This is a genomic window from Pseudomonas sp. GW821-FHT09C08 (assembly GCF_059418125.1).
In genome coordinates this window covers 1032434-1083252 of sequence record NZ_JBWKPG010000001.1, presented here as the reverse complement: position 1 = coordinate 1083252, position 50819 = coordinate 1032434, and the positions used below count along the sequence as shown (strand labels likewise).

The 50819-nt window shown below is 58.4% G+C and carries 70 protein-coding genes and 1 pseudogene (2 of these 71 running past the window's edge); 38 read left to right on the top strand and 33 right to left on the bottom strand.

Annotated features, from left to right (window positions below):
* The 3 genes from AC07OJ_RS04575 to AC07OJ_RS04565 all read left to right on the top strand — a co-directional run.
* Positions 1-200, top strand: the final stretch of a protein-coding gene (locus tag AC07OJ_RS04575; RefSeq protein WP_495094064.1) for a sigma-70 family RNA polymerase sigma factor. Its footprint begins 310 nt before the window's first position; 200 of the gene's 510 nt are visible here — the last part of the coding sequence; the start codon falls outside the window, past its left edge; the stop codon is at positions 198-200.
* The gene (locus AC07OJ_RS04570) at positions 197-1132 is read left to right on the top strand and encodes a FecR family protein (RefSeq protein ID WP_495094063.1); all 936 of its coding nucleotides are present in this window, start codon (positions 197-199) and stop codon (positions 1130-1132) included. Before AC07OJ_RS04575 ends, AC07OJ_RS04570 begins: the two co-directional genes overlap by 4 nt.
* A gap of 62 nt (positions 1133-1194) precedes the next feature.
* Positions 1195-1596, top strand: coding sequence for a hypothetical protein (locus tag AC07OJ_RS04565; protein WP_282396099.1), 402 nt, complete (start codon positions 1195-1197; stop codon positions 1594-1596).
* A gap of 9 nt (positions 1597-1605) precedes the next feature.
* On the opposite strand, the gene AC07OJ_RS04560 is transcribed toward AC07OJ_RS04565, so the two are convergent.
* On the bottom strand, positions 1606-1884 hold the full coding sequence (locus AC07OJ_RS04560) for a hypothetical protein (protein ID WP_495094062.1): 279 nt from the start codon (positions 1882-1884) through the stop codon (positions 1606-1608).
* Between the two features lie 216 nt (positions 1885-2100).
* Here AC07OJ_RS04560 and AC07OJ_RS04555 point away from each other — a divergent pair, with 216 nt between their 5' ends.
* The gene (locus tag AC07OJ_RS04555) at positions 2101-2493 is read left to right on the top strand and encodes a tautomerase family protein (RefSeq protein WP_065908326.1); all 393 of its coding nucleotides are present in this window, start codon (positions 2101-2103) and stop codon (positions 2491-2493) included.
* A gap of 39 nt (positions 2494-2532) precedes the next feature.
* Here the strand turns inward: AC07OJ_RS04555 and AC07OJ_RS04550 are convergent, their stop codons facing one another.
* Positions 2533-3138, bottom strand: a complete 606-nt coding sequence (locus AC07OJ_RS04550; protein WP_106803756.1) for a cysteine hydrolase family protein — start codon at positions 3136-3138, stop codon at positions 2533-2535.
* A gap of 179 nt (positions 3139-3317) precedes the next feature.
* On the opposite strand from AC07OJ_RS04550, the gene AC07OJ_RS04545 reads away from it, so the two are divergent.
* Positions 3318-3515: a hypothetical protein gene (locus AC07OJ_RS04545; protein WP_201144616.1), complete on the top strand. Its 198-nt coding sequence runs from the start codon at positions 3318-3320 to the stop codon at positions 3513-3515.
* 14 nt (positions 3516-3529) lie between these two features.
* Here the strand turns inward: AC07OJ_RS04545 and AC07OJ_RS04540 are convergent, their stop codons facing one another.
* The 6 genes from AC07OJ_RS04540 to AC07OJ_RS04515 form a co-directional block, all read right to left on the bottom strand.
* Positions 3530-3811: a hypothetical protein gene (locus AC07OJ_RS04540; RefSeq protein ID WP_065908332.1), complete on the bottom strand. Its 282-nt coding sequence runs from the start codon at positions 3809-3811 to the stop codon at positions 3530-3532.
* Between the two features lie 158 nt (positions 3812-3969).
* A complete protein-coding gene (locus AC07OJ_RS04535) occupies positions 3970-4992 on the bottom strand; it encodes a LacI family DNA-binding transcriptional regulator (RefSeq protein ID WP_201144612.1) in 1023 nt (340 codons plus the stop codon).
* 24 nt (positions 4993-5016) lie between these two features.
* Positions 5017-6324 carry a carbohydrate porin gene (locus tag AC07OJ_RS04530; RefSeq protein WP_495094061.1) on the bottom strand — a complete coding sequence of 436 codons (1308 nt, stop codon included), beginning with the start codon at positions 6322-6324 and terminating at the stop codon, positions 5017-5019.
* Between the two features lie 54 nt (positions 6325-6378).
* Positions 6379-7734 carry a c-type cytochrome gene (locus AC07OJ_RS04525; protein ID WP_495094060.1) on the bottom strand — a complete coding sequence of 452 codons (1356 nt, stop codon included), beginning with the start codon at positions 7732-7734 and terminating at the stop codon, positions 6379-6381.
* Positions 7731-9509 carry a GMC family oxidoreductase gene (locus AC07OJ_RS04520; protein WP_495094059.1) on the bottom strand — a complete coding sequence of 593 codons (1779 nt, stop codon included), beginning with the start codon at positions 9507-9509 and terminating at the stop codon, positions 7731-7733. Before AC07OJ_RS04520 ends, AC07OJ_RS04525 begins: the two co-directional genes overlap by 4 nt.
* 81 nt (positions 9510-9590) lie before the next feature.
* Positions 9591-10316, bottom strand: coding sequence for a gluconate 2-dehydrogenase subunit 3 family protein (locus AC07OJ_RS04515; protein WP_495094058.1), 726 nt, complete (start codon positions 10314-10316; stop codon positions 9591-9593).
* Between the two features lie 533 nt (positions 10317-10849).
* Here AC07OJ_RS04515 and AC07OJ_RS04510 point away from each other — a divergent pair.
* Positions 10850-10993 (top strand): hypothetical protein, encoded by a 144-nt coding sequence (locus AC07OJ_RS04510; protein WP_226939958.1) that lies wholly within the window; start codon positions 10850-10852, stop codon positions 10991-10993.
* Positions 10994-11091: 98 nt separating this feature from the next.
* Here AC07OJ_RS04510 and AC07OJ_RS04505 read toward each other — a convergent pair whose 3' ends face one another.
* The gene (locus tag AC07OJ_RS04505; RefSeq protein ID WP_495094057.1) at positions 11092-11868 is read right to left on the bottom strand and encodes a hypothetical protein; all 777 of its coding nucleotides are present in this window, start codon (positions 11866-11868) and stop codon (positions 11092-11094) included.
* Positions 11869-12172: 304 nt separating this feature from the next.
* On the opposite strand from AC07OJ_RS04505, the pseudogene AC07OJ_RS04500 reads away from it, so the two are divergent.
* The 4 genes and pseudogenes from AC07OJ_RS04500 to AC07OJ_RS04485 all read left to right on the top strand — a co-directional run.
* Positions 12173-12361: pseudogene (locus AC07OJ_RS04500) on the top strand (helix-turn-helix domain-containing protein); the annotation flags it as partial.
* Positions 12362-12814: 453 nt separating this feature from the next.
* Positions 12815-13135: a hypothetical protein gene (locus AC07OJ_RS04495; RefSeq protein ID WP_065908350.1), complete on the top strand. Its 321-nt coding sequence runs from the start codon at positions 12815-12817 to the stop codon at positions 13133-13135.
* Between the two features lie 29 nt (positions 13136-13164).
* Positions 13165-13599 carry a hypothetical protein gene (locus AC07OJ_RS04490; RefSeq protein ID WP_495094056.1) on the top strand — a complete coding sequence of 145 codons (435 nt, stop codon included), beginning with the start codon at positions 13165-13167 and terminating at the stop codon, positions 13597-13599.
* 72 nt (positions 13600-13671) lie between these two features.
* Positions 13672-13914 (top strand): hypothetical protein, encoded by a 243-nt coding sequence (locus AC07OJ_RS04485; protein ID WP_065908353.1) that lies wholly within the window; start codon positions 13672-13674, stop codon positions 13912-13914.
* A 9-nt stretch (positions 13915-13923) separates the two neighbouring features.
* Here the strand turns inward: AC07OJ_RS04485 and AC07OJ_RS04480 are convergent, their stop codons facing one another.
* From AC07OJ_RS04480 to AC07OJ_RS04465, 4 genes are all read right to left on the bottom strand, one after another.
* Positions 13924-14133, bottom strand: a complete 210-nt coding sequence (locus tag AC07OJ_RS04480; protein ID WP_065908355.1) for a hypothetical protein — start codon at positions 14131-14133, stop codon at positions 13924-13926.
* 322 nt (positions 14134-14455) lie between these two features.
* The gene (locus tag AC07OJ_RS04475) at positions 14456-15490 is read right to left on the bottom strand and encodes a tyrosine-type recombinase/integrase (protein ID WP_495094055.1); all 1035 of its coding nucleotides are present in this window, start codon (positions 15488-15490) and stop codon (positions 14456-14458) included.
* Positions 15491-15706: a DUF4224 domain-containing protein gene (locus AC07OJ_RS04470; RefSeq protein ID WP_083221485.1), complete on the bottom strand. Its 216-nt coding sequence runs from the start codon at positions 15704-15706 to the stop codon at positions 15491-15493.
* Between the two features lie 84 nt (positions 15707-15790).
* Positions 15791-16285 carry a hypothetical protein gene (locus AC07OJ_RS04465; RefSeq protein WP_495094054.1) on the bottom strand — a complete coding sequence of 165 codons (495 nt, stop codon included), beginning with the start codon at positions 16283-16285 and terminating at the stop codon, positions 15791-15793.
* A 130-nt stretch (positions 16286-16415) separates the two neighbouring features.
* Here AC07OJ_RS04465 and AC07OJ_RS04460 point away from each other — a divergent pair, with 130 nt between their 5' ends.
* Positions 16416-16658, top strand: coding sequence for a hypothetical protein (locus AC07OJ_RS04460; RefSeq protein ID WP_065908359.1), 243 nt, complete (start codon positions 16416-16418; stop codon positions 16656-16658).
* A gap of 35 nt (positions 16659-16693) precedes the next feature.
* On the opposite strand, the gene AC07OJ_RS04455 is transcribed toward AC07OJ_RS04460, so the two are convergent.
* The 3 genes from AC07OJ_RS04455 to AC07OJ_RS04445 all read right to left on the bottom strand — a co-directional run bounded on the left by AC07OJ_RS04455 (position 16694) and on the right by AC07OJ_RS04445 (position 21676).
* A complete protein-coding gene (locus AC07OJ_RS04455) occupies positions 16694-17986 on the bottom strand; it encodes a DNA-methyltransferase (protein WP_495094053.1) in 1293 nt (430 codons plus the stop codon).
* A gap of 49 nt (positions 17987-18035) precedes the next feature.
* Positions 18036-18551: a hypothetical protein gene (locus AC07OJ_RS04450; protein ID WP_495094052.1), complete on the bottom strand. Its 516-nt coding sequence runs from the start codon at positions 18549-18551 to the stop codon at positions 18036-18038.
* Positions 18552-20020: 1469 nt separating this feature from the next.
* A complete protein-coding gene (locus tag AC07OJ_RS04445) occupies positions 20021-21676 on the bottom strand; it encodes a DNA cytosine methyltransferase (protein ID WP_495094051.1) in 1656 nt (551 codons plus the stop codon).
* Positions 21677-21727: 51 nt separating this feature from the next.
* Here AC07OJ_RS04445 and AC07OJ_RS04440 point away from each other — a divergent pair, with 51 nt between their 5' ends.
* The gene (locus AC07OJ_RS04440; protein WP_495094050.1) at positions 21728-22384 is read left to right on the top strand and encodes a hypothetical protein; all 657 of its coding nucleotides are present in this window, start codon (positions 21728-21730) and stop codon (positions 22382-22384) included.
* A 362-nt stretch (positions 22385-22746) separates the two neighbouring features.
* On the opposite strand, the gene yejK is transcribed toward AC07OJ_RS04440, so the two are convergent.
* Positions 22747-23754, bottom strand: a complete 1008-nt coding sequence (gene yejK / locus AC07OJ_RS04435; RefSeq protein ID WP_495094049.1) for a nucleoid-associated protein YejK — start codon at positions 23752-23754, stop codon at positions 22747-22749.
* A gap of 105 nt (positions 23755-23859) precedes the next feature.
* Between yejK and AC07OJ_RS04430 the strand changes: the two genes are divergently transcribed.
* Positions 23860-24459 carry a hypothetical protein gene (locus AC07OJ_RS04430; protein ID WP_495094048.1) on the top strand — a complete coding sequence of 200 codons (600 nt, stop codon included), beginning with the start codon at positions 23860-23862 and terminating at the stop codon, positions 24457-24459.
* Between the two features lie 37 nt (positions 24460-24496).
* On the opposite strand, the gene AC07OJ_RS04425 is transcribed toward AC07OJ_RS04430, so the two are convergent.
* From AC07OJ_RS04425 to AC07OJ_RS04385, 9 genes are all read right to left on the bottom strand, one after another.
* On the bottom strand, positions 24497-24808 hold the full coding sequence (locus AC07OJ_RS04425; protein ID WP_495094047.1) for a hypothetical protein: 312 nt from the start codon (positions 24806-24808) through the stop codon (positions 24497-24499).
* A gap of 69 nt (positions 24809-24877) precedes the next feature.
* Positions 24878-25348 carry a hypothetical protein gene (locus AC07OJ_RS04420; RefSeq protein ID WP_495094046.1) on the bottom strand — a complete coding sequence of 157 codons (471 nt, stop codon included), beginning with the start codon at positions 25346-25348 and terminating at the stop codon, positions 24878-24880.
* Positions 25345-25590, bottom strand: a complete 246-nt coding sequence (locus AC07OJ_RS04415; RefSeq protein WP_495094045.1) for a hypothetical protein — start codon at positions 25588-25590, stop codon at positions 25345-25347. The genes AC07OJ_RS04420 and AC07OJ_RS04415 overlap by 4 nt, the downstream gene beginning before the upstream one ends.
* 7 nt (positions 25591-25597) lie before the next feature.
* On the bottom strand, positions 25598-26161 hold the full coding sequence (locus AC07OJ_RS04410; RefSeq protein ID WP_369005373.1) for a siphovirus Gp157 family protein: 564 nt from the start codon (positions 26159-26161) through the stop codon (positions 25598-25600).
* Positions 26158-26901, bottom strand: coding sequence for a hypothetical protein (locus tag AC07OJ_RS04405; protein WP_369005374.1), 744 nt, complete (start codon positions 26899-26901; stop codon positions 26158-26160). The genes AC07OJ_RS04410 and AC07OJ_RS04405 overlap by 4 nt, the downstream gene beginning before the upstream one ends.
* On the bottom strand, positions 26901-27995 hold the full coding sequence (locus AC07OJ_RS04400; RefSeq protein ID WP_369005375.1) for a hypothetical protein: 1095 nt from the start codon (positions 27993-27995) through the stop codon (positions 26901-26903). The genes AC07OJ_RS04405 and AC07OJ_RS04400 overlap by 1 nt, the downstream gene beginning before the upstream one ends.
* Positions 27996-28384: 389 nt before the next feature.
* The gene (locus AC07OJ_RS04395; RefSeq protein ID WP_122757189.1) at positions 28385-28579 is read right to left on the bottom strand and encodes a hypothetical protein; all 195 of its coding nucleotides are present in this window, start codon (positions 28577-28579) and stop codon (positions 28385-28387) included.
* On the bottom strand, positions 28576-28767 hold the full coding sequence (locus tag AC07OJ_RS04390) for a hypothetical protein (protein ID WP_495094044.1): 192 nt from the start codon (positions 28765-28767) through the stop codon (positions 28576-28578). The genes AC07OJ_RS04395 and AC07OJ_RS04390 overlap by 4 nt, the downstream gene beginning before the upstream one ends.
* Positions 28764-29201: a hypothetical protein gene (locus tag AC07OJ_RS04385; protein WP_495094043.1), complete on the bottom strand. Its 438-nt coding sequence runs from the start codon at positions 29199-29201 to the stop codon at positions 28764-28766. Before AC07OJ_RS04385 ends, AC07OJ_RS04390 begins: the two co-directional genes overlap by 4 nt.
* Before the next feature lie 214 nt (positions 29202-29415).
* Here AC07OJ_RS04385 and AC07OJ_RS04380 point away from each other — a divergent pair, with 214 nt between their 5' ends.
* Positions 29416-29706 carry a hypothetical protein gene (locus tag AC07OJ_RS04380; RefSeq protein WP_495094042.1) on the top strand — a complete coding sequence of 97 codons (291 nt, stop codon included), beginning with the start codon at positions 29416-29418 and terminating at the stop codon, positions 29704-29706.
* On the opposite strand, the gene AC07OJ_RS04375 is transcribed toward AC07OJ_RS04380, so the two are convergent.
* Both AC07OJ_RS04375 and AC07OJ_RS04370 read right to left on the bottom strand, forming a co-directional pair.
* On the bottom strand, positions 29703-29876 hold the full coding sequence (locus AC07OJ_RS04375) for a hypothetical protein (RefSeq protein ID WP_495094041.1): 174 nt from the start codon (positions 29874-29876) through the stop codon (positions 29703-29705). The two genes, AC07OJ_RS04380 and AC07OJ_RS04375, sit on opposite strands and share 4 nt — an antisense overlap.
* Positions 29877-29946: 70 nt before the next feature.
* A complete protein-coding gene (locus AC07OJ_RS04370) occupies positions 29947-30201 on the bottom strand; it encodes a hypothetical protein (RefSeq protein WP_495094040.1) in 255 nt (84 codons plus the stop codon).
* A gap of 450 nt (positions 30202-30651) precedes the next feature.
* Here AC07OJ_RS04370 and AC07OJ_RS04365 point away from each other — a divergent pair, with 450 nt between their 5' ends.
* Complete coding sequence (locus AC07OJ_RS04365; protein ID WP_495094268.1) at positions 30652-30969, top strand: DUF1654 domain-containing protein; 318 nt, start codon at positions 30652-30654, stop codon at positions 30967-30969.
* Positions 30970-31091: 122 nt separating this feature from the next.
* Here the strand turns inward: AC07OJ_RS04365 and AC07OJ_RS04360 are convergent, their stop codons facing one another.
* Together AC07OJ_RS04360 and AC07OJ_RS04355 are read right to left on the bottom strand one after the other, a co-directional pair.
* Positions 31092-32384 (bottom strand): STAS-like domain-containing protein, encoded by a 1293-nt coding sequence (locus tag AC07OJ_RS04360; protein ID WP_495094039.1) that lies wholly within the window; start codon positions 32382-32384, stop codon positions 31092-31094.
* Positions 32385-32695: 311 nt separating this feature from the next.
* On the bottom strand, positions 32696-33553 hold the full coding sequence (locus AC07OJ_RS04355) for a S24 family peptidase (protein ID WP_495094038.1): 858 nt from the start codon (positions 33551-33553) through the stop codon (positions 32696-32698).
* 106 nt (positions 33554-33659) lie between these two features.
* On the opposite strand from AC07OJ_RS04355, the gene AC07OJ_RS04350 reads away from it, so the two are divergent.
* From AC07OJ_RS04350 to AC07OJ_RS04310, 9 genes are all read left to right on the top strand, one after another.
* Positions 33660-33866 (top strand): Cro/CI family transcriptional regulator, encoded by a 207-nt coding sequence (locus AC07OJ_RS04350; protein WP_315412988.1) that lies wholly within the window; start codon positions 33660-33662, stop codon positions 33864-33866.
* A gap of 50 nt (positions 33867-33916) precedes the next feature.
* A complete protein-coding gene (locus AC07OJ_RS04345; protein WP_495094037.1) occupies positions 33917-34534 on the top strand; it encodes a DUF8585 domain-containing protein in 618 nt (205 codons plus the stop codon).
* Between the two features lie 69 nt (positions 34535-34603).
* On the top strand, positions 34604-35398 hold the full coding sequence (locus AC07OJ_RS04340; RefSeq protein WP_495094036.1) for a Rha family transcriptional regulator: 795 nt from the start codon (positions 34604-34606) through the stop codon (positions 35396-35398).
* Positions 35395-36324, top strand: coding sequence for a helix-turn-helix domain-containing protein (locus AC07OJ_RS04335; protein ID WP_457266482.1), 930 nt, complete (start codon positions 35395-35397; stop codon positions 36322-36324). Before AC07OJ_RS04340 ends, AC07OJ_RS04335 begins: the two co-directional genes overlap by 4 nt.
* The gene (locus tag AC07OJ_RS04330; protein WP_495094035.1) at positions 36311-37108 is read left to right on the top strand and encodes a hypothetical protein; all 798 of its coding nucleotides are present in this window, start codon (positions 36311-36313) and stop codon (positions 37106-37108) included. The genes AC07OJ_RS04335 and AC07OJ_RS04330 overlap by 14 nt, the downstream gene beginning before the upstream one ends.
* The gene (locus AC07OJ_RS04325; RefSeq protein ID WP_071486906.1) at positions 37105-37575 is read left to right on the top strand and encodes a hypothetical protein; all 471 of its coding nucleotides are present in this window, start codon (positions 37105-37107) and stop codon (positions 37573-37575) included. The genes AC07OJ_RS04330 and AC07OJ_RS04325 overlap by 4 nt, the downstream gene beginning before the upstream one ends.
* Positions 37572-38150, top strand: coding sequence for a recombination protein NinG (locus AC07OJ_RS04320; protein ID WP_495094034.1), 579 nt, complete (start codon positions 37572-37574; stop codon positions 38148-38150). The genes AC07OJ_RS04325 and AC07OJ_RS04320 overlap by 4 nt, the downstream gene beginning before the upstream one ends.
* Entirely contained in the window at positions 38147-38692 is a 546-nt protein-coding gene (locus tag AC07OJ_RS04315; RefSeq protein ID WP_305453984.1) for a hypothetical protein, read from the top strand. Before AC07OJ_RS04320 ends, AC07OJ_RS04315 begins: the two co-directional genes overlap by 4 nt.
* A gap of 368 nt (positions 38693-39060) precedes the next feature.
* Complete coding sequence (locus AC07OJ_RS04310; protein WP_495091607.1) at positions 39061-39339, top strand: hypothetical protein; 279 nt, start codon at positions 39061-39063, stop codon at positions 39337-39339.
* A gap of 99 nt (positions 39340-39438) precedes the next feature.
* Here AC07OJ_RS04310 and AC07OJ_RS04305 read toward each other — a convergent pair whose 3' ends face one another.
* Complete coding sequence (locus AC07OJ_RS04305; protein ID WP_495094033.1) at positions 39439-39636, bottom strand: carbon storage regulator; 198 nt, start codon at positions 39634-39636, stop codon at positions 39439-39441.
* 150 nt (positions 39637-39786) lie between these two features.
* Here AC07OJ_RS04305 and AC07OJ_RS04300 point away from each other — a divergent pair, with 150 nt between their 5' ends.
* Positions 39787-40158, top strand: a complete 372-nt coding sequence (locus AC07OJ_RS04300; protein ID WP_025856073.1) for a chemotaxis protein — start codon at positions 39787-39789, stop codon at positions 40156-40158.
* Entirely contained in the window at positions 40158-40475 is a 318-nt protein-coding gene (locus AC07OJ_RS04295; protein WP_309254804.1) for a hypothetical protein, read from the top strand. The genes AC07OJ_RS04300 and AC07OJ_RS04295 overlap by 1 nt, the downstream gene beginning before the upstream one ends.
* Before the next feature lie 82 nt (positions 40476-40557).
* Here the strand turns inward: AC07OJ_RS04295 and AC07OJ_RS04290 are convergent, their stop codons facing one another.
* The gene (locus AC07OJ_RS04290) at positions 40558-41001 is read right to left on the bottom strand and encodes a hypothetical protein (protein ID WP_495094032.1); all 444 of its coding nucleotides are present in this window, start codon (positions 40999-41001) and stop codon (positions 40558-40560) included.
* 63 nt (positions 41002-41064) lie between these two features.
* Between AC07OJ_RS04290 and AC07OJ_RS04285 the strand changes: the two genes are divergently transcribed.
* Genes AC07OJ_RS04285 through AC07OJ_RS04265 form a run of 5 tightly spaced genes read left to right on the top strand, consistent with a single transcriptional unit; the run spans position 41065 to position 45943 of the window.
* A complete protein-coding gene (locus AC07OJ_RS04285) occupies positions 41065-41688 on the top strand; it encodes a putative metallopeptidase (protein ID WP_495094031.1) in 624 nt (207 codons plus the stop codon).
* Positions 41689-41718: 30 nt separating this feature from the next.
* A complete protein-coding gene (locus AC07OJ_RS04280) occupies positions 41719-42180 on the top strand; it encodes a DUF2280 domain-containing protein (protein WP_495094030.1) in 462 nt (153 codons plus the stop codon).
* Positions 42167-43468, top strand: a complete 1302-nt coding sequence (locus tag AC07OJ_RS04275; RefSeq protein WP_495094029.1) for a terminase large subunit domain-containing protein — start codon at positions 42167-42169, stop codon at positions 43466-43468. The genes AC07OJ_RS04280 and AC07OJ_RS04275 overlap by 14 nt, the downstream gene beginning before the upstream one ends.
* Positions 43465-44883, top strand: a complete 1419-nt coding sequence (locus AC07OJ_RS04270) for a DUF4055 domain-containing protein (protein WP_495094028.1) — start codon at positions 43465-43467, stop codon at positions 44881-44883. The genes AC07OJ_RS04275 and AC07OJ_RS04270 overlap by 4 nt, the downstream gene beginning before the upstream one ends.
* Complete coding sequence (locus tag AC07OJ_RS04265; protein WP_495094027.1) at positions 44858-45943, top strand: minor capsid protein; 1086 nt, start codon at positions 44858-44860, stop codon at positions 45941-45943. Before AC07OJ_RS04270 ends, AC07OJ_RS04265 begins: the two co-directional genes overlap by 26 nt.
* Positions 45944-45957: 14 nt before the next feature.
* Here the strand turns inward: AC07OJ_RS04265 and AC07OJ_RS04260 are convergent, their stop codons facing one another.
* Positions 45958-46254 carry a hypothetical protein gene (locus AC07OJ_RS04260; protein ID WP_495094026.1) on the bottom strand — a complete coding sequence of 99 codons (297 nt, stop codon included), beginning with the start codon at positions 46252-46254 and terminating at the stop codon, positions 45958-45960.
* Between the two features lie 340 nt (positions 46255-46594).
* Between AC07OJ_RS04260 and AC07OJ_RS04255 the strand changes: the two genes are divergently transcribed.
* The 7 genes in view from AC07OJ_RS04255 to AC07OJ_RS04225 are tightly spaced (at most 59 nt apart) and all read left to right on the top strand, a layout consistent with a single transcriptional unit that may run on beyond the window.
* Positions 46595-47323: a hypothetical protein gene (locus AC07OJ_RS04255; protein WP_212614244.1), complete on the top strand. Its 729-nt coding sequence runs from the start codon at positions 46595-46597 to the stop codon at positions 47321-47323.
* Between the two features lie 12 nt (positions 47324-47335).
* Positions 47336-48298 carry a major capsid protein gene (locus tag AC07OJ_RS04250; RefSeq protein WP_169918319.1) on the top strand — a complete coding sequence of 321 codons (963 nt, stop codon included), beginning with the start codon at positions 47336-47338 and terminating at the stop codon, positions 48296-48298.
* A 46-nt stretch (positions 48299-48344) separates the two neighbouring features.
* On the top strand, positions 48345-48935 hold the full coding sequence (locus AC07OJ_RS04245) for a hypothetical protein (protein WP_495094025.1): 591 nt from the start codon (positions 48345-48347) through the stop codon (positions 48933-48935).
* Positions 48936-48994: 59 nt separating this feature from the next.
* Positions 48995-49498, top strand: a complete 504-nt coding sequence (locus tag AC07OJ_RS04240; RefSeq protein WP_457266467.1) for a DnaT-like ssDNA-binding protein — start codon at positions 48995-48997, stop codon at positions 49496-49498.
* Between the two features lie 17 nt (positions 49499-49515).
* Positions 49516-49884, top strand: a complete 369-nt coding sequence (locus AC07OJ_RS04235) for a hypothetical protein (RefSeq protein WP_457266466.1) — start codon at positions 49516-49518, stop codon at positions 49882-49884.
* Entirely contained in the window at positions 49881-50537 is a 657-nt protein-coding gene (locus tag AC07OJ_RS04230; RefSeq protein WP_457266465.1) for a hypothetical protein, read from the top strand. Before AC07OJ_RS04235 ends, AC07OJ_RS04230 begins: the two co-directional genes overlap by 4 nt.
* Positions 50534-50819: the 5' portion of a phage tail terminator-like protein gene (locus AC07OJ_RS04225; protein ID WP_495094024.1), read on the top strand. Its footprint extends 131 nt past the window's final position; only the first 286 of its 417 coding nucleotides appear in the window; it begins with the start codon at positions 50534-50536; its stop codon lies off the right edge, out of view. The genes AC07OJ_RS04230 and AC07OJ_RS04225 overlap by 4 nt, the downstream gene beginning before the upstream one ends.

Below are 50819 nucleotides of genomic sequence, written 5' to 3'. Positions count from 1 at the left end.
TGATCCTGATCGAGAGCCTGCTGGCCATCGACCGGCTGCTCGATGGCCTCTCGGGGCAGGCCAAGGCGGTGTTCGTACACAGCCAGCTGGACGGCATGACCTATACACAGATCAGTGACCGGCTGGGCCTGTCCCTGGGGCGCATCCACCAATTGATGACCCAGGCCCTGCGAGCCTGTTACCTGGGGTTGAGTGAGTGAGCAAACACCCGTTGAACGACCCGGTGGCCGAAGAGGCCATCGGCTGGCTGGTGCAAATCCAGTCCGGCGACTTCAGCCCCGCGCAGCAAGAAGCGCTGGATGAATGGCGCAGTACCTCGGCGCACCATCGCCAGGTGTACGCGCAATTGATCGCCGGCCTCGACCAACTCAAGGCCTCGCCGTGGCGTGGACGCTCCAGCGCGCAGCTGTTGCGCAGCCTGGAGCAGCCGAGCAGCCGGCGTTCGTTCCTGCGTACCAGCCTGTGTGCGGTAGGCCTGGCGGCGGGCGCGGGCTGGGTCTCGCGTTTCGACGACGCGGGGCAGTCCTATGCCACGGGTACCGCCGAGCGTCGCACCTGGCACCTGGCGGATGGCAGCACACTCAAGTTGAATGCGCGCAGCCAGGTGCTCGCCACGCTGAAGGGGGAGCCGCGCAGCCTCGAGCTGCGCGCCGGGGAAATGCTGGTGAATGTGCTGCGCCCGCTGCAGGTCGACACCCGCGCCGGCCGCATCAGCGCCAGCACTGGCCGCCTGATGCTGAGCGAGCAGGGCGCTGCGATACGCCTGGTGACCCTGGATGCCGACGCGGTGTTGCACTTCGAAGGCGGCACGCAGCAGCGCGTGGCGATGCACCAGAGCACGCTGTTCGATCACCAGCGCATCCTCACCCAGGTGCCCATGGCCGCCACCGATACCGCCTGGCTTGACGGCTGGCTGGTGGTGCGCAACCAGACCCTGGCCAGCGTGGTCGACGCAATTCGCCCGTATCGCAACGGCATCGTGCGCCTGGACGCCGCTGTAGCCGGTCTGCGCGTGACCGGGCGCTTTCCCCTGGATGATGCGCGGCAGACCCTCGAGGCCCTCGAGCAGAGCCTGCCGATCAAGGTGCGGCAATGGGGTGGGGTGGTTGTGTTGATTGGCGCGCGGGCCTGATTGGCGGTTGATGCACGTGCTGAATGTCTTTAGGATCACGCCCTTTTCAAGGGATTGAAAGCATGCTTGCCAAACACGTTCGCGCATTCTCGATGCTGGGCTTCAGCCTGGCGCTGACCGGCTGTATTCATTACGAGCACCAGAGCGCAGAAGGAAAACCTGCGGACCAGGTTGCGGTGATCCAGCAGTTCGACAAACACCTGACGATCACCCGTATTGATAACAACGGGACGCTGTTCTGGCTGGGTCGTCAGAACGAATACCGCCTTGGCGCCGGCACCCACACCCTGCAAGCTACCTGGTCGATTGGCGACGGCCGAACCGCGCCCCTCGCAACCACGGTGAGCCTGGTCGGTGGCCGAACCTATGGGCTGTATGGCGAGGCGTCGAAGGGCCGCTGGAGCTATGACATTCGTGATGTCGAGACGGGGCAGAGCGCGACAGTCAAAGCCCCATCGAACTAAGCACCTGCTTCACGGCAACGGGTTGGCCACCGGCGCCGGCTGTTTGCGAAAACGCGACGTGCGCACGTACCGAGCCAGCATCCACAGACCGGCGGCAATCGTGGTCATTATCGCACTGGCAAGTAAATAGCCGAGCACGCTGCCAATTTGATAAGGGGTCAGGAAGCCCGCCAGCAAGATCATCCCCGCATCGAACAGCGGCTTGAGAGTGAGCAGGGATGCGAGGATGGACGCGGCGTAAATCGGCAGGGAGACTACCAGGCGCAGCGCGCCAGACAGGTTGTTCATGCGTGATGTCTTCCATGAGGTGTTGAACGAAGGCCGCATGTTACGGCTTTTTCGCGTTCGGTTCATGCAAGCGTCACAGGTCATGCGGCTTCAATATGCGTAATAATCATATTTATTATTGCTGAATATGCGATTGATGAATTGTTCGCACAGGCCTAGGGTAGTGATCACGGGCCGCCGCTGTGGAATGGCCACCGACCTGCCAAGGATTCTGCCATGCCTTTAGTTCGAATCGACCTCGCCGCCGACACTACCGAAGCAACCGCTGCCGCCATTGGCGACGTGGTGTACGCGGCGATGACCAGCGTTGCGAATGTGCCCGAGCACGACAAATTCCAGATCATCAATCGGCATGCTCGCGATGAACTGGTGTATCCCGCCGCTGGCTACCTGGGCGTGACTTACACCCCCAGCATCGTGTTTATCCAGGTCACCTGGAATGCCGGGCGCAGCGTGGCGGTGAAGAAGGCCTTCTATCAATTCATCGCAGAAGGCATTCACGCCAAGACCGGGCTGCGCAAGGAGGATGTGTGGATCAGCCTGGTGGACGTGAAGCGCGAGGACTGGTCGTTCGGCAACGGTGAAATGCAGTACGCGCCGACCGAATAAGCAAAAACCGGCGACTCATCCAGGAGTCGCCGGTTTTTTTCATGGGGCCGTCAGCGCCTGCAGAAACTGCGTGTGTTTCAGCGTCTGCGAAAACATCGGCAGTGTGAAATTTTCCGCCGCCTGCTGTTGTTCCTCGGTAAACGTCGCCGTGCAGTCGGTCAGGGTGACAACGTTGTAGCCTTTCTCATACCCCGAGCGCACCGTGCCCTCGACGCAGCAGTTGGTCAGGAAACCCGCCACCACCAGCGTCTGGATGCCGTTGTTGCGCAACACCAGGTCCAAGCCCGTGGTGGCAAAGCCATCCAGCCCGCGCTTGCCTTCGACGACGATATCGCTGCTGTCCTGGGACAGCGTCGCAGTGATCTCGGCGCCCCAGGTGCCCGCACTGAAGGCGTTGCCGTCGGCCACGCCCTTGAGAATCCCATAGTCGCGCGTGGTCAGTTCGGGGTACCCCGCGGCGAAGCTGATCGGCAAATGCACGATCTTCACCCCGAGCTTGCGCGCTTGCTGCACCGTGGTGGCGGTATTGGCGAGCATGTCGGTGGCGTGCATGACGTCTTTGACAGCGTCATGGAACACGCCACCCTGGGTAGTGAAATCATTCTGGAATTCGATCAACACAAGCGCGGTGGTGTGCGGGTTCATGCGCATTCTCCGAGAGGCGGGCGGTGGGCTTTTAATCGTAGATCAAGTGCGGCCCGGAGGCTGGATTTGTTTGACTGCAGTGCGCGTCTCGCCGTTCGTCCATTGCCCGGCACTCTCGTGCACCCGCTGCCTCTCATGTTTAAGCCCGGATTCCCCGCGCGCCAGACTGGAGAGACAGCATGCACATTGACGAAAAAGCGCCGGGCAACCAATCCCAACAGGTGGTAACGCGCACCACCGACAACGAAACCGGCCCGGACCCGAAGCGCACCGAAGGTCAGATCCCGCTGCCGCCGGAAGACGGTGCGCCGCTTGAAGAAGACATGTCGGACGTGGACGCCGCCGATTCGGTCGCGAGTGAACACCCGGATGCCTGACGACGGCACACCCGTCAGTCGTCCACGGTGAACGTCACCCAGCCAGGGCCGTCCGTGGTTCGTTCGATCTCGACGATCACCCCACCTACGGATGAGCCATCGGGCAGGTTGACCGCGACAAAATTCGGGTGCCCAGGCCATTGAAGGGGCCGGTCGAAGTTCAGGCGCGCGATTGTCGGCTTGCCGCTGCTGGTCAGTTGGATTTCCACCGACTCATTGAGGTGTTCATCTGAAGCGGTGCCCAGATGACGAGAGGCCGTGATGACACTGGCGGTACCCTGGTAATCGTAAGACATGGACTGACCTTTTGTGAGTGGGCGTGGACGCGACGCGACGCGCTGAAATTCTGCTGCGCGCGCTGCTCTAGTGAATAGAGCCCGTGCGCCAACGCATCGTTCAATCGACATCACACAAAGGCCCAGGCGCTGCGCTCGCCTGCAATCACACGCGGCGGTCACAAGGCGCCGGGCAGGTTTTCCTCGATGATGATTTTCATCGCCAGTGGCAGCAGCGCAGGCGTGTCGATCATGCCGTGGGTGTGCAGCAGGTAGTCGATGCTGGCCTGCACCTGACCTTCCGGGTCCTGATCGAGTACCAGCGACATCACGCCCTGGCGCAGGAGCGCGGCGTGCTGGGGGGTGGCCTCATGGCCGATCCATACCGGATCGACCTGCCTGTGCGCCAACGCCGCATAGATCCCCTGCGAACCGCTGCCGGTGTCATACAGCCCTGCCAAGGGCCCGACGGCGAGGCACTGCGCGACGGCCGCGCGGGTCAGTTCATCGTCATCAAAGCACTCGACCGGGCCGACAATGCGCGTAGCCGGTGCACGCTGCGTCATTACGTCGATGAAGCCTCTGGCGCGCTCCTGATGAGCACTGTAGGCGAGCGAATTGACCGTCAGCAGCACAGCGCCGGGGCGTTGGCCGATCCATTCGCTCATCAAGCGCCCGGCACTGCGCCCGGCGGCGTGATTGTCGATGCCGACATACACCGCGCCCTCGACTGTGCTGAGGTTGGTGGTCAGCAAGACGGTGGGCGTGCCGTTCTGCACGATGGTGTTCAGCGCCTGGTGCACGTCCGGCGTGTCGGGCGCGACGACGATCATGCCATGGCGCCGCGAACGCGGTTTGCGCAGGGCGTCGAGCAGTTGCCCGGGGGCGTTTTCCGGCCAGCGCTGGCGGCGCAACGTGAGGTCCGAGCGCAGGCGTTGTGCCTGGCGCTCGAACGCCGCATCCAGGCGCTTGAAATGGTCAGTGGCGCTGTCGGCCAACAGTACATCGACGATCATCGGGCCGGTGAACGGCGCGGGCAGGCCGCGACGCACACCCAGCGCACGCGCCATCGCCAGGACCTTGCGCCGCTTGGTGTCGGACACGCCCCCGCGATCATTGAGGACCCGGTCCACGGTGCTCAGGCTGACGCCGGCCAATTCTGCGACCTTGATCAGGCCGTGACGCTTGAGGGTGTTGCCCATGCTGCGTGCGTATCCTGTGGCCGGTTAAAACTGCGATTGTACTTGCAGGCCCAGTACCAGGGCATTCTTGACCTGACGAACGCCGTCCGGGTCCTTCACGTACTGCAGGTTCGGCATGATGTTCAACCAGCGTGTGGCCTGGATCCCGTAGTTCAGCTCGACAACATATTCGCTGTGCTGCTCGGGCAAGTCACCGCCAGCGGCGTTTACCGCGCGGGCATTGCGCAGGTACACCGAGCTGGCGTGAACACGTGCAATGCCGGCGCCCAGCGTGTCGGTGGGACGCGCATCCCACAGGCCCTTATAGACCAGGCTGAGTTTCTGGTAGCTGTCGATCGCCGTCGTGTTGCGATCCTGGAACGTGGCGCTGGCCGTCAGGGTCAGGCCGCGAGAAGTGTCGCCGTTGACCGAGGTCAACTGCTGCTTGGCCACGACCCACTCGCCATGCCGTGTAGCGTCGGTGCGATAGGCGTTGCCACGGGTGGCCGCCGCTTGCCCGAACTGATCCTTGTACACATCCTCGGCCTGTGCGGTGCTGTGGTAATAACCCACACGGTATTCGCCGGGCAGTTGGTTGATAGTCGGGCTCCATACCAGTTCCAGCGGCGTGAAGGTGCCGGTGGTGCCGTGGGTGTTGAGCTTGAGGCCGTTGTCATTCTCCAGGTTCGACGGGTTCACGTTGAACGCGCCGACCTGTGCATACACCGTCGGGCTCAAGCGGTAGCGCAACCGTGCGGCCCACTGGCTGATCGGGCCGTTGTAGATGCTGTTCACGTAGTTGCCCGGTTGCGAGCCACAGAAGGCCAGCCCCTGGAACAGGCAGTCTTCCACGGCGAAGTCATCGCTGACGGCGAACCGGCCCAGCTTGATGTTCACCGCATCGCCAAGCCAGCCCTTGCTCAACCACAGTTCGCTGAGGCGGGTCACGCTGCCACGGCCCTGGATCTCCTGGGTCGAGCCCATGCCGGCGGCGCCCGGTGCGCTGATCTTTTGATTAAGATTATTGGCGCCGTTGCGGTTGGTCAGCCCCAGGCTAAAGGCTGCGTCCTGCCAGCCCAGCAGCTTTTGCAGGTCGATGTCGACGCCTGCGTTGAATTGGTCGGCGTAGCGGGTCGAGCGGTCTTTGTGCTGGTAACCGCCGCGTAGCAAGGTCGAGGTTTCGCCGGTGTAACCCAACTTGATATCCACCCCCTGGGCCAGCCAGGCGCTGCGCAGGCCGCCCCAATCGCCGCTCATCCAGGGTGAGTCGCTGGCGAACGCATCCGCAGCGTGTGTTGCAGGTACGCCCATGGCAACGCAGGCCGCCAGGCAGCGCAGTGGAAAACGTAGCATCTGATTGTTCCTTCAAAGGCAGGGACGCGGCCTGGTGCAGGCCGCGTCACGGGTTCAGCGGGAGGTGCCGTCGGCGCTCAGTTGGGCTGGCAGCTTGCGGTCTTCGCGTACAGCGGCGACCTGTTTGGCGCTCACCTCGGGGGCGGTGTTGCCCCAGCTGTTGCGGATATACGAGAGCGTCGCCGCAATTTGCTGGTCCGACAATTTCCACGCAAAGCTCGGCATCGCACCGCTGGTGGGGTTGTCGACGGTCACCGCGCCACGGCCGCCTTCGAGCACCGTGGTGATCAGGCTTTGTGGATTTTCTGCCTGGATGCCGGGGTTGCCGGCCAGGCTCGACGCCAGTTGGTTGATGCCCTTGCCGTCACTGCTGTGGCACGCCGAGCAGTTGGCCGAGTACACATTGGCGCCTTGCTGCATCAATGTGCCGGAGGCCTTGAGCGGCCGCGGGCTGCGGGTGTCCGAGCCAGGCAAGGTCTTGAGGTAAGCCGCGATGGCGTACAGGTCCTCGTCGCGCAGGTGCTGGGTGGAGTTGGTCACGGCTTCGGCCATCGGGCCCGACGCCACGGCCACGTGGTTGCTGCCGGTCTTGAGGTACTGCACCAGTTGCGCATCGCTCCAGCCGCCGATACCGACGTAGGGGTTGCCGGTAATTTCCGGTGCGTGCCAGCCAGCCAACTCGCCGCCTTGCAGGAACGCGCCGCCCTTGTCACCGCCGAGGAAGTTCTTTGACGTGTGACACGCGGCACAGTGGCCCAGGCCCTGTACCAGGTACGCGCCCCGGTTGACCTGCGCAGACGCCTCAGCCTGCGGTTGGAACGGTGTGTTATCAAAGAACAGCAGGTTCCAGCCCATCATCATCAGGCGGATGTTGAACGGGAATGGCAACTGGTTGGATACCACCTCGTTGTCCACCGCCGGGACGGTCTGTATGTAGGCCCAGAGGTCATGCATGTCCTGGTCGCTGACTTTCACGTAGGCGTTGTAGGGCATCGCCGGGTAGAGGTTTTCGCCATGCCGGCCTTTGCCTTCGCGCACCGCGCGGGTGAATTCCTGCTCGGTCCAGGCGCCGATGCCGGTGTTCTTGTCGGAGGTGATGTTGCTGGCGAGCAACTTGCCGAACGGTGTTTCCAGCGCGTAGCCACCGGCGAATGGCTTGCCGTGATGCGGATCGGTGTGACAGGCCGCGCAGTCGCCGGCAATCGCCACGTAGCGCCCGCGCGTCACCGCCGGGTCTTCCTGTGCCTGGGTGGCAGGCGCCTTGACCCCGGCGCCGTCAGCAGATTGCTGCCCGGGTTGCGCAATGCTGTCCGCTGCATCGGCAATGCCGAATGCACCATACAGGCCGATGGCGGAACCCAGGGACAATACGGCGGTGGCCGTCAGGGCCATGCGAAAGCGCGCATTCATGCCGGTACCTCCACCAGAGGGCCGCGTTTGGCCAGGTATTGGTCAATGATCGCCTTGGCGGTCCACAGGCTCAGCGCGCCAATGGTCGACGTCGGGTTATAGCCGGCGTTGTTCGGGAATGAAGAGGCACCCAGGACGAAGACGTTGTGCACGTCCCAGCTCTGCTGATAGCGGTTGAGCACGCTGGTTTTCGGGTCCAGGCCCATCACCGCGCCGCCGATGGTGTGGTCGCTGGAGGGCAGGTAAGGCCCATAGTTCACGGCTGCCGAGTCAAAGCCGTTGACGATTTTTGCACCCATGGCCCTGCCGATTTCCACCGCTTTGTCTTCGGTGAACTTGGCCATGCGCCGGTCGTTCTCGTTGTAGTCGAAGGTCACGCGAATCAACGGGTCGCCATTGGCATCGTTGTATTCCGGGTCCAGGTCCAGGTAGCACTCGTCATGGGAAAAGCTGGTGCCCTGGTTGAAGATGAACGTGCCGTTCTGGAACGCGTGGGTATAGGCTTTTTTCCATTCGCTGCCCCAGCGTGGAGTGCCTGGCGGGACAGCGTCTGCGTTGCCGATCGGACGTGCGCCACGGGCTACCACGAGGATCCCGGCGCCGCCGATGAAGCCCTTGCCGGTGTGGTCGAAATTGTCGCCGTTGTAGTCGTCCACCTGGGCGGAGAGGGCGCCTGCACCGATGTACTGGTTGAGCTGCTCGTCCTCGAAAAACAGGTTGGCACCGGACACGGTCTGAAAACTGTAGGCGCGGCCCACCACGCCTTGGCGGGTCTCGGGATTGTAGGGTTTGCCGATTTTCGAGAGCAGCAACAGCCGCACGTTCTGCATCTGGAAGGCGGAGAAAATCACGATGTCCGCCGGTTGCTCCCACTCCATTTTGTTGCGGTCGAGGTAGCTCACGCCGCTGGCGGTCTTGCCGTCTTCGGCGAGATTGGCGCGCAGCACGGCCGATTCGGTCAGCACGGTGAAATTGCTGCGCTGCATCAACGCGGGAATCACACAGGCATTCGGGCTCGACTTGGAGAAGTTGCCGCAGCCGTAATACAGGCAGTAGCCGCAGTAGGTGCAGGGCCCCATCCGCACACCCAGCGGGTTGGTGTAGGCCTGCGAGGCCTGGCCTGCGGGCACCATGAATGGGTGCAAGCCAAGCTTTTTGCTGCCTTCGGTGAACAGGTCGGTCAGGCGGGTGGTGGCGAGTGGCGGCAGCGGGAATTCACTCTTGCGGTTGCCTTCGAAGATGTTCGCACCGTCGATTTTCTCGCCATTCAATACGCCGGCCTTGCCCGATACGCCGGCGATTTTTTCGAAGCGCTCGTAGAAGGGTTCGAGGTCGTCATACGTCACGCCCCAGTCCTGCACGATCAGGCCTTTTTCGATTTGCTGCTGGCCGTAGCGCTTGAGTGTATAGCTGTAGGGTTCGAAGTCGAACGGCAGGAATCGCCAGGCCATGCCCGCCCAGTGCGTGCCCGATCCGCCGACGTTGTAGCCCAACTCGTTCAGGCTCCAGTCGCGGGTCGGCAGCGCGGTTTGCGAGCGGTTGTTGCGAAACGTGGTGGTTTCGATCGCGGGCGGCAGCAGCATGCTGCGGCGGGTGTCCCAGCGCAGTTCATCGGTGTCCACCGAGGGCGGGAAGTCGGTGGCGGTCTCAAACCACGGACCGCGTTCGATGGCGACGACATTCAAGCCGGCACGGGTCAGTTCTTCGGCAATCAGCGAGCCGCACCAGCCGAGGCCGACGATCACTGCGTCGACTTTGGGGCGTACATTGGCCATTCGGGAATTCCTCTTCGTTACAGCAAATCACGGTCAGTCGGCGATGATGGCCAGGCCTCATCGCTCAAATGTTCTGGGGACTCAAAGCGTGTTGTCGATCAGGCTGGTGGGGATGATGTTGAGCTTCTGGCCCTTCTTGGCGATGACGTCACGAAAGTCATAGCGCGCGCCGGGGAAGCCGAGCATCTTCCAGCTCGCCATGCCCTTGTTGCCGCCGTAGAGCGGGTCCGACAGAAAGCCTTCACGCACGTTGGCCAGCACTTGTTCGAAGATCTCCTTGGCGCCGTCATCAAACTCGGCTCCCACCTGCACGGCGTTCTTCTCGAAGCGGGTCAGTACCTGGTCCTGTTGCTCGCCTTGCAGCTGCACGAATGCCTTGCCGAATTGCGCCTGGCTGTCCGCGTCAATCGCGACCAACCCTTTGCGCCAGCGCTCGGCGGGGGTGAGTGCCGATTGGGTGCCTTGTTCAAAGGTACCTTTGACGAAGCGGCCCAGCCGGTACAGCGTGGCGCCCTTGCCGTAGTCGCCCGCCAGCTGGCGATCGATGAAGGTCGCGCAGCCGGCGTCCTTGCCGCCGATGGACAGCGCGTCGGTGGGGATCAGCCGCTCGGCGATGGCTTCGGCGGTCTGGAACTCATGTTGATTGAAAAACGCCAGGCCTCCCTGGCGGACCGGGGGCAGGGCCGGCAGGCTGGCAGTGCCTGGCTCCCAGGGTTGGCCGCCGGTGATTTCCGCAGCGCGGGCGGCGGGCAATGTCGAGGCAGCCGCCAGCGCTATGGCCGAGGATAAGAAGTCTCTGCGCTGCATGAAGGTTCCTTTGCGAGTCTGGCGCGTTTCCCGTGCGCACACGGCAGCGCCCGCAGGGTTTTATGCCTGCGACACTCACACCAACAGGGGCGGCGCGGGGGACGAGCGGGATGATTCAGAATGTTTCGATCTGGAGTTTAGGCGGCGACAAATCACGGTGCTATTAACAATTTTGACGTAAAACCCTCAAAAACTGACGCGTTGGGTCATCGCAAATCATTGATAGGAAACAGAATCTTTCCAGTGGCGGGATTTAACGGTTTCCACTGGAGGCTAAAAACGCCTGTGTGCGCCGGATCTGCTGGCATAGAGGGAGTACACGCATTGGTGACGCGACAGTAGGTTGCAGTGCAGACGGTTTCCCTTACCCGTTACCAGATGTTACCGCTCGTCGGAAAATGAGCACTATCAGAGAGTTGGAGCGGTCGATGTACTGCGAAGAATAATCACAGGTGGCTATGCGATCCCTAATTCTTGATATGCCGAATGGACGCGAGCTCGTTGAGGAACTCGATCTTGCGACCGAATTGATGATGTCCATTCCCATCGAATTGGTGGGCGGAGATGAGTGGCTGGAGGCTTTTGCCAGGCAACAGCGCGCCTTCAAGGAATGGCGCTCGTACCTGCATTGCAAGGCCAAACATTCGGTGTATGACATCGCCCGCAAGATTGCCTGAGGCAAGGCCTGGCGGGTCAAAAGCGTGATGTAGAGGCCATTGATAAGGGGTGTGCACGTGTGTTCACACCCCGTCCTGCAGGAAAAATGGCGCTGGCTTCAGGCCGTCGGCCTGACCCGGAAGGCCAGGAATACCGGGCCGTAGGGAAAGGTGCTGACTTCCAGCTCGTCCAGCGGGTTGAGCGTGTGCGTTCGGGCCCCTGCGTTGCTGTAGATAACATGGCTGCTGGACACCGCAATGTTGATCTTGCCGGCCGCCGCCTGGATCAGTGTGACCTTGAACCCTTCAATCACACCGTCGCCCAGCGTCAGCGTAACGTCCGTGTCGCTGATGACCAGGATCGACTTGCCCGAGTCGGCCATGGTCAGGGCCCTGCTGGCGGTGATCGAGACATTGGTGTGCACGTGCCCCCCAGCGTGGTAACTGACCATCCTGGGGTCTGCAAAGATGCGGCTGAAAGTCCCGACGTAATTGACACTGGCGCGCATGTCATCAAATTGCTCGATGACGTAGGTGCCGATGCTGCCGGAGACGTCGGCGTCGGCGTCCAGTGCCCATTTACGTCCCACCATCAGCCCGATCTGGGTGCTGGCGCGCACACCGGCACGCATCTCCTCGAGAAACAATTGGCTGATCTGGCCACCGCCCTTGCCCTGGGCATAGGTGAACCGTGCGATGGAGTGACTGTCCCCGGTAGGGCTGCCCTGGGAAGTATCGACCTCGTAGTCGATGAAGTCCGCCGAAACGACGGTGGTGGTCGTATTCGCGTTAGGCGCCCAAGTGAAATCCAGCACCCTTCCGGTCTTGACCTGCTCCAGCGTGGTGGTGGGCTGGGACGTCGTGGTCGAACCTGACTGCTTCAAATCATCGGTCATGATGCTCATCCTTAAGTGCAATGCGTGTGGGTGTGGGTCGAGCGATGAAGTGCGATTTGCGCGTGCCGTGCGACTATTGATTTGATCCAGCACGCGCCTCAGTAAAGCAGCATCCGTACGGCCTTGCCGTGGTTCAACCCGCGACGATAAAACGGCTCGACGCGTGCTCGCTTGATCTTGGTTCCTGGGGCGACAGGTTTTGCTGCTGAAGTCCGCCCAGGCGGCCATGACGACGCGAGCGCCACTCTGGAACTAAAAAACCACCGCCAGGCTCTCAGTTTTATCTTTTCGATTGGGATGAGTCATGAGCATTGGTGCAAGGTTGAAGGCGGAGAGACTGAGGCTGGGTCTATCGCAGTCAGAGATTGGAAAAATCGGCGGCGTCGAAGTGAACGCCCAGGGGCGTTACGAGAACGGCATCCGGCACCCGCGCGCGGATTACCTGGCCGAGGTGGCAAAAGTCGGGGTTGATGTACTGTTCGTCATCACCGGGCAGCGCGCGCAGAGCGGCGCTGATGATTCCCTGAAAGCCGTCGAGGCGTTGGACAGCGCCACCGAATGCCTGGAAAAGGCCAGGGAGCTGATTCATTGAGTCTCAGCGACCCCCCGCCCATCTCGGGCGCAGCTGCTACGCTTTGTTTGAAGGATTATGGACTTTCAACAAGATGACAGGACGTCATGGATAAGCGACTTGCAGGTCTCTCGTTTCTGCTGACCCTCGGCTGGGTAGTCGCCGTGGTGTCGGTCATTTGGTATTTCTACGAAAACTAGGCCACCTGCGCGTACGCAGCTGCCGGTGTGTGCCTGCTGACGGACCATTCGTTGTCACTCAGCGGCGACAAGGACACCCGTTCGGCGCAGGACCTTTTGCATCCAACCCTGAGTAGATGCCTGGCCAGCGTCTCGTCGTAGTGCCACTCCCTCTTCATGACTAAGGACGGTGATCATGAATTTCAAATGCGTGTTTTCCCTCCTGCTATTGGCCGGTTGCGCTTCGCAACCCAATCACCAAGGTGTCAATTGGGGGGAGGGCAGCTGCCCCAAACCAGCCCCTGAAGACGTCTCCGCCACTCACCACCTGATTATCCAGGATGGCAAAACCCTCAAGTGCCAAATCCGTCCATACGTATGGAACATGGCTTGCCAAGGAATCGTCGACGGAGAAACCGAAGGCGTTGTTTGCCAGGACGGCGGGGGCAACCAGATGATTTTCCTGTTCGATAAGAGCGGGGTGCTGACTACGCATCGCAGCCTGAGGGCAGGCTAGGATCGGATTCAAAAAGGATAGCGAATCATATGTACTCTAAAACGTCGTTGATATTGACGGGGCAAGCCGTCTTATTCATGTGCATGCTCGCGACCGGGTGTTCAACGCACAAAAACTCACATTCATTGCCGAATCTTGCGGGTGCACAAGGCACGCTCAAGCTCGCGCAACAGGCAATTTCAGCGTATGAGCGAGGCGATAAAGAACGATGGCAGTCACTGTTATGCCTTGAATCTGTTGATGACCCGCTGACGGGGTGGAATCAAATGCGTTCGCTGGTGGGTGATATTTCTGAAGTTAGATTGGTAAAGGTGTCTGAGGCATCAAACGCGGGTAATGGATCTGATGCAGACAGCTTTACCAACGTTGTTTATGAAGTGAAATCGCAGCATTACCCTCTTAAAACGCTTCTCCTGAAGTTTTTCCCTACTGAAAAAGATCAATGTGTGGGGTTGGTTTATTAGCCGGAGACAGCGGGCGGCCTGTTAATGTGTGCCGGCCCCTGCCAGAGCGCATCGGTGATTTCACGCTGAGGCATGACGGTTGATGGCGTATGGGGCGGTAAAATCTACACTTTTTGTTTTTTCAGGGAGATGAAAGAAATGTTCCACAGGTACGTACGCCCGGTTGGCTATGGTTTGGCGATAGTAGGCACCTTCTCACTGCTGTTTTCGGCGTTCGAGTTGTTTGCGGGAAGAGACACCCTGTTTGCCGTGGCTAAATCAGCTGTATTTGTTGCGCTTGGCATTTGGGTGATCAAGAACTCAGTAAAGGCCTGATACGCAGGATCACTCCGGTGACATCAGCACGGCCAGGGTGAGCTTGATGAACTCTTCGTTTTCATCGATGGTGTGCAAAGCGCTGCGCACGTTTTCTGCCACTTCAGCGGAACCGCGTTGCTCGACCCAGTTCGATAGCTCCATGACAGAAGCCTCGAGGGCCAGTTGGTTCTCGTAGAGTTTTGATAGCAGGGAGGGCAATAGATCTGAGTTTGGCATGGCTGATTCTCCGTGGATGTATCAGCGTAGCAGGTGGTGAAACAGGGACTTTGATTTGAGTCGGCAGAAGGCCGGGAGATGGGAATCGCGGAGCATAAAAAGAAAAGGGCCTGCATGAAGTTCATCATGCAAGCCCTTGATATCTTTGGTGCCCGAACCCGGAATCGAACCGGGACGCCCTTACGAGCGGGGGATTTTAAGTCCACATACAAAGATATATAAAACAGTAGGTTAGGGCGATTATCGGTCCGCAATTGTTTGCGCGGGCCTCGCTTGAAGCCCTTTGTTTTCAAGGGCTCATATTTTATTGCGGAACGAGTTTTCACTTCGTTGGCAGCACTTTCAGGCCTTTACGGCGCCGGATATATTGCTCCGTCATACCGACAGTTGTGTGCCCCAGCTGATCTCTCGCATCGCGAATGCTGCCTGTCGATTCCTCCTTGTCTGTAGCCGCTTTTGCACGAAGGTCTCGCATTTGAAACGCAGACTTTTCAATCCCGGCCTTCATCCTGGCCGCGTCAAATCTGCCTCTGAGCATGCTCACTGTCATCGCTTGGCCGTTGTCTATTACGACGAGTCTGGTTGATCGAATCTTGTGCCCCTTTTTCCTTTCCAGAATGCGGTCAATAACCACCTTCAGCTCTCCTACAACCTCAATGCGGCGTTTAGCGCTGGTCTTCCCTTGCTTGATCAGTAACTGGTTATCCAGCAAGTCACGTTCGTCCATCTTCAGCGTGTCGCCTATGCGCTGAGCTGTGAGGTAGAACAGGTCTAACGCGTCCTTGAGTGGCTGATCAGCGTGCAGGTACACCGCGGCAAACATTTCGTCTTCGACGTAGGTGTCCCGGCCTGTTTCCTTATTTCCTTTGATGCCCGCGCACGGGTTGGCAAGTGAGGTATAGCCGCTCTGACGGGCGAAATTCCAAATGGCGCTGAGCAGCGCCTTCTCTCGGTTGGCGCGAACCTTTGCTGTTTTCGACCGATAACGCAGGTACTGAACGACGTGCTTCGGCTCGATCGCCTCAAGAGGGCCAGGTGGGTCATTGAAAAAGATCAGAAGCTGCTTTAATTCCCTTAGGTTGTCTTTTTGGGTGGCTGAGGACTTAGTAGGCACAACCTCTTCCATGTACTTGTTTGCAACGTACTCAAATGTCAGTACGGCGCCGACGAGGGCACTCGCTGCGCGGCTCTTTTCAAGTCGGGCGTATTCAACGATAGCCGCGCCGTAGTCGGAACCCAGCGCGATTTCCTTTCTCGGTTTGTCGCCTGCATCGTAGTAGTAATAAACCCTTCCCCCGGAGCGCAGTCGCTTTCTCAGCCGGGGGATGCTGCCGGGGTTAGTGGGTCGTCGTGCCATTTACTGAATTCCCATCCTTGGTTGCCATTCGGTCTTTTCGGGCTTTCGTTCTTTAGGGCTGGCCAGCAGCGATGCCGATATTACGCATGGCCAACCGTTCCGTTTGATCGTGTGGCGTATGCCGTTTCGGGATAGAACTTGAATCTGGCCGGCCTTGGTTCTTGCGCCGGTAAGCTCGCAAACATCTTCGTGCGACAGGAACTGAATTCCGTCCATTTCTACCTCCCACTGCCCGTAGTGCGCAGTGTCTTGTCGTTGTTCATGGGGGGTGCCTTGCCGCGCTGGGCGGCAGAAGGTGGGTTAGGTTTTTGCTGCTTTTGCGTGCCCGACGCACACCTTGGTGGGTTCGCCTTCTGCGTCCAGGTGGGCGTGGCACATGAATCCTTTTTGGTCGTGGGCCATGAACTCCGCATCGCAAGTGGTGATGGGCGACTGATTAGCAATCGAGCCCAGCCGATATGCGCACCCGTGACAGGCGCCGGCCGGGTCGCACTTGCTGGCGATCATCACGCCCTGGCAGGCGCCGATGAGTGTTGGCAGGTTCACGCTGGTGAACTTGTCGGGGTGGACCCCGCATTCCTCGATCAGCACCTGGTCACTCATCTCCGCGCAGTTCTCCGCGACCGAGTTGGCCATGCCAATCAGTTGCGCCGTGAACTCAACCAGGCGCTGCGAGCCATTACGCTGCAGGTAGCTGGTCAGCGCCTCTCGCCGCATCGCCAAGTCGAACTGGGCAATGCCTGCCAGGTCCGTGGCATCGCTGCGTGTCATGCTGTATTCACTGTTTGCAGGCATGTCGATACCTCGCCCGCCGCTCACCGGCAGGCATGTAGGGGGATGGAGTAGTGGCGTTATGCCTAGATATCTGTGTTGTTGGGATGGGTGTAAAACGGGTATTCAACCCACCCAGTCGCCAGGAGGGCGCGTGCCTCATCAACTAGATGCGCCAATTGCGCACGCTTACCGCGGCCAAACGATGTTTCTCAAATTCGTCTGGCGGCGCCCAAACGACAATGCTCCGGTCACTGCCAAGATCATTGAGCAGGCGCCCATCCATGGCCTTGGCGAAGTCGCCGCCGAACTGACGGGACCCTGGCCCGATTACCCGGCCGCCCTTGATGAGGCGATGGCTGCTGCTGAGCGATGGGTCGACAGCCAGTTGCCTTGATGTAGTTCACCGGCAGGCATGTCGGGGGATTGGGGTTAGGCTGTTGCGAATAGATCGAGTTGGTCGGATTCAACCTTCTGCTCTTGCTGCCGGAGTACTTCGAATTCGATGCGCGCCCGGGCGATCGCCGCGTACTGCTCGTCAATCTCGCAACCGATGAATTGGAAGCCTTCACGCATCGCGGCTTTGCCGGTGCTTCCGCTGCCCATGAATGGATCGAGCGCCACGCCTCCGGCTGGGGTAACCAGGCGCAGCAGGTACGCCATCAGATCAGTCGGCTTGACGGTCGGGTGGGTGTTCCCCGTCGTCGGGGTGTTCTCGACCTTGCGCAGGGTGGTGCCTCGGGTGAACTGCGGGCCGGGATTGGTCAGTCCCTCATGCCGATCGGTACGACTGGTCTTGGCGCAGTAGAAAAACCGGGCTGCGCTGCCGCTGTCACCGTGGAAGGCGCCGGCCATGCGCTCGCGCAGGCCGCTGTACTTGACTGCGCCGCTGAAGCCGTTTGCCGTGGGTTCGTTGCCGGTCACCGGTGCCGATGCGCCCGCCTGAGTGGGGAACAGAGCGACGATTTCGGCAGTACCATCGTGGATCAGATTGGCGGGCCAGCGCCCAGATGCAGCAGTGCCACCACCGGCGTGCAGGTTGGTCGCGCCTTCTTCCTCGATCGATCGAGTGCCGTCATGGCCGCGATCGCCTGAGCAGTTTCGAGCATAGGCCGCGTCGACCACGCCGATCCGGCAGGCGTCGATGTTCAGCGCCCCGGTGCCGTGCACGGCGACATTGGCTGCAACCGTCCCGGTAAACGGCTTGCGGGCCATGCAGATGGGTTCGTGCGCAGGCTTCAGCGCAGTGCCCTTGCCTTTGTGCTCGCCCTTGAGGTTGTGCGACTTCGGAAAGCCCGAGCCGAACACCCACATGATCTGGTCGCGGATCTCGAAGCCAGCCATCTCGATGCCGACCGCCATATGGTGGTAGGTGCGGGCAGCGGCAAACGACAGCAGGTGGCCGCCTGGCTTGAGCACGCGCAGACACTCTGTGGCCCATTCAAGCGTGAAAGCCTGAAAGGCCCTCATACCGTCTGGCGTCAGGTCATACTTGCCGGCCTCGGCCGCGATCGAGCGATGTCCGCCATTCGGCCCACAAGCGCTAGCGTGTGAAGGCATGCTGGCCCGGTACGCGGCGCGGTTCTCGATGTCCTGGCCATCCCAGCTTTTGCCCATGAATCTTATGCCATAGGGCGGGTCCGTCACGATGCTGTCGACGCTATTGTCAGGCAGCGTCCGCATCGACTCAATGCAGTCGCCGATCAAAACGCGATGCTGTTTCATGGCTTGGGCCCCTTGTAGATGAAGACGTAGGCGAACCAGAGGGTGGCGATCATGGCGTCACCCGGCGCGCCCACTGCACATAGGGGCCATCATCCGTATCGAAGATCCCCATCAGGAACCACTCAGGGCCTGGCGATTCGGGATTCCAGGCGGTGCACGCAGCATCCTCGTCAGGAAGATCCTCGAGTTCGTCGCCAGAGTGCCAGCCTTTCAGTTCCAGACCTTGTTCCTTGACCCAGGCAATGTAGGGCGTCGGGTCTTCGCCTTCGCCAAAGCTCGGAATGTTCGGGTGATACCACCAGCCGCCTGCATCGCGCTTCACCTCGACCGGCCCGATCGGCTTGCTGCCGCTGTGCGCCTCACAGGGAGTGACGTAAACCACGTCGGAGTAATGCCCACCGCCAGAGCTGAATTCCATCTTGCAGCCGCACTTGGCGGGTTCGCTGTTGACGAACGTAATCTTTTGTTCAGGCATAACTTCGTCCTTGCCGCTATAGCGGCTGACTTTGAAGGGGGAGGGATGAATAAATATTTGTTGCGTGGTATTTCGTTCAGATTCGTTCAAGTCGCATAATCGCCGCCTAAATATCAGAGCGATTCAGATGAGAAACAGGGGCAAGGTTTTCTGGGACTGGGCGGACCCCGCTCTTCATACCCGATCCGTAGATGAGCGGCAGGCAGATGGCACCTTGCTGAACGTCCAGGTGCGAATGTCGCTTCTCGGAAGGACCGAGTTGTTTATTGGCGTTTACGGGGTGGATGAGAAGATGCTTTTTGAGGAGGCCCCTGAGTCAATACCCGGGGAGACAATGACAGCAGCTCTGGCTAGGGGGCTAGATATAGCGAGACTTAATGCCCCAAACGCTCTGCGGTCAATTTCTATCCGCAAGGCCGAGAAGCTTCCCAGAGCGGGATCCAAGCAATCGAAACGGTAGCTGGTCGACGACATGGAACGTTTATCACTAACGCTTAGTCCTCAGTTAGACGGGTACAACACGGAGTTTCCGGCTAGACCTGTCGCAAGGCGAACTGATGAGCGGAATCGATGACTTCAGATTCAAATCACACCATCTCCTTATTGAGCTTGATGCCGCTACTAGCACAATGATGATGTTGGTTTCATCGAAGGAGGTCGCAGGGGCCATTTGGGACGCTGCTACTCTGCGTCACCATCATGCCTTTGAGGCATGGAACTCCTTTCTTAACTCCCCCGAAAGCCTTTTAGACAATGTGACGCCGCCGGTTCAGTAGCGGCCGTTACTCGGTCATGGGCATTCACAAACGTCATTCTGAGGCATTCGGAGATCGGGAGGATCGTGCGGGCGCCCTTTGAATGGTCCAGTCCATCGGGGCTGCAATGTCTCGTCGCGCGCTGCCGGGCTGTCGGTCATTTTGGCGAATGCCGGAATGTTGAGGTCCCCCAGGTCGGTCTTGGCGCGCTGAGGTAAATTAGTTTCATTAGGAACCCTTGCCAATCCATGCGCGGTATTGGAAGGGAGCAACAGAGCAGTTAGAGTTCAGTGATTACCGGGGGAGGGTAATTATGAGCTGCTACATATGCGGAAATAACGTTGCGCCAATCGAACTGCCGGACATTGAGGAGTATCCGTGCCCTGCCTGCGGACGCTACCAGATTACCGACACAGCAGTTGCGCTACTTAAGCAGCATTCCTGGGCGTTCGATATCTACCTGGCACGACGATGGATAGCCGATCAACAAGATAGTTACACCACCCCAATAATCGATTCGAATATTGTCACCCGGCTTGTTTACGTCTAAGCGGTCTCCAGTAGGGAATTGCGCGCTTCCTTAGACGTTGGTGTCTTTGCCGGGCCATGCCCGGGCGGTGGAGTGGATTGATTTGAACTGCTGATTCCACCAGGTGCCGAAACAGCTACCACCCAGAGGACATAGCGATGAGTGAAGAAAAGAAGAAAGAGCCCGAGCAAGAAACCCCGGCGCATTCCACCGAGGAAGAGCGGGAGCGCCTGAAGGACTTCAACAAAGACGGCATACCGCCTGGCGCTTGCTAATCAGTCCGCCAATTGACGCAATAGCCGCCAGCCGATCCAGCGAACCACGGTGACGGCCTTGCTGTTGCCGATCGCCTTGTAGCGTGGGCCGTCCGGGCATTCGCTGGCTGGCTTGCCGCGCCAGGGGATCAGGGTGTAGTCGTCGGCCATGCCCTGCAGGCGTTCGCACTCGCGGGGAATCAGGCGCCGGACACTGCTAGATGAGACCAAAGCCTCGCTACCACCCCCAGCATCACCGAAGCTGCGACGAAGTGATGGGAGGCCCTGCCCGTAGTCGCTGATACCTCGCAGGACCGACACAATCGGCTGCCCGCGACCTGTTCCGTCTTCACTTCCGTCGAACCCTTCGGCTTTCAGCGTGTGCGTGATGTCGCCAGTGATGCAGACGGCAACCTGGCCGCCGGCGTTGGCGTGGCTGCCTGAGTGATTCATTGCGCGCAGGGTAGGGGCTATCTCACCGGCGTCAGCGCCGTGATCCTTGCAGGAGAATGCCAGCACCGCGTTTTCCTGGCCGTTGTTCCTGCCCAGGGCAAAGGCGAGCCTTTCGCTGACGCCGGGGTCTTGTGTGCCCTGCACTACCAGCAGGCCAGACTCGGCGTCCTGATTGGTCGCGCTGCCCGCCGCCTTTCCGTTGGCGTTGAGTGTGCCTGCGATCAAGTGCCCGGCCTGGGCCTGGTTGTCGTCAGCCCCGCACGTTCCAACACCGTTCGCTGTCAGTGCAGCTACTGGCTTGTCCTGAACAAAGAACGTCTCGCTGTCCAGGTCATTGCGGCCTTCATGGTGGGTGAGGGTGCCGGCCTTCTCGATTGATCCGGACATGCGCCCGGCGCCGAAGGCTGGGATGCCGCCGAACATAGATACCGCTGGCCCGAAGTCGCCTTCGCAGCTCGGGCAGCCATAGGCGCCTAACTGCTCGGGGAAGACGTACTCGCATCCCTCTCCGCACTGGAGCGCAGGGCCGAAAGGAGCTGTTCCGGTAACGTCCTGCCCCTGGCCTCGGCGCGGCGCAGTATCCCGGCGCACGCCCTCGCGCTCAAAAAGTACCTCGGTGGGATCGAACCCGTCTCGAGCACTTGCGACAACGAACACACGACGGCGTCGTTGGGCCAGGCCGAAATATTGGGCGTCCAGGACCCTCCACGCGATTGTTCTTTTGGGTCCATACACACAACCAGCGTCCTGCCACTTTTTCCCTGGAGGCTGCAGCTCGCAGTCTTCCCCAGCAAGCGCGCCAAGAAAGCATCCGAAGGCGTTCCCTTTGTCGCTGAGGACGCCGGGGACGTTCTCCCAGACGATGACGCTGGCAGGCTTTCGCTGGCCGGCGCGAACATAGTCAACTGCATCAGCAAGCTCCACGTATTTGATGGTGAGGGCGCCGCGCGGGTCGGTGAGGCCTTCGCGCATACCTGCGACCGAAAAGGCTTGGCACGGGGTGCCGCCGACCAGCACGTCCGGCGCCGGGATCTTGCTGGCCAGCACCAGGGCTGCCAGCTTCGTCATATCGCCGTGGTTCGGCACGTCGGGGTAGTGGTGAGCCAGGACCGCCGATGGGAAAGGCTCAATCTCGGCGAACCAGGCGGCGCGCATGCCCAGCGGGTGCCAGGCTTGGGTCGCGGCTTCAATGCCGCTGCACACGCTTCCGTAAGTGATGGGCATACTTAAACCTCGCTGGTATATTTCGCCGATTCTTAAAATTTGGTGATTAGCATGGAACGCTTGAGAAAATCGGTTTGTAGCTTTTGGTTTTTATTGGTCTGCATCGTGTTTGTGAGCGCTTTTTTTGCTTCTTATTACTATTGGAAAATATTTGGCAGCCAACTATCTACGAATGCGTCAGATTGGTCGGCATTCGGTAGTTATTTTGGAGGGGTATTTGGCCCGCTGATATCTTTTTGTACTCTTCTGGCCGTTCTTAAAACGGTTTACTTACAGAGAGAATTGCTTGATGCGCAGAGGGAAGAATTTCGTGCTCTAAATCAGCTTCAATCTGAGACTCTCACGGCACAGTCAGAACAGTTGAATCTTGGTAAGGCGGAATCAAAGCATGCCGAGATACAGGCCTACCAGACGTCTCAGATTAATTTGCTTGAGATGTTCATTGAGCACCGCAGGCGAATTGTTGACAGCTTGGAAGCACATATATCTTCAACTAAGAATTCGGAAATTCCTATCGGCCAAAAAAAGGCAGCGCTCTCAAGTCTTCAAGCAAGACAGGTTAAAGCCCATAATGCAGCGAATGACCTATTGATTCTGGCTTTTGAAATTTCTGTAACGCAGTTTTCAGAAGTGAGCAAAATTAAGATGCTTCTTGCTGAAAAGCTGCCGGATATTCTAAATTTAGAAATGCCATCCTCCGAGGGGTAAAGGTTTTGCGGAGTCTCCTTCGCTGGCTGGCGTGATTCGTTGATATGGGGTATTACGGGTGACCGGGATGGAGCCGGATCAAGGAGGAAAGAGTGGACAGAAAACCCTCTAATAAGCTGCTAGCAGAGCAAAGTGGACTGACCATGGCTGAAGTCGGGACGTACTTGACGGAGCTAGTGTTGCAGCCTGACGGAAGCTGGATTGCTTACTTCGGCGCTGAGATCGAACGCTCGCCAGATGCCAGGACAAAGTTGGACGCGTCGCGAACGCTGTTGATTCCAGCCTGGCTCGCAAAGCATTGGGTTGATCGCGATATTGGGTAGGCGCCGCCCTCCGTCGAGCGTGCGGCGCAGCAGTTGGTGTTAGGCGGTCGCGCGCTTGAGCTGCTCGGTCAGTTGAGTGGGCAGCCCCCGCAGCGTCAGCGTGCCGCCTGCTTCGTCGAACTCGATCTTGTCGCCCAGCAGGTGCGCCTCGAAGCTGATCGACATGCCCTCGGCCCGGCCTGTGAAACGCCGGAATTTGTTGAGCGTCTTCTTGTCCGGCGGGAGGGTTTCGGAAATCCCGTAGTCCTTCCCCTTGATGAAGTCGTAAAAGCTCTTCGGCCGGTCTTCGTCGATCAGACCCGAGAGCTCGTCGAGAGTGATGGGTTCCCCCATCTTGGCCTGAGCCATGGAGTAGCTGACCAGGGTGTGCGTCTTCTCGCGGGCCGCATCTTCGACCATGTCCTCGCTTTCAACGAAGTCGCTGAACGCCTTCAGTAGCGTGCGCGTTTCGCTAGGCGCGTCGATCCCTTCCTGGCAGCCGATGAAATCGCGGAAATAGTCGTTGAGTTTGCGGCCCTGCTTACCCTTCAGGTACGAGATGTACTGCTTCGACTGCTTGTTGTTCTGCCATTCGCTGATGTTTATGCGCGCAGCCAGGCGGATGTGGTCCAGGTCCAGGCGGTTCACCGTCATCAGTGCGAGCTCTTCGGTCATCGTCACCGCTTCGGTTTCCTGCACCAGGGCGATGACCAGGTAATCGGTCAGGCCCTGCTGGTAGTGGCAGAAGAGGGCGTGCCCGCCGGTTGTGAGGTTCGACTCTTCCATCAGTTTGGTCAGGTGCTCGACGGCGGTGGTGCTGAAGGCCAGGAAGTCGGTTGCGCCAGCCAGGTACTTGCCGAGCCAGCCGCTCAATGGGTAAGCGGCTGATTCTTGATGGAAGAACCCCCAGCCCTTACCGGCAGTGGCGTTGTAGCTTTCGTTGAGCTGGCTCATCAGGTCGTCCCGGGCCTGGCTTTCGACCTGCTCGGAGACGCCAATAAACAGAACAGCCGGGGTGCCGTCTGGCTTCTTGTCGATCTTGTGGATGACACTGTGGCGAATGGGCATTGCTTTTACCTCGGGTAAGCGCCGCCCTCCGGTGATCGGTGGTGGCAATTTGGGTTTGGTTGGGGTATCTGTGACGACTGAATTGCATTCAGCTAGGAGCGGAAATTGACAATAGAAAATATGGTGGTAACGCTAAACCGAGTCCCGGAGATCAGAGCAATAGTTGATTCAGGTACAGATTGGACTGTCTTAGCCGGTTTCGCGCTTACCGCTGTTGCAGTGCTGGTCGGAGCTTGGGTTTCAATTTTCACATTCAAAAAAACCGCCAATAACCAAATGGTCCTGGCGAAAGCGGTGGCACTGAAAGAGAGCAGGCAAGCTTGGATCAACGAACTGCGTGACACGTGCTCTGATTACATTGCTGCTATCGGACTTTTACAGGCTCACGCTGATGGATCTGAAGCTCATGGAGCATTCATCCAAATCGTTAAGGCTGATGATCCAGCTACCGCTGCGGGCTTGAAAGAGACGTGGGAAGGCGAGAAAAGAAAGTTGTTAATGACAGCGTTTTCACTGAGCGCAAAAATACAGCTCCTCTCGAACCCTAAGGAGCCAGCCTTTGTGCAGCTCGCAACTGAAGTGCTCAGCGCTTTGGAACATGCCAGCACCCCAGGAGGTGGCGTTTACGGTAACTGCGGCAGAATTGTTGTGCTAGCTCAACAAATCCTGAAGATAGAGTGGAATCGAGCAAAAGAAATGCAGTGAATCCCCTCCGGTTACCGGATGCAGCGAGTAGGGTGAGTTATTCGTCGTGGCAGATGCGAAGGGCTTCGCGGTTATAGGCGAGCAGCAATTTTGCCGACACGTTTTCGGGTATCACGTATTCGTGTCGAGGCGGGGAGAGGAACTGTGCCGACCCTGCTGGGCCCAGGCCGTGCAGGTGGTGAATCATCAGGGTCATTGCCTCGCCTTGTTCCTCGATGCAGTTCCAGGCCATCAGGTCAGCCAAGGCCTGGCGGGTGCCGGCCATGGTGTGGAATCGCAATTCTTCCTCGCCGCGAGTCTTTCGCCTCGCCGCAGTCTTTGCCGATCGTTCTTTCTGCGCGGCAGCCATGGTCTACCTCTTCTATTCCGCTGGCCGGCAGTGCGAGCCAGGTTTGTCGTTTACGTTGCTGGGTGCGGGCTATGCGGCGCATGAATCGACCTTCACCTGGTGCCAGGCGCCGACCGCTTCGAAAATCCGCGCGGCGTGCGTCTCGTCCAGCGATATAGCTTCGGGAATGGCGATCCAGCCGGATGCCACCACCTGGCTTTGATTGGCCGAGTCGCGCAGCTTCTTGTAGCAATGCTCGATTACGTCTTCCAGATGGTCGGAGAGGTAGACGCCATCGGGCGCAACTTCCACTGACTTGCTGTAGCGGTCACCGCGGGCATCGATGCAAAGGGCGCTGAGGTAGATCGTCCATCGGTGGGGGACGCCGCAGACCGCCTGGCCAATCTTCCCTGGGGCGATGTTCTTCAGCGACTTGTAATTGATCATGCCCTGGCGGCCGCTGGGGTCGATGTTCACCACTGCGACGTGGTTGGCAGCCAGCAGCGAGCGGCACGACCGGGCGATGCGCGCCTGCAGGCTATGCGCCTTGCGTTTGCTCATAATGCCTCCGTGAGTTTGCGCAGCGCTTCACGCTCGGCCCGGGTGATGGGCGGCTTGCGGCGCTTGAGGATGGTTTCGGGATCGATCTTGGTGGAGCGGGGCGGTGGCAGAGGTTTGCGAGGCGGGCTCGGTAACTGCGCTACGGTTCCGCCGGCGGCCAGGAACTGCGCTGTACGTTCCGCGATTGAATCAACGTTCTGTCGCTGTTCCTCGACCAGACTTAGGTGGTTGCTGACGTACATGGCGACCTCACTTGATTCGGATCGAACTGTCGCCGCGCTCCAAGTGAGCCCAGGTAGGTTCGGGTAAAAGTTCGTGTTCAGCGTCTTCACCGGCTGCCACGCGCTTGCGCACCGCTTCGTTATGCTCGCGGATTTCCTTGAGCTTGGCGGCAATGGCCTTTTTGTCCGGAGCAATGCTCGACTTCACAGTGGTCAGTTCGTCCGGCACTGCATCTTCGTTGTCCACGATCACTCGTTCGCTGCCCATGGCCAGCGTGATGGTGAAGAGCGGACGCTTGATCGACTTGATGTTGGCGGCTTCCATGTTGCGGCGCAGGTAGTCGCTGATCTGCGAAACACTGTTGGACTTGATCCGCTTGAGTTCAGCCAGGCGCTCGATTTCGTTGTCGATAGCCGTCACGTCGCTTTCAATGTTTCGGCGCAACATGACGATATTGTCGGCCTTGTCGTTGAAGTCACCTTGCACTTCGTCCATGGCGTGCTGAAGAGCCTCTTTCAGGCCCTCATCATCGGTGTCGGCCATGGCCTGGAGCTCAGCCAGCTTGCCGGTCAGCGCGTAGAGTTGAGTCATGCTGCATCCTCAGTCAATTTTTCCAGAGTGGCTTTACGCTCTTCGAACGCCCGGGTGATCCGCGCGATGAAAGCCGGCTCGTTGCGGCGTGTTGCCTCACGAATGTATTTCACGTTCAGTGTTTTCAGCTCGTAGGCGGTTACCGCCTTGCCGATGGTCTCGACAGCCGAGGCGAGCCAGTCAATGCGCTCCTGTTTTTGGCGCAGAATTTCGGCGTCTTTGTCTTCAGCCTTCTCAATCTTGAATTCTTCGGTGATGGTGTCGACGTACGTGGGATCGTCGAACATACCCAGGTAAATGTCAGCCGCGAAGCCCAAGGCTTGCAGGCACTTACCGATGCCATCGGTGAGGGACTTTTTCGCCGTATCCCAGTCAGTAAGGATTTTCCCCTGCTGCAGGTATACGAATGGTGTGTGGCCGTACTGCTGGATTGTGCATTTCTGCCCGGCCTTGCCCGTGTACCAAAGCTCTACCTTTACGGTATGCACCTTCGCGCAGATCATTGGCGCTCCAGGCCATTCTTTCGTTGGCGCTTGAAGGGGCGCGCCTTCGTCAAAGCGATCCTCAAGAACTGTCCAGCCCCAGCCTTCACCGCACGGGCCAAACAGCTCTGTGGCCCGATGCATCAGGTAAGTGGGCCTGATGGCGGTCCCCTTGAAACCGCCTGCGCCCGTAAATTTTTTGGTGACCTCGGGGTCGGTAGTTTCGACCTGATTCCATATCCTGGTGTTCTCGGACATCACTTGTTCCTCCAGCCGTCAGCACGCTTGGCCAGCTCCTTGAAGGAAGCCGCCGGCAGCCTGCTCATGTATTTTTTGTTGTCGCGATACCATTCTTCCAGGGCGGCTTTGGGCGTCTGGATGGCAACGACGTGGGAGACCTGCTGCTTGTACGAAGTCGAGTTTGAAACCTGAGAGTGGAAGGTCCGGCTCACCACTACGGTGTTGGTCATTCCCTGCTTGACCAGGTTGTTCAGTTCTTCCTGGGATTGAACGGCAATTGCACCGGGGTGCTTCTGCTGGAACAACCTGTAGCAGGCCTCTCTCACAAGCTCGGTGCTGCCGTACTCGACATATTCAACATCGGGAATCCCTGCCTCGATCTTCTCTGCCACTTCATCCAGGCGGCCCGTGTCGATCCAGGCGTTTTTCGACACCTGTTTCAAATCCCATCCGCTAACCGTTTGGCGGTCTCGCTCAAGCTGCAGATGCTCGGGGAGGATGTCGTAGCCGTAGGTAAGATCGGTGTCGCATACGAAGAGGGTGCCGACGTACAGCTTGCCGGGCCGGGAGGGCAGGATGTGGCCGTACTTGGTGCCGATCACGTCGCTCATTGGTGGCTGCATGCGCAGGCACATGCTGCGGATTTCCGTTTCGTCATCAACGGAGAGGCCGGAGACGACGAATTCAACACCCTGATTCTGCCGGTGCGCCGGGGTCTCGTTGATGCATAACACTTCGGCGTCGAACTGGTCGCTGTGCCGGAACTCTGGTACCCATTGTCTGTTGCCGTTCAGCACCTTCACGTCGTAGCCATTTCGGGTCAGTACCAGCAGGGCGATTTTGTAGCCCTCGCCGAAGCTGCCGATTGCGTCGGAGCGGTCAGCCTTGGAGGTGTTGCCCAGCACCAGCGTGCTGGCCTCCAGCCTTGCAAAGCGGCTGGTGATGAACAGCTGGCCGTCGGCGAATGCATATTCAAACGGCGACTCGCTGTCCAGCGCGTTCTGTACCAGCTCCCGTATGGCTTCTTTCAGGCCCCAGTGGCGGACGTAATCGCGAGACAGGGGAAGTTCGTAGGATTTAGAACGAATGCGATCTGCAATTGCTGCGAGCATGACTATCTCCCGCGCCATCCTTGCGGTGGGCGCTGTGCGGAATAATTTATTGGGTGATCAGGCCGCCGATGGCGGGCCCAAAGAAAACGATGGTGAGGAAGGTCAGGCCTACGATGGTCGACAGGGCACGGATGGCGCGGCGCCGGTGCTGCTGGTGGGTGGTCATGGCATACACCACTGGCTGCCGCAGTAGTAGCGACCATCATCAAAGTTCGGGGGGCCGGATTTGCGCCCGCATCCGCACTCAACTTCCTCCTCGATTTCCCCCTCTGACTGGTCAGCCAGTTGGCAGTTAGTGCCGCCGCAGTGCGGGCACTCGGTATGGGCCAAGCTACTGAATGGGCCAACCCAACGAATCCCGGCCTGGTTGCAGTTTCCGCAAATCATCGTCATGGCCGAACCCTCACCGCAATTCGACCGCCCTTCATGGTTGCCGCCAAGCGCTTCGGCAAGGTCGCCACGGCACGCTCACGCGGCTGGCCGATCACTTCATTGAAGGGAAGGCCAAAGCCCAGCATGATCAGCTTCGACTCAACTTCGTCGAGCTGCTCGTCGATCAGTGATTTAACCGGTGCAGTGCTCATGCAGCCTCCTTGCGGAGCCTGGTGATTTTCAGCAGGCGCTGGCAGTAGTGGTTGAATTCTTCGACGGTGATCGCGTCGCCGGTGAGCATGTTGGTGATCATCCGCACCACCACCGCCTGGGCGCCGGGCTCGCTGGCGGGATGCTCCAGGGCCTCCAGCGCCTCATCGATCAGGATGTGCGGGCTCATAGGTCTGCATCCACGTCGTCTTCTGCCTCTTCCCGTTCCGCTGCTACTGCGTCGGCGGCGTAGGGCCGGAGAAGGTCCATGGCGATCCGCTCGGCGGCCTCGATGGGGTGGGGCTGGCCGATCAAGTCAGCAGCGTGTCCGCGTGAATCTGCCTGGCCGCCGAGGATCGACGACAAGAACAGTCGAGCAAGTGAGTCGCGCTCGTCCAGGCCGTCGATCTGGCGCTGGTTCAGGTGGCCTTGCAGAGCAGTGCAGAACCGATCGAACGTCACCACTTGGGACTGGCCGTAGCGGCGCTTCCACTTGATGTCGACGCCGCACACCAGGCGCTCCGCCGAATGCTCGAGCCAGTCCGTCACCTCGTCGCTCTCGCTGACCTCTGGAGGCAACTGAGCGTCGTAACGCTCTTGGCAAATATTCAATGCTGCGTTCATGGTCGCCTCCAAGGTGGCGGGTTGTTCACCTGTATTCGTCAACACTCACTTCTCCCGCTGGTTGCCGATGGGCGCGGGGGAGGAGTGCTGACGGGTAGAGGCGGGGAAGAGGTATGCCTGTTTTTGCAGGGGCAGGCACCCTGTTTCCTCGCTTTCCACAGTCGAGGGAAAACCATATGCTTCGGCTTCCACAGTCGAGATAAGGAATATCGTTATGGCGCAGTACTTGGTGCGTGTTGAGCTGTTCGGGGCGAACGCAAAAGGGTATGAAGATCTTCACGAAAGAATGGAAGCTTTAGGCCTGAAGAGGACGGTGACATTCACCGGTGGAGTTATCCACGAAATGCCAACTGGCACGTACTTTGGCCCCAGCGGTCTTGATGTCACGGCTCTCAGGGATCGAGTAAGAGCAACTGCGGCCACTGTCTCGCCCCATAAGGATCCAGCTATTTTTGCCTGCCAGATCAAAGACCAAGAGTGGTCTGCGTTTTTGTATCCGGCTTAGCGTTTAGACCCGCCCGAGCAGCCTGCCGCATTCCTGCCCTTGGGCATCCGTTCCACCCATTGCTTTAGGTTCCCCATCGCGATTGCGAAGGCCTCATCAAAACTGATGACTTCGTCGGTCGCGATTTCTTGCACAATTTCCTGCACCTGCTCTATCTGAGCTTCGTTCATGGATGCTCTCCGCTGTTATGGTTAGTTCCCAATGCATCCGGGTAACCAGGTGCATCAGTGAAAAGGCCCGTCATGCTGCGAACATATCTTGCTGATGCGGCTGCGGCATGCAGCGCCGGAGCCCGGCGCGGATGGCTGATTCCAGCAGTTCGGCGTCTTGCTCAAGCTCAGGGAATTCCCCGGCAAATTCGCTCACCGCGCTGCGCAGTCCGGCCGCCTCACGCTGCAGAGTTGGAATCACGATGCCGATCATGTTGCCGATCGTGCGCAGATCCAGGCTGCATTCCCGGCACAGCCGGATGTAGTCGAGCATGTACTTCGGCATTTCACTTCCTCCGTTGGATTTCCAATGCCGCCTCATAGAAGCGGCATCAGTAAATCTGTGGGTGCCTCATCTCCACCACGCGCATCGCCCGATTCATATCTCTGGCCGGCGTCACACATTTCGTGAACGGTGTTCTTCGCCTACCGGCTTGCGTGGTTTCGCGTACTCACATCTGGTGAGCACGGCCAGTACCAGAGCTGGCGTGGAGATCGAATTTATTGTTCGCGCTGTGCCCGTTGCCGGGGATCGATCTGCGAAGGTCCTGAGCTGTTAAAGAGCGGTCAGGCCGTGAGGCCCTGGCGAGTCCCTGTTGGGTTACTCGATGGAGCGAACATTAACCGGCGGTTATATTGCGAGTCAATACCGGCGGTTAATTAATTTTGTGTGATGGAGATGTATGCTCAACGAGTACTGGATATGCATACAGTTTTTTGGATGAAAGGTGATGGTATGGCTAAGGTGACAAAGCAAGCGCGACCAGTGGAACGCGAAGAAATAAGCGGAATGGAGCGCCTTGCACTACGCGTCTCATCGATGATCAATCACCCCGTGGCGCAGGCGCAGCGCTGGGTCACGATTCATCGCTTGGACACAGACGGTGATCGGGAATGGGAAGAGGTGCTGAGTGTGATCGTTGATACCGACGAGCTTGAGCTGACCCTCAATGACGACGGCAGCGTGACTGTGAGGTGGGAGCAGCAGGAGGTAGTGATGGCGGGGAAGGGCGGAGCGGAGTTTGAACTGGAAGAAGAGCCGGCGCCATTCTGACGTGTAAAGAAAAGCCCTTCGTTTTAAGGAAGGGCTTTTCGGGTAGGCATTTCGCCGGAGATCGAGGGAAGGGCGACTCCTTTCGCATCGACAACCTTTTATGGTCGGGTATTGGGCTTTTGTCAAGTGTTGTCGTCGAGGATGAAATCGATGGTTTCTCTGATTTCAGGTGCAGCGTTTACGACCTTTATTTTTTTGTAGGCAGCCATTCCGAGAATCTTTATCGGCGATGCGAGTAGGGCGCTCAGGAAACTGTGAGGCGAACTAACAACATTGTCAAAATCGATGACGATGGATTTTCCTTCCTCAATTGCTGGGAAAATTCGTTTGTCGCGGAATCGTATTGCAGCCTCTTTGTCTTCCGCATATTTTCCAAAGAAGTTGAATATGCCGATTACAAAACGACCATTTTCCTCGTTGCTATCACCTAGTTTTTGTTCTTTGTCTGCTGAATCGCGAAACTCTTGCATCATCTTGTGCAAAAGGAAGGTTGTGTTCTGCTCAAGTCGTAGCGATACAAGCACCAAGGTTCCTGGCCATGGGTGGTTTAGTTTTCTTTGGGTTACATCTCTCGGGGAGATATGTACGAGGCCATTGCGCGACAAGACGTGCATGTCGGCGTTGAGGCGCCGAATGATATTTGAGGATATGTAAAGCCCCATGCCGGCATTATTTTTTGCCTTGTATGGGTCAGCACTCCCAAATGTGCCAGAAACTTTAGCGCGGAGGGCAAACTCAATGGCCTCTTCGTCGCTTTCCAAGGGGGGGAAAGCCTGCTCTACGTGTTTTTTTATTCCGATTCCGAGATCCGCAATGATGAACTGGATTTCATTTCTGCTTTTATACCAAGTGAATTGCACAAGGGAAGGAATGCGAGTATTGCCTTCATAACATGTTCCGTGCTCCATGGTGTTGTATAGGAGTTCGCTAAGAACATAGCGTAGGGTGTTTTCATACTCAACGTTGAAGCCTTTTGTGTAACTCTCCGCGGATTGAATGATCGATCCAAAATCGTCCGCGTTTCTCAAGGCAAACAATGGTTTGAATTGATGGCCTTTAAATTGTTGCTCTTCATTAAAAAGAACGGGGAACAGGCCGCGCGCGCCCATGCTTCTCCACATTTCGCTTGCGCCAGTTCCCCTGTCATTTTCAATGTAAGTGACCCTGCATCCCTGAGTTTTGAGCTGCCATCCATAAATTGCAAGAAGGGATAAGGCTTGATAGTTTGCGGTGTGGCACTGAGTTAGATCAATTTCGACTGGAGTGTTATGAATATCCCAATTGAAGAAGTTCATAAGTCTATCGAAGTTGTAGACGTTATGCTCTTTGAAGGAGAATCTCGGGGGAACGGTTAGGCGCTCGGCTCGTTGTTTTTCGAGTTCTCTTTTCAGTTCTTCAAATCCTTCGTGGTGCATCAATTCTTCCTTTTGAGTTATTCGGTGAAAATTGACCTATTTGTTTGAGCGTCAGTCACACATCACTATTCTTTAATGGCTTACGTAGCCATGACTACGACGCAAGGTGAAGTATCAATTCAGTAGCGTGGTTCATCCAAGAACTATGATTTCTCTCTCGGCCCAACTGCACAAAGTAGTTCATAGCAAATGCGCATTCCAAACAAGCAGCACACGCGCCTTAATTTAAGTGAGTCACTCAGCCTTCCCCGCTCAATCCTTCCCACCCTCATCTCATCCGCATACACCGCCGGCTTGTCCCAGCCGGAATTTTACACCGGTTGCCCGTTCCACACGTAAAGAACCCGGGCCAGGATATGAGTGTCATCCACTCGGATGTCCTCAGGATCGTGGTGCTTGTTGTCCGAGATCATCTTGAAGCGGTCTTTGCCTTTCTTTTGAAGGCGCTTCACGTACAGCATCTCGTCGTGGGAGAAGAGGTAGATCCCGTCCCCAGTGAACTCCCGGATCGTGATGTCAACGAGCAAGGGGTCGCGATCCTTGATCGTCGGGGCCATTGACTGACCCCATCCGGTGATCATCTTGAGGTGGAAGTGCTCTTTGAAGGTGACGCCCAGGTCACGCAGGTGCTTCGGGCTGACCCTGATGTCCTGGAGCATTTCTGGGTATTCGTGCGGGATCTGCCCGCCGCCCATTGCCGCGCGCACGTCGTAGTGAGCAATCCACACCTCGTCACCTACTTGCCCAGGCTGGTAATACTTGATCTCCGTCGAGTCATCCGATTCAGCGGCAGCAAGTAGGCGTCGACGAGACTCCTCAGAAAGTCCCTTTCCCTGCTTCGTCAACATCTGTCGCACCAATTCAGCAGCAGAAAATCCCGCGCCGGCCGATCCCTCCCCTCCGCTTGTCAGCCCGCTGATCTCTTTCGCAAGTCGTTTGCTGAATTTCTCAACAGGCACATCCAACAGACGGGATAGCACTGCCGCGAATTTTGGATTGAGTGGATTGGTTCCGTTTAGATACATCGCGACAGCTGCCGCAGAAATATCCGCGGCCTCGGCAAGGCTCGCCTGGGTAAGCCCAAGCGCATTTTTCTTCGATACGAATAACGCCTTGGCTGCTTCGCACTCGGCTTTCAGTTCGGGTGATAACTCTTTCTTTTTGCTCATCCGTGAAATTTAACCGTTGGTTAACTTAAAAGCGGCAACCGGCGGTATTGCTACAAAACTAACCGCCGGTTAATATTGGGCTGACGAATATTGCTGAGGCAACGACATGAAGAAGACGCCACTGCCAGAACTGGTTGAGCGAATTGGTCAGTCCGCTGTCGCCAAGGGCCTTGGCGTTAGCGCACCAGCCATTTCCAAAGCCCTAAAGGCTTCCAGGGAGATCCTGGTAATTGAACACGAAGACGGGAGGCTGACTGCGGAAGAGGTTCGACCGTTTCCGTGCCAGCTCTCTGTACAAAAGACAGCCGCCTGACATCCCTATCCGCCGATCCATTGAAGCCAGATTAGAAGAGAGCAGTCCCCATGCAAACGTCCAGTTCCAGACACACCGTACAAACCCGTGATCAGGTGCTGGTCGCCCACGCTGCAAATCAGATCGCACGCACCAGCCTGAGCCAGGACGACTTCGCGCAGGCGCTTAGTCGCGAACTGCATCTGTCGTGCCCGGAGAAGGCCATTGCCAAGGAGGTGCCTGACTTCGCCGCGCTTACCTTGCAGAACGACGTGTCCGACTTTGTGAAGGCGACCGGCCGCTGGCTCAAGCGTGTTCAGCGATGGCTGTCTGGCGATCAGGAAATGCCGTCCTGGCTGGAAGAGTCGTGGGTCAACGCCCTTGAGCCTGAATTTCGAGACCACTGCGTAAACGAGCTGGCAAGCCGCCACGGTCTGACCGGTGCCCGCCAAATGACCAGCGACCAATGCGCGAACAAAAGTTTCGGCGCACTGATCCGCGCCCTGGGCGATGTGATCGACACCGGCAGCGAAGTGTTCGACGACCAGGTGATGTGCGAGCAGGACCTGCCGCACTTGCCTGCGTTCGCGAAGCAATGCCGCCAGGTTGAGGCGAAGGCGGGGGAGTTAGGGCGCAAGGCTGAGCAGCTGATGAAGGACGCACGGCCGAATTTGAAATCCATCGCCTGATTGCCAGGCACAAAAAAGCCGACGTTCGAGGTCGGCTTTTTCTACAGCGGTAAACAACTGGAGCGAATCATGCACCAACACACAGAATCGATCAATAGCCCCAACAATCTCGCGCCACGTTTTCCGCAATCTCAAAACGTGGCGCGAACTATGTCGTCTGTAGAAATTTCTGAGTTGACCCGGAAGATGCACAAGAACGTGCTGGCCGACATCCGCGCAATGTTCGTAGAACTGGAAATCGACTCGGCTGAATATTCAGCCCAGTACAAAGACAGCACTGGGCGCTTCCTCCCGTGCTTCAACCTCGACAGGGAGATGACTGACACCCTGCTTACCGGCTACAGCGCCAGAATGCGGTTGGCAGTTGTTCGTCGGTGGAGGGAGCTGGAGGAGCAGATTGCGAAACCACAGCAGCTCTCCACTATCGAAATACTGCAGATCGCCATGGAGTCTGAAAAGGCCCGCTTGATGCTCACCGCCCAGGTCGAGCAGCAGGCCACAAAGATCCATTCCTTGGAGAATCTGTTCAAGGAAGGTATGACCCACACCCAGTTCTGCAAGGGCCTCAATGGGGTCAACGTCATGCAGGTGGGCAAGTACCTGGAAGCACGCAGCTGGCTCTACAACGAGAGCAAGTCCGGCATCCGTCACCGTGTTGGGGCGTACGCTCGTGACAAGTACATGACCGAGCACCAGGTCGAAGTCACCCCTCACGGAAAAGACCCATTCATCTCCTACACGCCAATCCTGCTGAAGAAGGGCGCCGCACGCCTATACGACCTGTACCTGGCTGGCGAGCTGCCCATGAAGCAGACATGGGACGGCCTGTTCACGCACGATAAAGCAGTTCGAGGTGCAGCGTGAGCATGGGCCTTATGGTCGCCGCAATGAAGCTTCGCGTCGGCAATCCATTGCGCAAGCTTGTCCTGATCAAGCTGGCCGACAACGCCAGCGACGTAGGCGAGTGCTGGCCGTCCTATCAGCATATCGCCGACCAGTGTGAGATCAGCAAGCGCTCTGTCATGAATCACATCACAGCCTTGTGTGAGGCGGGACTGTTGCGCAAGGAAATCCGGAAGGGTGGTCCGAAGGGGAATTCGTCGAACGTTTACTTCCTCACCCTCGACGGGGGTGGTGCACCTCCTGCACCAGGGGTAGCGCAGAAGATTCACCCGGGTAGTGCAGCAGGTTCACCCCCTAGTGAATCTCCTGCACCAGGGGGTAGTGCAGCAGCTGCACCCAGAATCAGTAACTCTCTTGAACCAGTCATGGAACCGGTCATTGAACCAATTACACCCCCGGCCTCCGCCGAGGTTGTGCCGGCTCAGTCCCGCGGCTTGGTGCTAGTGGTTGATCGCACCGATGCCCCACGGGTTGAGATCCCCGCCGACATGCCGGGCCCCAAAGACCAGACCTGCAAAACCTTCAAGGTCTGGGCGAACTACGCCATGGCTTACCGCAAGCGCTACAGCGCTTGGCCGGTGTGGAACGCCAAGGTCGGTGGCCAGCTCGGCCAACTGGTTGACCGGCTCGGCGCCGACGTCGCCCACCACGTCGCTGCCCACTTCCTGAAAACCAGCGACGCCGCTGTGCTGCGCAAGTGCCACAGCCTCAACGAGCTGCTGGCCAACGCTGAGAGCTATCACACCCAGTGGGTGACCGGTCAGCGCATCAACGGCACAACCGCCCGCCAGATGGAACGGACAGAGGCGAACCACTCCGCAGCAGAACAGGCCGCCCAGATGGTTTTGGCCAAACGCCAAGCAGGTGACCGCAATGAATACCTTTGAAATGAATGACCAGCAGGTTGCCGGATTGGCCGCCGCCATCTGCGCCACAGCCGAGGCAATGGGACAGGAAATGAACCCAGGCACCGCGGCGATGATGGCTGAGGACCTTTGCGCTTACCCGGTGCCCATCGTCAAGGCCGCGCTGAAGGCTTGTCGCTTCGAAGTGAAGGGCAAGCTGGCTATGGCTGACATCCTGCAGCGTGTCCAAACCTCCGACGGCCGCCCTGGGAAGGACGAGGCTTGGGCCATCGCCATGACCACCAACGATGAATTTGAAACCGTGGTGCTGACCGACGAGATCCAGCTGGCGCTTGCCGCTGCGAAACCCATCTTGGATGGTGGCGACAAAATCGGTGCGCGCATGGCGTTCATCGACGCCTACCAAAGGTTCGTGGGCCAGGCCCGCGAGGATGCGAAACCAGTCAACTGGCACGTGTCCGTGGGCTTCGACGCCAACCGCCGTATCCAGGCTGTGACCAAGGCGATGGAGCTGAAGCGCATTCCTCGTGAGCGCGGCCAGAAGTACCTGGCAGACCTGAGCGTCGAGCCGATCACTGAGGACGGTCGCGCCATCGCCGGCTTGCTCACTGGCACCGTCACACGGCCAGAGCCCCAGCTTCGGCAGAAGTTGGAACTGGTGAAAAACTCGATGCTGGAAATGCGCAAGGCCAGTGCCGAACGGAAAACCGAAATGCGGATTGACGCGGCAAATGAGTTGGCGGATCGCAGGGCGCTGCTCATCAAGCAAGCTCAGGAACTGGAAGCGAAGAGGGCGGCGCCATGACCGACAAAATCAGCGTGAACTGCCAGGCCAAGCTCTCTGAGGCTATCACCAAGTTGAGCGCCATGTACCGCGACAAGAAGTTCGTGGTGGTCTCCCTGCGCCCGGGCAAGGACCGCACGCTTGACCAAAATCGGTTGTGGTTCGGGATGTACAAGCGCATCGCCGAAATGACCCAGATCGGTGACGCGGCTGACGCCCGACGCTACTGCAAGCTGCATTTCGGCGTGCAGATCCTGCTGAATGAAGATGCTGGCTTTCAGGCCGAGTGGTACCGGGTCATGCGTCATCTGCCCTACGAAACGAAGCTGGCCATGATGGGGGAGTGTCATCTGTTCGGCCCCGACGGTTTCCCGGTGACCAGCCTGTTCAATCGCGCCCAGGGTATCAATTACACCGACCGCATCGCCGCCTATTTCACAGGCCAAGGTGTGGTTTTCACTGATCTACTCAGCAAGGAGGCTGCATGATCGCCAAGCAACCCAAACCAAAGAAGTGCAAGAACCCAGCATGCGGCATCAGCTTTCCGTCGCAGCGCCTGGGCCAGGCCGTATGCAGCCCGAAGTGCGGCCTGGCCATCAAAGACGTGAACCAGGCCAAAGCGCGTAAGTCGCTGGCCGATATCGGCCGCAAGGAGCTGCGCGCGGCGAAAGTGAAGATCAAGTCACGTGCCCAGCACATGAAAGAGGCACAGACAGCGTTCAACGCCTGGGTCCGTGAGCGGGACATCGGCCTTCCATGTGTGAGCTGTGGCCGGCACCACAACGGTCAGTGGCACGCCGGGCATTACCGCACCGTTGGCGGCAACCCTGAGCTTCGCTTTGAGCCGCTGAATGTGTGGCGCCAGTGCGCGCCGTGCAACAACCACAAGTCGGGCGACATCGTGAATTACCGGTTGGAGCTGGTGAAGCGCATTGGTGTCGACAAAGTGGATTGGCTGGAAGGGCCTCACGAGCCCCAGCGCTACACCATCGAGCAGTTGCAGGCCATCAAGGCCGAATACCGCGCAAAGACCAGAGAGCTGAAAAAAGGGGAAGCCGCATGACCTATCGCAACGTTGTTTCAGCAGTAGTTCGAGCCCTCGCGGCCGAGACCATCAGTTCCGCCGGCGGCTGCGACTTTGAGCCCAAGGTGCAGTGTGCCAAGCAGAAGGGGGAGATCGTGGGCAAGGAGGCGGCGTTTCTCCAAGACTGCTGGGTGTTCGGTCGGCTGCATAAGGCGCTTACCCCGGCGCACTGGCGGGCACTGGTGGCCAAGTACTCCACCCACGAGGAGCGCAAGCACGGCGCGATCCTGGAGCTGCTGAATTCGGTAAAGTCGCCGGCGCCGAAACGGTTTCGTGAGTGCGCTGTGCTGACGTGGGCTATTCCGCAGGTTGCCGGTGCCGAGGGAAAACGTTCCGCCGCTGTGCTGCCGGCCGCCTGGTATGACATCACCAATTGGGACAATGACGGCAAGCCGGAATCGACGCGGTACCGGTGGCGCTCAGGGATCCGCAAGACGCTGGATGACCAGGTGAATGAGGCGCTCACTGCGGCTCAGGAGCTGCTCGACGCAGAGGGGCTTATCGAAAGTTGCGCGGCGTAGCAAATAGCCATTGCAATGAGTGAGAAAGTGAGAGAGTATTTACCCATCCTGTCGATCTTGCGCGTTAGGGATTGACACTTAAGAGCCTCGCCACTGTGCGGGGCTTTTTGCATTCTGGGGGCGGTGACCGAGCGGCTTAAGGTTGAATGAGTGCGCATAGATACCGCACCGGCAGCTAGTCGTTGAGGTGCCCGCTACGGGGCTATACCAAGGCGACCATGGGTTCGAATCCCATCCATCCCCACTTATTCTGAACCCGGCCAAGCGCCGGCTTTTATGTTCTCATTCTGAGATGCCATATTGCCATCAAGTTGTTACGCTTGTTTCGCTCGAACACTTAAGGATTTGAGCTTGATAGGAGTGGTGGCATGAAACGCGATAAATACATTGTTGAATTTGTTCTGAAGGCAATCGAGTCACTGCCGCTCGGGGATGAAGTTACCGATAGCCAGATTCACCAGCAGTTAAAAGAGAAGGGTGTCTTGGGTGATCGCTTGAATGACCAAGTAAAAGCTGCCATGTACATGCTGCGTGAAGCGGGGTTCATCGAGGCGCGAGTGAGGACAGATGGCCCAGGCATCAAGGATGCCGCTGCGTGGCGTCTTACCTGGGCGGGAGCTGACTTGTTATCACCATACAAAAAGTAAAGAAGACTTATTAGACAAGCCCAGCCATCGAGCTGGGCTTTTTCGTTTTCGGCCCCGCCACACCCTTCGCACTGAGCAGGGAGTGCCGCCGGGGCTGACCTATTTCAAAGCCTCCACTGCGGAGGTAATAGAGCGATCATCGAAGGCGCTTCCGTCTTGCTCTGATCGAACAATCCGCATGTTCTTAGGCGCGTTGACCCCTAGAGACACGGTGACGCCTTCGACCTTGATCACCTTGATTTGGATTTCTTCACCGATGTATAGGCGTTTATTGGGTGTGTTGGCTATGACTAGCAATGGGTATCCCTTTTGATTGGCTCCTGTATCCGTGGGATTAATTGCATGAGTCCTGCGCAAAAAATGTAGGACTTGTCTGATTGTTCTGCCGAAAGGCCTTATTTAATCCTTCTCTCCTTGATCGGGAGAACAACAATACATGGAGTGACGATGGATCCTACTGACCTCGGCCCAGGCACAGCTACCTGGCTGGGCGGTAGCGCCACCGTAGTATTGGGTGGCCTTCTTTGGCTGCGCAGGTTTCTCTCCAAGGACGCAACCGACCGGGCAATGGACAGCGCCGATATAGGCACGCTAAAGCGCCTGAACGAGCTGCTGAACCAAGAGCGCGCCGCCCGCAAAGAAGCCGAGGCCCGCGCCGATCAATTCGCGAAAGAGCGGAATGACCTTGCAGCCGCCGTTGGGCGCATGGAAGGCAAGATTGAGGCGCTGACCAGCCAGGTCGCCCAACTCACTGACCGCGTGACGCAACAGAGCGACGAGATTACTCGCCTGCGCACCAAGCTGGGAGGAATCGCCTGATGGACAGATGCGCATTGGAATTTATCGCACGCCGGTGGTGGCGCCGGGCCGAAGTCTGGGCGATTGCCGTCGTGCTGGTTGGTGGTGGAGCTGTTCTTGGTTATCAGGCCGCCTATTGGTCTCTCGCTGAGAGCCAGAGCAACCAGGTGAAAGGCATTCGCGAGGCGTACGACACCGCGATGACTGAGCGGGACAAGCGCTTGGAAGAACTGACCCGCCAAACCGGTACTGCTGCCGACAAGGCCACGAAGGCCGCAACGACCGCGGCCCAGGCTGCCGACAAAGCGGACGAAGCCCTCAACCGCGTATCGCAATAATCCGCGCCACATTTTCGAATGCGCCAAATCGTGGCGCGTATGAGAGTCGCTGGCCCTCCCGGTTAAAACCACAGTCAACGTTTCAAGGATTTCCAATGAAGGTTTGGGTAGTGCAACTGGAAAAATCGTATTCAGCACGAGCTTGAGCTTGGCTACCCCAATGATTTTGCAGTTGATCGGCCATACGCTTGCATGTCAAAACAGGAACGGTTTGATTAATGCCTGCAAACACGGTCGTGCGGTGTCGTCCGCTCTGGAAAATGATGTGGTAGGAGAAGTGGAAGAAAATGACAGGCAAACGTACATGTTCTTGGGGGATTCGATCTAAAAATTTTTCGAAATCATTGATTTTATTGAGGTAAGGACCTGGGTCGTCATCTCTTTTAAAATGTTCGTTGGCTAGGCGGAGGGCGGACTGCGATGAAAGGATTAAAATCACATCGGTATCGTTTTTCGTGATCCCTTCAGCATAGTCACAAAGCGGTACAACATATTTGTCCGTGCATAGAATCATATTGCGCTCCATATCATTAATTTCCTTGTCGCTTGATACCGGCAAGCCGCCACTATTGCAAGCTCAAGGTGATCCATGGACAGGCCTTACCCTCCATTGTCACTGCTTGAGCTGTCGGACCTATCCGACTTCGGCATCCGACTTATCCCTGCGCCTGAGGTGTGGGAGTGGCTCCAAACCGAGATCCTTGCCGACACCGGCAGCATTCACAACGAAGACCATGCTCACCTGCTGTATGCAGACATCCGGGTCATGTGGGCCTCGTCGAGCTTCGAGAAGCAGAGCCGCACAGTCCTGGGCCAAGCCGAACAGGTCGTGTTCCGTGCCGGCGGCTGGCAGAAAGCCCGGATGGAGCAACAGATGCGTGATTGGTTCGGCGACGTGCCCGCCTTCATCATCACCTTGGCTGCCGACTACTGCGCCCAGTGCAGCGACCTTGAGTTCTGCGCCCTGATCGAACACGAGCTGTATCACCTGGCTCACGCGACCGACAAATACGGTCAACCAGCATTCACCCAAGACGGTGCACCGAAGATCAAGCTACAGGGCCACGACGTTGAAGAGTTCGTCGGAGTTGTCCGCCGCTACGGTGCAAGCCCTGACGTTCAAGCGTTGGTGGATGCTGCAAACAGTCCTGCTGAGGTGGGGAAATTGAACATTGCGAGGGCCTGCGGAACCTGTCTGCTCAAGTCGGCCTGATTTTGGACAGGTTTGGACGGATGAACGCCTATGGCAGCTCTAAGCAGTGAGGTGAAGACCTTTGTAGTACAGGCTCTCGCTTGCTTCGATACGCCTTCTCAGGTGGTTGAGGCGGTCCATAAAGAATTCAGCTTGAGCATCACCCGCCAGCAGGTCGAATCACACGACCCGACAAAGGTTTCAGGTAAGAAACTTGCGGACAGATGGAAGACCCTTTTTGAGCAGACCAGAAAGCGTTTCCGCGAAGAGACTGAAGACATACCCATTGCCAACCGTGCCTTCCGCCTGCGCGCCATGAACCGCTTCGTGGAGAAGGCCGAGACGATGAAGAACATCGGCTTGGCCATGCAGATTCTCGAGCAGGCCGCGAAGGAAACCGGCGACATCTACGTCAACCGGGCCAGGAAGGAAGAAGTCGGCGACGAGCCGTTGATTCCGACCCGCATCCAGGTCGATGTGGTGGATGCGAGGAAGCCGAATGCCGAGCCTTAATGTTCCGCAGGCTCAGTTCCTCACGTTGCCCCACAAGTTCCGTGCGTTCGTTGCCGGGTTCGGCTCGGGCAAGACCTGGGTGGGATGCTCGGCGTTGAGCAAACACTTCATGGAATGGCCTGGCGTCAACGCTGGCTACTTCGCACCGACTTACCCTCAGATCCGGGACATCTTCTATCCGACCATGGATGAGGTGGCCTACGACTGGGGGCTGAAGACCAAGATCAACCAGGCGAACCACGAAGTTCACATCTACAGCGGCCGGCAGTACCGCGGCACTGTGATTTGCCGGTCGATGGAGAAACCGCAGACCATCGTCGGTTTCAAGATTGGCCATGCCCTGGTGGATGAACTGGACGTGCTGACTGCCGTCAAGGCGCAGCAGGCCTGGCGCAAGATCATCGCCCGGATGCGCTACAACTTGCCCGGGCTGAAGAACGGTGTGGACGTCACCACGACGCCGGAGGGCTTCAAGTTCGTCTTCCTGCAGTTCGTGAAGCAGCTGCGCGACAAGCCGTCGCTCAAGGAGATGTACGGCCTGGTGCAGGCCAGCACCTTCGACAACGAGCTGAACTTGCCGGAGGACTACATCGCCTCGCTGATGGAGTCGTATCCGCCGCAGCTGATCATGGCGTACCTCAAAGGCCAGTTTGTCAATCTGACATCCGGCACGATCTACACCGCCTACGACCGCAAGCTCAACGGGTGCTTCGACACCGTGCAACCTGGTGAGCCCCTGTTCATCGGGATGGACTTCAACGTCGGCAAGATGGCGGCGATTACTCACGTTAAGCGCGACCAGGGGTTGCCTAGGGCCGTGGATGAGCTGATCGACGGCTACGACACGCCCGACATGATCCGCCGCATCAAAGAGCGCTACTGGCAGCACGACGGCAATGACTACAAGAAGACCTGCGAGATCAGGATCTACCCGGATGCCTCGGGTGATTCACGTAAGTCCGTGAACGCCAGCATTACCGACCTGGCCATGCTCAAACAGGCCGGGTTCTCGGTCATCGCTCCAGCGGCAAACCCGCCGGTGAAGGACCGAATCAACGCAATGAACGCCGTCTTCTGCAATGCGCAGGGCGAGCGCCGCTACCTGATCAACCCCTTCACCTGCCCGACCTACGCCGATGGCCTGGAGCAGCAGGTGTGGGGTGCGAACGGGGAGCCAGATAAAACCGCAGGCATCGATCACGCGAACGACGCCGGCGGCTACTTCATCCACCGCGAGTACCCGATCATCAAACCGGTCACCGCTATCAAAATGGGATACGCCCGATGAGTAACGACGTCTCCTTCAAGCGGGCGGAATACACGGCAGTGCTGGACCGCTGGGCGACCGTTCGCGACGTCTGCGCGGGTCAGCACCGGGTAGTAGATCGGCTGCCGTACATCAACGCACACGATAAGTCGCCGGAGAACGAAGACCGGAACAAGGCCTATCGCGAGCGCGCAGTTTTCAAGAACGCCACTGGCCACACCCGTAACGGGCTGCTGGGTCTGGCCTTCCATAAAGACCCGACACTCACGGTGCCAAAGAAGCTGGAATACCTGCAAGACAACGCCAACGGCTCTGGAGTGAGCATTTATCAACACTCCCAGGGAACGCTTGAAAAGGTGCTTGAAGCTGGTCGGCACGGTCTGTACGTCGACTATCACCAGGACGACGGTATCGGCGGGCACTCGGTAATCCTGTCCTATTGCGCTGAAGACATCATCAACTGGCGCACAGGCATGGTGAACGGTCACAGCGTGCTTACTCTGGTAGTGCTGCGCGAGTCTCCCGAAATCCCTGATGGCTTCGGCTACAAGACGGCTGAGCAGTACCGGGAACTGGCGCTTGAGGATGACGGGTTTGTTTGTCGTGTTTGGCGCCGGTCCGGTCCGAAAGGAGGCGGGCCGCTGGCGGTCATCGAAGAGTTCAGGCCGGAAGGCGTCACCGGGCGTCTCAAGGAGATCCCGTTCACTTTTGTCGGCGCGCAGAACAACGACCCAAGCATCGACGAGTCGCCGCTGTACGACATTGCCATGATCAACCTGGGCCATTACCGGAACAGTGCCGATTACGAAGACAGCGTCTTCTGGTGTGGCCAGGCCCAGCCATGGATCAGTGGTTTGGATGAGCAGTGGCGCGACTGGATGGAGAAGCACGGTGTCTATGTCGGCTCCAGGGCGCCAATGATGCTGCCGGCCGGCGGCCAGTTCGGCTACGCGCAACCACTGCCGAACACGTTGGTCAAGGAAGCTATGGCCGACAAGAACCAGATGATGATCGAACTGGGTGCACGGATGGTGGTGGCGTCACTGGCTGCCAAGACCGCAACGGAGTCCCGCGGCGATCAGTCGGCATCCACTTCGGTTCTGGCCGGTTGCGTGGCAAACGTCAGCGAGGCCTACACCCGGGCGATCATGTGGTGCTGCGCCTACATGGGCATTGCAGACAAGAAGGTCGCCTACCAGGTGAATCAGGAGTTTGTCGAACTCACGGCTGATCCGCAGATGATCACGGCGTTGGTTGGTTTGTGGCAGCAAGGCGGCTTCGCCAAGGCAGACCTTCGGGCCTACCTGCGCAAGCTAGGCCTGATTGCGCCTGAGCGTACAGACCTGCAGATCGACGGCGAACTGGAAGAGCAGGGCGACGGCTTGGGCCTAGACGACGAGGACAAACAAAATGGCGGCAAACCAAGCAATCCTTGACGCCACGATCCGGCACGCGGTCTTCCTTGAAAAGCTCAAGGCGGGGGAGGTGGGCAAGTTTGCACCCTTCCTCAAGGAGATTGATCGTTCGATCCGTGACCGGCTCACCAAGTCAGACCTGACCGAGTACAACACGAAGCGCCTGGAAGCGTTGCTGAAAGAAGTCGACAGTCTATTGCTGGGCATCTTCGACCGCTACAGCGCGCAACTGAACCTCGACTTGGTGGATATCGCCAACTACGAGGCCGAGTTCGAGGCAACCAGTCTTGCCAGATCGGCGCCGGTTGGCGTGTCGTTGGATGTGGTCGCACCGACGGCTGCGGCGATCCGCACAGCAGTGTTAACGAACCCGCTCAGCGTGCGTGGCACTGACGGCGGGAAGCTACTGAAGGCTTTTATCAAGGGTTGGACCGGTGCAGAGCGTGAACGCGTTACCGGCACCATCCGGCAGGGCTTCTTCGAAGGGCAGACGAACTTCCAGATCATCCGCAACATTCGCGGCACCAAGGCGGCAGGATACAAAGACGGCATCCTGGCCACTACCAACCGCAATGCCAGCACGGTCGTGCACACCGCGATTCAGCATGTATCGTCCCAGGCGCGCATGGAGGTGGCCAAGGCCAACACGGATATCGTGGAAGAGATCCAGATGGTGGCCACGCTGGACAGCAAGACCAGCCAGCAATGCCGCTCAATGGACAAGCGTAAGTTTCCAGTGGATTCCGGGCCAAGGCCCCCGTTCCACCCGAACTGCCGTACGACGTTCGTATTGCTCACCAAACTCAGCGCCATGTTCGCCAAAGGCGCTACCCGGGCTTCAGTGGGTGCTGACGGCGGGCAGCAGGTGAGTGCTGACCTCGATTACTACCACTGGCTCCAGCAGCAGCCAGCATCGTTCCAGGACATCGCCATCGGCCCAGTACGGGCTAAGTTGTTCCGGGAGGGCGGGTTGACCGTCGAGCGCTTCGCCGAGCTGCAGCTTGATCGCAACTTCGCGCCGCTGAACTTGGTGCAGATGAAGAATCTGGAGCCGCTGGCTTTTGAGCGGGCGGGAATGTGATTGGTTGATTTTGATCAGCAGTCTTTTCTTTGGGTATCCAGATCTTCCATGTACTGGTAGTACGCGTCTTTCCACTCTGTTACGAGTTTCTCGTACTCTTCTTTTATGAAAACGGGCTTTTCAAATGACTTGTAGTCCGCAACCCTAATTGTTAACCAATCAGAGAGCTCACCTGATTTCTCTCCTAGGTTTGACTTGGTCAGCAACATCAGCGAGTAGCCTGCTATGGAAAACGCCTCTACGTAAGCAGCCTTTTTCTCTGCAAAGCCCTGTGAGGCACTGCCGGTCGTAAGCGATGCTAAAGAGGCCATAAAGGCGTCACTTTTTATCCGGGCATACTCCTCTCTTTTGTCGAGTCGGCTAATGCAGCTGAGTCTTTCACTCGATCTGGTGGTTTGCGCGCTGCTAATCCAAGAAGTGACGTTTGTCGCTAGCACTCCAGCGAGCGTGATTGCAGACGAAATTGCCGCGATTTTGAACGCGCTTTTCAAGTCCGTCTCGTTCTTATCTTTTGACTCTTCTGATGCCATTTCAGTTGCCTCGTTAAAAACGGCATTGAAAAGCTTCAGAACTAAAAACGCAACGGAACCCGCTTCGGCGGGTTTTTTTATGCCTGCAAAGCGGGCGAACAAACCCAAGGGGGGCATCAACGTGGCAGAAGAAAACGAAATCGACCTGGAAAACCCGGCAATCAAGGCCGCTATCGCGACTGCCGTTGAAGCATCCGTTTCCGGTTTGAAAACCAAGAACTCGGAACTGCTGGGCAAGCTGAAGGAAACCTCCGGCAAGCTGACCCAGTTTGAAACACAGTTTGAAGGCATCGACATCGACGCAGTCAAAGGCCTGCTCAGCCGCGCCGGGCAGGATGAAGAAACCAAGCTGCTGACCGAGGGCAAGGTGGACGAGGTGTTTAATAAGCGCACCGAACGTCTGCGTGGCGAGCACGACAAGCAACTGAAGACGCTCGCCGGCCGCGCCGAGAAGGCCGAAGCCTTCGCTGCCAAGTTCCAGGGCAAAGTCCTGGGCGACTCGGTACGCGGCGCGGCACTGAAAGCCGGCGCACTGCCGGAAGCAACCGACGACATCATCTTGCGCGCCAAAGGCGTGTTCTCACTGAATGAAGAGGGCGAAGCGGTCGCTGTTGACGAGAATGGCCAGACCATCCTCGGCAAAGACGGCAAGACCCCTCTGACTCCGCTCGAATGGGCCGAGTCTCTGCGCGAAAGCGCACCCCACCTGTGGCCAAGGGCTTCAGGGACACAAGCCCCGGGCGGGGGTGGCGGCCAGGCTGCATCCAAGCGCTCCGAAATGACCTCCGAGCAGAAGCGCGACTTCCAGCGCAAGCACGGCCAAACCGCATATCTCGCATTGCCCAAGTAAGGGGAAAGACCCATGCCAACGACTGTAAACAGCGACCTGATCATCTACAACGATGAGGCGCAGACCGCATACCTGGAGCGCATCCAGGACAACCTGGACGTGTTTAACGCATCGTCCAACGGCGCAATCGTCCTCGACAACGAACTGATCCAAGGCGACTTCCGCAAGCGTGCTTTCTACAAGCTCGGTGGCGGTCTGGAACACCGCGATGTCAACTCCGATGGCAAGGTCACCGCCAAGAAAATTGGCGCCGGCGAAGCTGTGGGCGTCAAGGCTCCGTGGAAATACGGCCCGTACCAGACCACCGAAGAAGCGTTCAAGCGGCGCGGTCGTGCGGTTGATGAGTTTTCCCAGATTATCGGCGCAGACGTGGCTGACGCCACAATCGAAGGCTTCATTGAGTACGCCACCGGCGCGCTCAAGGCCGCCATTGGCTCCAACGCTGCGATGGTGGTGTCCGCCAACATCGAAACCGACGGCAAGAAGACCCTGACCCGTGGCATGCGCAAATTCGGCGACAAGTTTGGCCGCATTGCGCTGTGGGTCATGCACTCGTCTGCCTATTTCGACATCGTTGATGAAGCAATCGCGAACAAGGTCTACGAAGAAGCGGGCGTCGTGATCTACGGCGGCCTGCCTGGCACCCTGGGCAAGCCGGTGCTGGTAACCGACAAGGCGCCAGTGGATGCGATCTTCGGCCTGCTGCCGAATGCCGTGGTGATCACCGAGTCCCAGGCCCCGGGGTTCCGTTCTTACGACGTGAACGACGAGGAAAACCTGGCTATCGGTTACCGCGCCGAGGGCACCGTCAACATCGACGTGCTGGGTTACAGCTGGAAGGAAACCACGGGCGGTACCAACCCGACTCTGGCCGCCGTCGGCTCTGCTGCGAACTGGGTCAAGCACTCGGACAGCAACAAGGTCACCGCCGGCGTGATGATCAATCTCACCACCACGCCACCAGTCGGCGGCTGATAACCACCCCAAGAAGCGGCCAGCGATGGCCGCCACGGAGATTCCGATGAAACTCGTTTATACAAACCAGCTTGACGGCTTTGAGCCTGGGAAGCGTTACCGCGTCCCGGGTCTGTTCCGCAGCATTGAGCGCGATGCAACGGCAGTGACCGTGGTTGGTGACTATCCCGAGATCGTCACGGCATACGAAGATGCTGGCGTCGATGTTGAGGTGGTTGCGTTGCCAGAGTCTGTTGTTGTCGGCACGCAGGCGGTGGCATCTGAAGAGCTGTCTCAGTTGCTTGCCGCTCTGAAAGCCGAGAGTGGCGCAATGGTTCTGCTGGTCGACGGCCTGGAGGCTGGCGAAATCCACCGTCCAGAGTCTGGCGAACTGGCGTTGCGCCTGTTTGACGTGCTGGGCACCATCCATGCTTCGGTTGGTGAGTTGACCACTGAGCGTGATGGCCTGGCCTTGACTGTCGACGCGCTGCGCGCCGAGGTTGAAGCGCTGAAGAAGTCTGCCCTCGCGCCGCCGGTTGATGAGGCCGGTGAAATCGCGGCGCTGAAAACAAAGCTCGACGAAGCCAAGATTCAGTATCGGGCCAACGCCTCAAAAGAATCCCTGGAAAAGCTCGTCGCTGAGCTGCCCAAGGAGTAATACTGCAGGCTGTCGGTGATCCGGCAGCCGCTCATCAAAACATTCCAGCGAGTTGACGCATGACACTCATCATCGAGGACGGTACCGGCAAGCCTGACGCCGAAAGCTATGCGAGCGCCGAGGACCTGGCCCTGTATGCCGTGAAGTTCGGCACGGCCATTCCCGCAGGCGTTCCCGAGCAGGAAGCGCTGCTTCGCCGGGCTGCCTTGGCGATGGATGGCAAGACCTGGAAAGGCCGCAAGATGAGCAGCGAGCAGGCATTGGCCTGGCCGCGCCGGGGTGTTGAGCTGGACTGCCAGATCAAGCCAGACAACTACCTGCCAGCGCGCATTCAGTACGGCCAGATGGCCCTGGCAGCCGAGATTCATCAGGACGACATCGACCCAATCGACAAGCGAAAGGGTGCTGTAACGCTGGAGCGTGTCGAAGGCGCGGTAACACGCGAGTACGCCACGATCTCCAACACCAGTGGTCGGCTGTTGCCGGCGGCCCCGGACCGGCCTAGCGCTACGCAGTTTGCCGACTACCTACAAAAGCGCGGGCTGTTCGCAGTGCGCGCATAGCTGTAATGGAGACCATCATGGCCTTTTACGACGAAATGGCCGTGATGGCTCTGGAGATGATCACAGAGTTCGGCCAGCCTGTGACCATCAGCAAGACCGAGCCGGGCGAGTATGACCCGGAGACGGGCGGGGAAGCGCCGGGGGCAACAGTCGAGCAAACCGCCCAGGGCATCCTGCTCGACTTCACCGGCATCGAATTCCAGAACAACAGCCTCATCAGGCAGGGCGACAAGAAGCTCAAGATCGCCGCGCAGGGTTTGACCTGGGTGCCGGGTCTGCTCGACAAAGTCGTAGCCCAAGGCCGCACCTGGTCAATCGTCCCGCCATTGAAAGAGGTCAACCCCGCCGGCACGCCGATCCTGTATGAGTTGCAGGTGCGGTCATGAGCCGGGCAGGCGCCGGACAGTCCGGCAGCTTCGCCCTGAGCCTGGCTGAGTTCGCCGCGCAGACCAGCGAAGCCATCGACGCGAGCCTGCGCGAGATCATCATCGAGATTGGTAGCAGCATCATTCGTATGTCGCCGGTGGGCAACCCTGAAATATGGGCCGCCAACGTTGCTCATCGCGAGGCCAACTCCCGCGCTGCTGATGACTACGACTTCAAAGTCGCCGTCCGCAATACGCTCATCAACCTGAACGAATCGAACTTCACGAAGGCGGGCAACCTCAAGCGCGGTGTGAAGTATGCCAAGCCGCTGACAAAGACTGAGCGCGACCAGAATTTCAACGTGAACGGCCTGGTGGCCGGTCAGGACTATGTCGGCGGCCGCTTTCGGGCGAACTGGAATTTCTCCATCGGCTCTGTCGACAACAGCTTCCGTATTCACCCAGACCCGACAGGAACCGAGGCAACCGCTAGGCTTGTGGCGGGCGCTATTGAGTTCAAGGCCGGGCAGACAGCTTTCATCGTCAACAACTTGCCCTACGCGATTCCGCTGGAGTTCGGCCATTCGACCCAGGCCCCCGGCGGCATGGTCCGGGTAACCGTGGCTCGCTTTCAGCAGATCGTGCTGGAGGCCATCAGGAACAACCAGGTATGAGTCACGCAATCATCACTTCGATCTACGAGGCCAAGCTCGTCGCATGGAGCGCTGCCAGGGCGGAGAAGCTGAAGATCGTTTTCGAGAACACGGCGTACACGCCGGCGGCGGGCGAGACCTACCTGCGAGCCTTCACTATCCCGGGCGACACCGCGAGCAATACGCTCGGCGGTGATCACCGGCTGTTCACCGGGGTCTTCCAGGTGAGCGTCATCGCGCCGGCGGGCACGGGTAAGACCAAGACGAACCCTATAGTGGCTGAACTGACCGATCTGTTCCCGC

Excerpts from the sequence above, each read along its gene's own strand:
- AC07OJ_RS04280 (WP_495094030.1), top strand. The coding sequence starts at position 41,719 with ATGGCAGCTCTAAGCAGTGAGGTGAAGACCTTTGTAGTACAGGCTCTC.
- AC07OJ_RS04455 (WP_495094053.1), bottom strand. The coding sequence starts at position 17,986 with ATGAAACAGCATCGCGTTTTGATCGGCGACTGCATTGAGTCGATGCGG.
- AC07OJ_RS04470 (WP_083221485.1), bottom strand. The coding sequence starts at position 15,706 with ATGGACGGAATTCAGTTCCTGTCGCACGAAGATGTTTGCGAGCTTACC.
- AC07OJ_RS04565 (WP_282396099.1), top strand. The coding sequence starts at position 1,195 with ATGCTTGCCAAACACGTTCGCGCATTCTCGATGCTGGGCTTCAGCCTG.
- AC07OJ_RS04230 (WP_457266465.1), top strand. The coding sequence starts at position 49,881 with ATGAGCCGGGCAGGCGCCGGACAGTCCGGCAGCTTCGCCCTGAGCCTG.
- AC07OJ_RS04380 (WP_495094042.1), top strand. The coding sequence starts at position 29,416 with ATGGCGCAGTACTTGGTGCGTGTTGAGCTGTTCGGGGCGAACGCAAAA.
- AC07OJ_RS04375 (WP_495094041.1), bottom strand. The coding sequence starts at position 29,876 with ATGAACGAAGCTCAGATAGAGCAGGTGCAGGAAATTGTGCAAGAAATC.
- AC07OJ_RS04400 (WP_369005375.1), bottom strand. The coding sequence starts at position 27,995 with ATGCTCGCAGCAATTGCAGATCGCATTCGTTCTAAATCCTACGAACTT.
- AC07OJ_RS04350 (WP_315412988.1), top strand. The coding sequence starts at position 33,660 with ATGAAGAAGACGCCACTGCCAGAACTGGTTGAGCGAATTGGTCAGTCC.
- AC07OJ_RS04365 (WP_495094268.1), top strand. The coding sequence starts at position 30,652 with ATGGCTAAGGTGACAAAGCAAGCGCGACCAGTGGAACGCGAAGAAATA.
- AC07OJ_RS04320 (WP_495094034.1), top strand. The coding sequence starts at position 37,572 with ATGATCGCCAAGCAACCCAAACCAAAGAAGTGCAAGAACCCAGCATGC.
- AC07OJ_RS04550 (WP_106803756.1), bottom strand. The coding sequence starts at position 3,138 with ATGAACCCGCACACCACCGCGCTTGTGTTGATCGAATTCCAGAATGAT.
- AC07OJ_RS04310 (WP_495091607.1), top strand. The coding sequence starts at position 39,061 with ATGAAACGCGATAAATACATTGTTGAATTTGTTCTGAAGGCAATCGAG.
- AC07OJ_RS04445 (WP_495094051.1), bottom strand. The coding sequence starts at position 21,676 with ATGCCCATCACTTACGGAAGCGTGTGCAGCGGCATTGAAGCCGCGACC.
- AC07OJ_RS04490 (WP_495094056.1), top strand. The coding sequence starts at position 13,165 with ATGTACTCTAAAACGTCGTTGATATTGACGGGGCAAGCCGTCTTATTC.
- AC07OJ_RS04370 (WP_495094040.1), bottom strand. The coding sequence starts at position 30,201 with ATGCCGAAGTACATGCTCGACTACATCCGGCTGTGCCGGGAATGCAGC.
- yejK (WP_495094049.1), bottom strand. The coding sequence starts at position 23,754 with ATGCCCATTCGCCACAGTGTCATCCACAAGATCGACAAGAAGCCAGAC.
- AC07OJ_RS04525 (WP_495094060.1), bottom strand. The coding sequence starts at position 7,734 with ATGAATGCGCGCTTTCGCATGGCCCTGACGGCCACCGCCGTATTGTCC.
- AC07OJ_RS04285 (WP_495094031.1), top strand. The coding sequence starts at position 41,065 with ATGGACAGGCCTTACCCTCCATTGTCACTGCTTGAGCTGTCGGACCTA.
- AC07OJ_RS04300 (WP_025856073.1), top strand. The coding sequence starts at position 39,787 with ATGGATCCTACTGACCTCGGCCCAGGCACAGCTACCTGGCTGGGCGGT.
- AC07OJ_RS04540 (WP_065908332.1), bottom strand. The coding sequence starts at position 3,811 with ATGTCTTACGATTACCAGGGTACCGCCAGTGTCATCACGGCCTCTCGT.
- AC07OJ_RS04510 (WP_226939958.1), top strand. The coding sequence starts at position 10,850 with ATGTCCATTCCCATCGAATTGGTGGGCGGAGATGAGTGGCTGGAGGCT.
- AC07OJ_RS04545 (WP_201144616.1), top strand. The coding sequence starts at position 3,318 with ATGCACATTGACGAAAAAGCGCCGGGCAACCAATCCCAACAGGTGGTA.
- AC07OJ_RS04240 (WP_457266467.1), top strand. The coding sequence starts at position 48,995 with ATGACACTCATCATCGAGGACGGTACCGGCAAGCCTGACGCCGAAAGC.
- AC07OJ_RS04385 (WP_495094043.1), bottom strand. The coding sequence starts at position 29,201 with ATGAACGCAGCATTGAATATTTGCCAAGAGCGTTACGACGCTCAGTTG.
- AC07OJ_RS04395 (WP_122757189.1), bottom strand. The coding sequence starts at position 28,579 with ATGAGCACTGCACCGGTTAAATCACTGATCGACGAGCAGCTCGACGAA.
- AC07OJ_RS04535 (WP_201144612.1), bottom strand. The coding sequence starts at position 4,992 with ATGGGCAACACCCTCAAGCGTCACGGCCTGATCAAGGTCGCAGAATTG.
- AC07OJ_RS04245 (WP_495094025.1), top strand. The coding sequence starts at position 48,345 with ATGAAACTCGTTTATACAAACCAGCTTGACGGCTTTGAGCCTGGGAAG.
- AC07OJ_RS04410 (WP_369005373.1), bottom strand. The coding sequence starts at position 26,161 with ATGACTCAACTCTACGCGCTGACCGGCAAGCTGGCTGAGCTCCAGGCC.
- AC07OJ_RS04530 (WP_495094061.1), bottom strand. The coding sequence starts at position 6,324 with ATGCTACGTTTTCCACTGCGCTGCCTGGCGGCCTGCGTTGCCATGGGC.
- AC07OJ_RS04415 (WP_495094045.1), bottom strand. The coding sequence starts at position 25,590 with ATGTACGTCAGCAACCACCTAAGTCTGGTCGAGGAACAGCGACAGAAC.
- AC07OJ_RS04560 (WP_495094062.1), bottom strand. The coding sequence starts at position 1,884 with ATGAACAACCTGTCTGGCGCGCTGCGCCTGGTAGTCTCCCTGCCGATT.
- AC07OJ_RS04520 (WP_495094059.1), bottom strand. The coding sequence starts at position 9,509 with ATGGCCAATGTACGCCCCAAAGTCGACGCAGTGATCGTCGGCCTCGGC.
- AC07OJ_RS04425 (WP_495094047.1), bottom strand. The coding sequence starts at position 24,808 with ATGGCTGCCGCGCAGAAAGAACGATCGGCAAAGACTGCGGCGAGGCGA.
- AC07OJ_RS04270 (WP_495094028.1), top strand. The coding sequence starts at position 43,465 with ATGAGTAACGACGTCTCCTTCAAGCGGGCGGAATACACGGCAGTGCTG.
- AC07OJ_RS04485 (WP_065908353.1), top strand. The coding sequence starts at position 13,672 with ATGACGGTTGATGGCGTATGGGGCGGTAAAATCTACACTTTTTGTTTT.
- AC07OJ_RS04495 (WP_065908350.1), top strand. The coding sequence starts at position 12,815 with ATGAATTTCAAATGCGTGTTTTCCCTCCTGCTATTGGCCGGTTGCGCT.
- AC07OJ_RS04235 (WP_457266466.1), top strand. The coding sequence starts at position 49,516 with ATGGCCTTTTACGACGAAATGGCCGTGATGGCTCTGGAGATGATCACA.
- AC07OJ_RS04275 (WP_495094029.1), top strand. The coding sequence starts at position 42,167 with ATGCCGAGCCTTAATGTTCCGCAGGCTCAGTTCCTCACGTTGCCCCAC.
- AC07OJ_RS04315 (WP_305453984.1), top strand. The coding sequence starts at position 38,147 with ATGACCTATCGCAACGTTGTTTCAGCAGTAGTTCGAGCCCTCGCGGCC.
- AC07OJ_RS04340 (WP_495094036.1), top strand. The coding sequence starts at position 34,604 with ATGCACCAACACACAGAATCGATCAATAGCCCCAACAATCTCGCGCCA.
- AC07OJ_RS04345 (WP_495094037.1), top strand. The coding sequence starts at position 33,917 with ATGCAAACGTCCAGTTCCAGACACACCGTACAAACCCGTGATCAGGTG.
- AC07OJ_RS04325 (WP_071486906.1), top strand. The coding sequence starts at position 37,105 with ATGACCGACAAAATCAGCGTGAACTGCCAGGCCAAGCTCTCTGAGGCT.
- AC07OJ_RS04475 (WP_495094055.1), bottom strand. The coding sequence starts at position 15,490 with ATGGCACGACGACCCACTAACCCCGGCAGCATCCCCCGGCTGAGAAAG.
- AC07OJ_RS04440 (WP_495094050.1), top strand. The coding sequence starts at position 21,728 with ATGGAACGCTTGAGAAAATCGGTTTGTAGCTTTTGGTTTTTATTGGTC.
- AC07OJ_RS04355 (WP_495094038.1), bottom strand. The coding sequence starts at position 33,553 with ATGAGCAAAAAGAAAGAGTTATCACCCGAACTGAAAGCCGAGTGCGAA.
- AC07OJ_RS04250 (WP_169918319.1), top strand. The coding sequence starts at position 47,336 with ATGCCAACGACTGTAAACAGCGACCTGATCATCTACAACGATGAGGCG.
- AC07OJ_RS04360 (WP_495094039.1), bottom strand. The coding sequence starts at position 32,384 with ATGCACCACGAAGGATTTGAAGAACTGAAAAGAGAACTCGAAAAACAA.
- AC07OJ_RS04480 (WP_065908355.1), bottom strand. The coding sequence starts at position 14,133 with ATGCCAAACTCAGATCTATTGCCCTCCCTGCTATCAAAACTCTACGAG.
- AC07OJ_RS04515 (WP_495094058.1), bottom strand. The coding sequence starts at position 10,316 with ATGCAGCGCAGAGACTTCTTATCCTCGGCCATAGCGCTGGCGGCTGCC.
- AC07OJ_RS04405 (WP_369005374.1), bottom strand. The coding sequence starts at position 26,901 with ATGTCCGAGAACACCAGGATATGGAATCAGGTCGAAACTACCGACCCC.
- AC07OJ_RS04555 (WP_065908326.1), top strand. The coding sequence starts at position 2,101 with ATGCCTTTAGTTCGAATCGACCTCGCCGCCGACACTACCGAAGCAACC.
- AC07OJ_RS04465 (WP_495094054.1), bottom strand. The coding sequence starts at position 16,285 with ATGCCTGCAAACAGTGAATACAGCATGACACGCAGCGATGCCACGGAC.
- AC07OJ_RS04505 (WP_495094057.1), bottom strand. The coding sequence starts at position 11,868 with ATGACCGATGATTTGAAGCAGTCAGGTTCGACCACGACGTCCCAGCCC.
- AC07OJ_RS04260 (WP_495094026.1), bottom strand. The coding sequence starts at position 46,254 with ATGGCCTCTTTAGCATCGCTTACGACCGGCAGTGCCTCACAGGGCTTT.
- AC07OJ_RS04290 (WP_495094032.1), bottom strand. The coding sequence starts at position 41,001 with ATGGAGCGCAATATGATTCTATGCACGGACAAATATGTTGTACCGCTT.
- AC07OJ_RS04295 (WP_309254804.1), top strand. The coding sequence starts at position 40,158 with ATGGACAGATGCGCATTGGAATTTATCGCACGCCGGTGGTGGCGCCGG.
- AC07OJ_RS04330 (WP_495094035.1), top strand. The coding sequence starts at position 36,311 with ATGAATACCTTTGAAATGAATGACCAGCAGGTTGCCGGATTGGCCGCC.
- AC07OJ_RS04420 (WP_495094046.1), bottom strand. The coding sequence starts at position 25,348 with ATGAGCAAACGCAAGGCGCATAGCCTGCAGGCGCGCATCGCCCGGTCG.
- AC07OJ_RS04265 (WP_495094027.1), top strand. The coding sequence starts at position 44,858 with ATGGCGGCAAACCAAGCAATCCTTGACGCCACGATCCGGCACGCGGTC.
- AC07OJ_RS04390 (WP_495094044.1), bottom strand. The coding sequence starts at position 28,767 with ATGAGCCCGCACATCCTGATCGATGAGGCGCTGGAGGCCCTGGAGCAT.